General features: G+C 64.3%; 55 protein-coding genes and 1 pseudogene (2 of these 56 only partly in view). 39 read left to right on the forward strand and 17 right to left on the reverse strand.

Features of this window, described 5'->3' with window-relative positions; all coding sequences use genetic code 11:
- From fmt to CLU85_RS01840, 10 genes are all read left to right on the forward strand, one after another.
- Positions 1-447: the end of a methionyl-tRNA formyltransferase gene (gene fmt / locus CLU85_RS01795; protein WP_100408793.1), read on the forward strand. 528 nt of this gene lie to the left of the window's left edge; the window shows 447 of its 975 coding nt (coding positions 529-975); its start codon lies off the left edge, out of view; it ends in the stop codon at positions 445-447.
- Positions 444-1268, forward strand: a complete 825-nt coding sequence (locus CLU85_RS01800; protein WP_100408794.1) for an AzlC family ABC transporter permease — start codon at positions 444-446, stop codon at positions 1266-1268. Before fmt ends, CLU85_RS01800 begins: the two co-directional genes overlap by 4 nt.
- Positions 1265-1600 carry an AzlD domain-containing protein gene (locus tag CLU85_RS01805; RefSeq protein WP_100408795.1) on the forward strand — a complete coding sequence of 112 codons (336 nt, stop codon included), beginning with the start codon at positions 1265-1267 and terminating at the stop codon, positions 1598-1600. The genes CLU85_RS01800 and CLU85_RS01805 overlap by 4 nt, the downstream gene beginning before the upstream one ends.
- 73 nt (positions 1601-1673) lie before the next feature.
- On the forward strand, positions 1674-2873 hold the full coding sequence (locus CLU85_RS01810; RefSeq protein WP_100408796.1) for a phosphoglycerate kinase: 1200 nt from the start codon (positions 1674-1676) through the stop codon (positions 2871-2873).
- Positions 2874-3081: 208 nt separating this feature from the next.
- Entirely contained in the window at positions 3082-3768 is a 687-nt protein-coding gene (locus tag CLU85_RS01815; protein ID WP_100408797.1) for a hypothetical protein, read from the forward strand.
- Positions 3765-4322 carry a FlgO family outer membrane protein gene (locus CLU85_RS01820; protein ID WP_100408798.1) on the forward strand — a complete coding sequence of 186 codons (558 nt, stop codon included), beginning with the start codon at positions 3765-3767 and terminating at the stop codon, positions 4320-4322. The genes CLU85_RS01815 and CLU85_RS01820 overlap by 4 nt, the downstream gene beginning before the upstream one ends.
- A 188-nt stretch (positions 4323-4510) precedes the next feature.
- Entirely contained in the window at positions 4511-5335 is an 825-nt protein-coding gene (gene pyrF, locus CLU85_RS01825) for an orotidine-5'-phosphate decarboxylase (protein WP_100408799.1), read from the forward strand.
- 106 nt (positions 5336-5441) lie between these two features.
- On the forward strand, positions 5442-6341 hold the full coding sequence (locus CLU85_RS01830) for a LysR family transcriptional regulator (protein ID WP_100408800.1): 900 nt from the start codon (positions 5442-5444) through the stop codon (positions 6339-6341).
- Between the two features lie 148 nt (positions 6342-6489).
- A complete protein-coding gene (locus CLU85_RS01835) occupies positions 6490-7464 on the forward strand; it encodes a tripartite tricarboxylate transporter substrate binding protein (protein WP_100408801.1) in 975 nt (324 codons plus the stop codon).
- On the forward strand, positions 7461-8468 hold the full coding sequence (locus CLU85_RS01840; protein WP_100408802.1) for a succinylglutamate desuccinylase/aspartoacylase family protein: 1008 nt from the start codon (positions 7461-7463) through the stop codon (positions 8466-8468). Before CLU85_RS01835 ends, CLU85_RS01840 begins: the two co-directional genes overlap by 4 nt.
- A gap of 296 nt (positions 8469-8764) precedes the next feature.
- Here the strand turns inward: CLU85_RS01840 and gap are convergent, their stop codons facing one another.
- Positions 8765-9763: a type I glyceraldehyde-3-phosphate dehydrogenase gene (gene gap / locus CLU85_RS01845; protein WP_100408803.1), complete on the reverse strand. Its 999-nt coding sequence runs from the start codon at positions 9761-9763 to the stop codon at positions 8765-8767.
- A gap of 88 nt (positions 9764-9851) precedes the next feature.
- Positions 9852-11933, reverse strand: a complete 2082-nt coding sequence (tkt, locus tag CLU85_RS01850; protein WP_100408804.1) for a transketolase — start codon at positions 11931-11933, stop codon at positions 9852-9854.
- A 123-nt stretch (positions 11934-12056) separates the two neighbouring features.
- Between tkt and CLU85_RS01855 the strand changes: the two genes are divergently transcribed.
- From CLU85_RS01855 to pyk, 5 genes are all read left to right on the forward strand, one after another.
- On the forward strand, positions 12057-12446 hold the full coding sequence (locus CLU85_RS01855; protein ID WP_100408805.1) for an S-adenosylmethionine decarboxylase family protein: 390 nt from the start codon (positions 12057-12059) through the stop codon (positions 12444-12446).
- Entirely contained in the window at positions 12443-13228 is a 786-nt protein-coding gene (locus CLU85_RS01860) for a nucleotidyltransferase family protein (RefSeq protein ID WP_100408806.1), read from the forward strand. The genes CLU85_RS01855 and CLU85_RS01860 overlap by 4 nt, the downstream gene beginning before the upstream one ends.
- Positions 13225-14622 (forward strand): aminopeptidase P N-terminal domain-containing protein, encoded by a 1398-nt coding sequence (locus tag CLU85_RS01865; protein WP_100408807.1) that lies wholly within the window; start codon positions 13225-13227, stop codon positions 14620-14622. The genes CLU85_RS01860 and CLU85_RS01865 overlap by 4 nt, the downstream gene beginning before the upstream one ends.
- Before the next feature lie 14 nt (positions 14623-14636).
- Positions 14637-15422, forward strand: coding sequence for a CPBP family intramembrane glutamic endopeptidase (locus CLU85_RS01870; protein WP_100408808.1), 786 nt, complete (start codon positions 14637-14639; stop codon positions 15420-15422).
- Between the two features lie 126 nt (positions 15423-15548).
- Entirely contained in the window at positions 15549-16985 is a 1437-nt protein-coding gene (pyk, locus tag CLU85_RS01875; protein ID WP_100412321.1) for a pyruvate kinase, read from the forward strand.
- On the opposite strand, the gene CLU85_RS01880 is transcribed toward pyk, so the two are convergent.
- Together CLU85_RS01880 and CLU85_RS01885 are read right to left on the reverse strand one after the other, a co-directional pair.
- Positions 16918-17505, reverse strand: a complete 588-nt coding sequence (locus tag CLU85_RS01880; protein ID WP_100408809.1) for a phosphatase PAP2 family protein — start codon at positions 17503-17505, stop codon at positions 16918-16920. The genes pyk and CLU85_RS01880 overlap by 68 nt on opposite strands.
- Positions 17492-18241, reverse strand: a complete 750-nt coding sequence (locus CLU85_RS01885; protein ID WP_100408810.1) for a phosphatase PAP2 family protein — start codon at positions 18239-18241, stop codon at positions 17492-17494. The genes CLU85_RS01880 and CLU85_RS01885 overlap by 14 nt, the downstream gene beginning before the upstream one ends.
- A 79-nt stretch (positions 18242-18320) precedes the next feature.
- On the opposite strand from CLU85_RS01885, the gene CLU85_RS01890 reads away from it, so the two are divergent.
- The 8 genes from CLU85_RS01890 (at position 18321) to CLU85_RS01925 (ending at position 28377) form a co-directional block, all read left to right on the forward strand.
- Positions 18321-19025 (forward strand): response regulator transcription factor, encoded by a 705-nt coding sequence (locus CLU85_RS01890; RefSeq protein ID WP_100408811.1) that lies wholly within the window; start codon positions 18321-18323, stop codon positions 19023-19025.
- Complete coding sequence (locus CLU85_RS01895) at positions 19022-20395, forward strand: histidine kinase dimerization/phospho-acceptor domain-containing protein (protein ID WP_100408812.1); 1374 nt, start codon at positions 19022-19024, stop codon at positions 20393-20395. The genes CLU85_RS01890 and CLU85_RS01895 overlap by 4 nt, the downstream gene beginning before the upstream one ends.
- Positions 20396-20474: 79 nt before the next feature.
- On the forward strand, positions 20475-21539 hold the full coding sequence (gene fba, locus CLU85_RS01900; RefSeq protein WP_100408813.1) for a class II fructose-bisphosphate aldolase: 1065 nt from the start codon (positions 20475-20477) through the stop codon (positions 21537-21539).
- A 512-nt stretch (positions 21540-22051) separates the two neighbouring features.
- Complete coding sequence (locus CLU85_RS01905; protein WP_232727698.1) at positions 22052-22576, forward strand: hypothetical protein; 525 nt, start codon at positions 22052-22054, stop codon at positions 22574-22576.
- A gap of 63 nt (positions 22577-22639) precedes the next feature.
- A complete protein-coding gene (locus CLU85_RS01910; RefSeq protein WP_100408815.1) occupies positions 22640-24241 on the forward strand; it encodes a Re/Si-specific NAD(P)(+) transhydrogenase subunit alpha in 1602 nt (533 codons plus the stop codon).
- A gap of 31 nt (positions 24242-24272) precedes the next feature.
- Positions 24273-25685 (forward strand): Re/Si-specific NAD(P)(+) transhydrogenase subunit beta, encoded by a 1413-nt coding sequence (pntB, locus tag CLU85_RS01915; protein ID WP_100408816.1) that lies wholly within the window; start codon positions 24273-24275, stop codon positions 25683-25685.
- Positions 25686-25780: 95 nt separating this feature from the next.
- Positions 25781-27460: a long-chain-fatty-acid--CoA ligase gene (locus tag CLU85_RS01920; RefSeq protein ID WP_100408817.1), complete on the forward strand. Its 1680-nt coding sequence runs from the start codon at positions 25781-25783 to the stop codon at positions 27458-27460.
- A gap of 155 nt (positions 27461-27615) precedes the next feature.
- Positions 27616-28377: a 5'-methylthioadenosine/adenosylhomocysteine nucleosidase gene (locus CLU85_RS01925; RefSeq protein ID WP_100408818.1), complete on the forward strand. Its 762-nt coding sequence runs from the start codon at positions 27616-27618 to the stop codon at positions 28375-28377.
- 151 nt (positions 28378-28528) lie between these two features.
- On the opposite strand, the gene corA is transcribed toward CLU85_RS01925, so the two are convergent.
- The 5 genes from corA to CLU85_RS01950 all read right to left on the reverse strand — a co-directional run bounded on the left by corA (position 28529) and on the right by CLU85_RS01950 (position 32758).
- Positions 28529-29518 carry a magnesium/cobalt transporter CorA gene (gene corA, locus CLU85_RS01930; RefSeq protein ID WP_100408819.1) on the reverse strand — a complete coding sequence of 330 codons (990 nt, stop codon included), beginning with the start codon at positions 29516-29518 and terminating at the stop codon, positions 28529-28531.
- 159 nt (positions 29519-29677) lie between these two features.
- On the reverse strand, positions 29678-30448 hold the full coding sequence (locus CLU85_RS01935) for a uracil-DNA glycosylase family protein (protein WP_232727699.1): 771 nt from the start codon (positions 30446-30448) through the stop codon (positions 29678-29680).
- 46 nt (positions 30449-30494) lie between these two features.
- Complete coding sequence (rimI, locus tag CLU85_RS01940) at positions 30495-30986, reverse strand: ribosomal protein S18-alanine N-acetyltransferase (protein WP_100408821.1); 492 nt, start codon at positions 30984-30986, stop codon at positions 30495-30497.
- Between the two features lie 21 nt (positions 30987-31007).
- Positions 31008-31721 (reverse strand): tRNA (adenosine(37)-N6)-threonylcarbamoyltransferase complex dimerization subunit type 1 TsaB, encoded by a 714-nt coding sequence (gene tsaB, locus CLU85_RS01945; RefSeq protein WP_100412322.1) that lies wholly within the window; start codon positions 31719-31721, stop codon positions 31008-31010.
- Between the two features lie 29 nt (positions 31722-31750).
- On the reverse strand, positions 31751-32758 hold the full coding sequence (locus CLU85_RS01950; RefSeq protein ID WP_100408822.1) for a DMT family transporter: 1008 nt from the start codon (positions 32756-32758) through the stop codon (positions 31751-31753).
- Positions 32759-32846: 88 nt separating this feature from the next.
- Between CLU85_RS01950 and dacB the strand changes: the two genes are divergently transcribed.
- The 4 genes from dacB (at position 32847) to CLU85_RS01970 (ending at position 37957) form a co-directional block, all read left to right on the forward strand.
- Complete coding sequence (gene dacB, locus CLU85_RS01955) at positions 32847-34337, forward strand: D-alanyl-D-alanine carboxypeptidase/D-alanyl-D-alanine-endopeptidase (RefSeq protein ID WP_198509126.1); 1491 nt, start codon at positions 32847-32849, stop codon at positions 34335-34337.
- A gap of 333 nt (positions 34338-34670) precedes the next feature.
- A complete protein-coding gene (locus CLU85_RS01960; RefSeq protein ID WP_100408823.1) occupies positions 34671-35969 on the forward strand; it encodes a lipase family protein in 1299 nt (432 codons plus the stop codon).
- A gap of 140 nt (positions 35970-36109) precedes the next feature.
- Positions 36110-37252 carry an SGNH/GDSL hydrolase family protein gene (locus CLU85_RS01965; protein ID WP_100408824.1) on the forward strand — a complete coding sequence of 381 codons (1143 nt, stop codon included), beginning with the start codon at positions 36110-36112 and terminating at the stop codon, positions 37250-37252.
- A gap of 24 nt (positions 37253-37276) precedes the next feature.
- A complete protein-coding gene (locus CLU85_RS01970) occupies positions 37277-37957 on the forward strand; it encodes an OmpW family protein (RefSeq protein ID WP_100408825.1) in 681 nt (226 codons plus the stop codon).
- A gap of 93 nt (positions 37958-38050) precedes the next feature.
- On the opposite strand, the gene CLU85_RS01975 is transcribed toward CLU85_RS01970, so the two are convergent.
- From CLU85_RS01975 to CLU85_RS02000, 6 genes are all read right to left on the reverse strand, one after another.
- Entirely contained in the window at positions 38051-39004 is a 954-nt protein-coding gene (locus CLU85_RS01975; RefSeq protein WP_100408826.1) for an SGNH/GDSL hydrolase family protein, read from the reverse strand.
- A gap of 169 nt (positions 39005-39173) precedes the next feature.
- Entirely contained in the window at positions 39174-40190 is a 1017-nt protein-coding gene (locus CLU85_RS01980) for an L-threonylcarbamoyladenylate synthase (protein WP_100408827.1), read from the reverse strand.
- 16 nt (positions 40191-40206) lie between these two features.
- Entirely contained in the window at positions 40207-41382 is a 1176-nt protein-coding gene (locus CLU85_RS01985; RefSeq protein WP_100408828.1) for a 5-(carboxyamino)imidazole ribonucleotide synthase, read from the reverse strand.
- Positions 41379-41873 (reverse strand): 5-(carboxyamino)imidazole ribonucleotide mutase, encoded by a 495-nt coding sequence (gene purE, locus CLU85_RS01990; protein WP_100412324.1) that lies wholly within the window; start codon positions 41871-41873, stop codon positions 41379-41381. The genes CLU85_RS01985 and purE overlap by 4 nt, the downstream gene beginning before the upstream one ends.
- Positions 41874-42024: 151 nt before the next feature.
- Positions 42025-42387: a ribbon-helix-helix domain-containing protein gene (locus tag CLU85_RS01995; RefSeq protein WP_100412325.1), complete on the reverse strand. Its 363-nt coding sequence runs from the start codon at positions 42385-42387 to the stop codon at positions 42025-42027.
- 254 nt (positions 42388-42641) lie between these two features.
- The gene (locus CLU85_RS02000; RefSeq protein WP_100408829.1) at positions 42642-43223 is read right to left on the reverse strand and encodes a DJ-1/PfpI family protein; all 582 of its coding nucleotides are present in this window, start codon (positions 43221-43223) and stop codon (positions 42642-42644) included.
- 281 nt (positions 43224-43504) lie between these two features.
- Here CLU85_RS02000 and trxA point away from each other — a divergent pair, with 281 nt between their 5' ends.
- The 3 genes and pseudogenes from trxA (at position 43505) to CLU85_RS23240 (ending at position 45270) form a co-directional block, all read left to right on the forward strand.
- Positions 43505-44413 (forward strand): thioredoxin, encoded by a 909-nt coding sequence (gene trxA / locus CLU85_RS02005; protein ID WP_100408830.1) that lies wholly within the window; start codon positions 43505-43507, stop codon positions 44411-44413.
- A gap of 189 nt (positions 44414-44602) precedes the next feature.
- A pseudogene (locus CLU85_RS23235) lies at positions 44603-44811 on the forward strand (YbaY family lipoprotein); the annotation flags it as partial.
- 135 nt (positions 44812-44946) lie between these two features.
- Positions 44947-45270, forward strand: a complete 324-nt coding sequence (locus tag CLU85_RS23240) for an META domain-containing protein (RefSeq protein ID WP_232727909.1) — start codon at positions 44947-44949, stop codon at positions 45268-45270.
- Between the two features lie 131 nt (positions 45271-45401).
- On the opposite strand, the gene CLU85_RS02015 is transcribed toward CLU85_RS23240, so the two are convergent.
- Entirely contained in the window at positions 45402-46325 is a 924-nt protein-coding gene (locus tag CLU85_RS02015) for a phosphoribosylaminoimidazolesuccinocarboxamide synthase (RefSeq protein WP_100408831.1), read from the reverse strand.
- 287 nt (positions 46326-46612) lie between these two features.
- On the opposite strand from CLU85_RS02015, the gene CLU85_RS02020 reads away from it, so the two are divergent.
- The 4 genes from CLU85_RS02020 (at position 46613) to hprK (ending at position 50004) form a co-directional block, all read left to right on the forward strand.
- The gene (locus tag CLU85_RS02020) at positions 46613-47839 is read left to right on the forward strand and encodes an MFS transporter (RefSeq protein WP_100408832.1); all 1227 of its coding nucleotides are present in this window, start codon (positions 46613-46615) and stop codon (positions 47837-47839) included.
- A gap of 246 nt (positions 47840-48085) precedes the next feature.
- Complete coding sequence (hpf, locus tag CLU85_RS02025) at positions 48086-48421, forward strand: ribosome hibernation-promoting factor, HPF/YfiA family (protein ID WP_100408833.1); 336 nt, start codon at positions 48086-48088, stop codon at positions 48419-48421.
- A 112-nt stretch (positions 48422-48533) separates the two neighbouring features.
- Entirely contained in the window at positions 48534-49001 is a 468-nt protein-coding gene (locus tag CLU85_RS02030; RefSeq protein ID WP_100408834.1) for a PTS sugar transporter subunit IIA, read from the forward strand.
- Between the two features lie 46 nt (positions 49002-49047).
- On the forward strand, positions 49048-50004 hold the full coding sequence (gene hprK / locus CLU85_RS02035) for an HPr(Ser) kinase/phosphatase (RefSeq protein ID WP_100408835.1): 957 nt from the start codon (positions 49048-49050) through the stop codon (positions 50002-50004).
- A 69-nt stretch (positions 50005-50073) separates the two neighbouring features.
- Here the strand turns inward: hprK and fur are convergent, their stop codons facing one another.
- Positions 50074-50490, reverse strand: a complete 417-nt coding sequence (gene fur, locus CLU85_RS02040) for a ferric iron uptake transcriptional regulator (protein ID WP_100408836.1) — start codon at positions 50488-50490, stop codon at positions 50074-50076.
- A gap of 88 nt (positions 50491-50578) precedes the next feature.
- On the opposite strand from fur, the gene CLU85_RS02045 reads away from it, so the two are divergent.
- The 5 genes from CLU85_RS02045 to leuS all read left to right on the forward strand — a co-directional run.
- Entirely contained in the window at positions 50579-51139 is a 561-nt protein-coding gene (locus CLU85_RS02045; RefSeq protein ID WP_100408837.1) for an outer membrane protein assembly factor BamE, read from the forward strand.
- Positions 51140-51203: 64 nt separating this feature from the next.
- A complete protein-coding gene (dapB, locus tag CLU85_RS02050) occupies positions 51204-52043 on the forward strand; it encodes a 4-hydroxy-tetrahydrodipicolinate reductase (protein ID WP_100408838.1) in 840 nt (279 codons plus the stop codon).
- Positions 52044-52057: 14 nt separating this feature from the next.
- Entirely contained in the window at positions 52058-52762 is a 705-nt protein-coding gene (locus CLU85_RS02055; RefSeq protein WP_100408839.1) for a MotA/TolQ/ExbB proton channel family protein, read from the forward strand.
- Positions 52759-53208, forward strand: a complete 450-nt coding sequence (locus CLU85_RS02060) for a biopolymer transporter ExbD (protein ID WP_100408840.1) — start codon at positions 52759-52761, stop codon at positions 53206-53208. The genes CLU85_RS02055 and CLU85_RS02060 overlap by 4 nt, the downstream gene beginning before the upstream one ends.
- A gap of 135 nt (positions 53209-53343) precedes the next feature.
- Positions 53344-54842: the 5' portion of a leucine--tRNA ligase gene (gene leuS, locus CLU85_RS02065; RefSeq protein ID WP_100408841.1), read on the forward strand. The gene runs 1225 nt beyond the window's last position; only the first 1499 of its 2724 coding nucleotides appear in the window; its start codon is at positions 53344-53346; its stop codon lies off the right edge, out of view.

Below are 54842 nucleotides of genomic sequence, written 5' to 3' on the forward strand. Positions count from 1 at the left end.
GCCACCCTGGGCGGGCGCATGATCGTGGAAGCGCTGGAGCTGGCGGCTTGCGGCGGCCTGCAGCCCGTGCCGCAACCGGCCGAGGGCATCACTTACGCCCACAAAATCGAGAAAACCGAAAGTACCATCGACTGGGCGCTGCCAGCCGCAGTGATCGGTCAGCGTATCCGGGCGTTCGACCCGTTTCCCGGCGCCAGCACCGAGTGCGGCGGCGAAGTCATCAAGATCTGGTGCTATAAAATTAGTAGCAATGTAGATTTGCCAGACGAGCGCCCTGGCCTCATTTCATCCGTGGATGATGCCGGGGTGGTGGTGGCCTGCGGGGCTGGAACTGCCTTGCGCCTGACGACGCTGCAACGCGCAGGTGGCAAACGGCTGCCCGCTGCCGACTTTCTGCGCGGCTTCGATTTGCAGCCCGGTATGGTGCTGGGTAGCCCCAGCGCATGAGCCTCAAGGCGACCCTGCGCAGCACAATGCGCCACCCGTCGTTTCGGTTGGCGGCTGTGGACATGGCGGGCACCTCGCTCGGCATCGTAGCCTGGGGATTGGTCACGGGGGTGGCCATGGTCAAAAGCGGTATGTCGGCGGGCATGGCCGTGTTCATGTCGCTGATGGTCTATGCCGGCAGCGCGCAACTGGCGGTCATGCCGCTGCTGTCCGTGGGTGCGCCGCTGTGGGTCATCTGGCTCACGGCGGGTTGTGTGAACCTGCGCTTCGTGATCTTCAGCAGCATGTGGCGCAGCTACTTTGCGCATCTGCCGTTGCGCCAGCGGCTGGCGTTGGGCTATTTCAGCGGGGACGTGATCTATGTGGCGTTCATGCAGCGGTTCCCGGAGCCACGCCCAGCGCCTGAACAGGTGCCATATTTCTGGGGGGCTGCGACCACCAATTGGCTGGCGTGGCAGGTGCCATCGATCGTCGGCATCCTGCTGGCCAACGCCGTGCCCTTGTCCTGGGGGCTTGGCTTTGCCGGCGTGCTGGCACTGCTTGGCGTGCTGCTGTCATTACTGTTCGACCGGGCTACCTGGCTGGCCACCGGTGTCGCTGCCACGGCTGCAATTGCCGCCTTTGCTTTGCCACTCAAGCTCAACATCCTTGTGGCTCTTGCCGCTGCTGTGGCCGCTGGGCTGTTGATGGAAGCGGTGGACCGCCGCCGCCACAAACCGGAGTTGCTGTTGGTACCAGCCGACAGCGTCATGCCGCCTGAAGAACGCGAGCATGTTGAAGCGGGCGACATCGTGCCGCTGCGCGAGGAGCGCCATCCATGAGCTGGTCCTGGGTTGAGCCCGTCATCGCCACGGTGGGCCTCGCGATCATTACCGTGGTGTCACGCTCGTTTTTCATGATCCCCGAGCGGGAGTTGCCCTTGCCCGACTGGCTCAAGCGTGGGCTCAAATACGCCCCCCTGGCCGCGCTGACGGCCGTGATCGCACCCGAGATTTTCATGGCGCAGGGCGAACTCATCGATACCGTCATGGATGCGCGCCTGCCCGCAGTGCTGTGCGCCAGCATCTACTACTTCTGGCGCCGAGGCATCCTGGGTACGATCCTTGTCGGCATGTCTGTGTATCTGCCACTGCATATCGGCTGGGGCTGGTGAGCACAGGGAGGCGCAGCGCGGCCGCCTAAAATGACTGCCCTGATCCATGTGCCCCTCCAGGAAGCTCTCCCCCATGAATATTCTTCGCTTTTCCGATCTGTGTGCCCAGGGCAAGGCCCAAGGCCAGCGCGTCTTCATCCGCGCGGACATGAACGTTCCGCAGGACGACGCCGGCCGCATCACCGAAGACACCCGCATTCGCGCATCGATCCCGTGCATTCGCATGGCGCTGGATGCCGGCGCCGCCGTGATGGTGACCAGCCACCTGGGCCGTCCGACTGAAGGCGAGTTCAAGCCCGAGGACTCCCTTGCGCCCGTCGCCGCGCGCTTGACCGAGCTGCTGGGCCGCGACGTGCCGTTGGTATCTGGCTGGGTGGAGGGCGTTACGGTCGCTCCCGGCCAGGTCGTGCTGCTGGAGAACTGCCGTCTGAACGTGGGCGAAAAGAAGAACAAGGAAGAGCTGGCACGCAAGATGGCGGCTCTGTGCGACATCTTCGTCAACGATGCTTTCGGCACGGCACACCGCGCAGAAGGCACTACCTACGGCATCGCCCAGTTCGCCCCGATCGCCTGCGCTGGCCCGCTGCTGTCCGCTGAAATTGATGCGCTCACGAAAGCACTGGCCCAGCCCCAGCGCCCGCTGGCCGCCATCGTGGCGGGCTCCAAGGTGTCCACCAAACTCACTATCCTGCAAAGCTTGGCCGACAAGGTCGATCAGCTGATTGTGGGTGGCGGCATTGCCAACACGTTCATGCTGGCTGCGGGTCTGCCCATTGGCAAAAGCCTGGCTGAGCCGGACCTGCTGGACGCGGCCCGGTCGGTGATGGCCTCCATGAAGGCGCGAGGCGCGGAGGTGCCAATCCCCACCGATGTGGTTGTGGCCAAGAGCTTTTCCGCTGATGCCCCCGCCACCGTGAAGGCTGCTACTGACGTAGCGCCTGACGACATGATCCTGGACATTGGTCCCGATACTGCAGCCCGCTTGGCGGCCCAGCTCACTTCGGCGGGCACCATTGTCTGGAACGGCCCCGTGGGCGTGTTCGAGTTCGCTGCGTTCGAGAACGGTACACGCTCCATCGCCAAGGCAATTTCCGAGTCGCCTGCGTTCAGCATTGCCGGGGGCGGCGACACACTGGCGGCCATCGCCAAGTACGGGATCGAAAAACAGGTGGGTTATATCTCGACCGGTGGCGGCGCCTTTTTGGAAGTACTGGAAGGCAAAAAACTGCCCGCCTTCGACATCCTGGAGCAGCGCGCTGCGGCCGTCTTGTAAGCAAATGCAAGGCTGGTGGGTCAATATCGGCTTACATGCCTTGCATCGACACACAACTGTGACCAAAAACAACGAACTGTGTACGCCGGAGCGTAGTTAGCGTAATTTTTTCTTGTTTTTGTTGAGGATACCGCCCAGAATTATTTTTCAATCGCGCGGGGCAGTATCTGGTCCAGATCCTCGCAAATCTAGTCCGTAGGAGGGAATCATGTCGTTTTCAAAGGCAATCAGCTTGGCCGTTCTGGCTGGCGCTGTAGCAACTTTGGTTGGGTGCGCTCAGAGGGCACCTATTCCCGTTGCGGAAAATTTTGAATACACCTCGCAGCCCAAGGTCCGCTCTGCAGGTCACTGGGACTTGGTGTCGCGTGATGTGGTGGGCCAAACTTTGGGCACGCTTGATAAGGCAGGTGTAGCACCGAACACGCCGCTGCATGTGTCGTTGCCCGCCAATGCCACGCAGTTTGAAACTGCGTTCCGCGAGTTTCTGATCACCAAGCTCGTTCAAAACGGAGCCGTGGTACAGCAGAGTCTGGGCCAGGCGCTGGAAGTCTCCTATGGGATCCAGGTGGTTCGCCACAACAGTGATCGTCCTCACTTCATCCCAGGCCAGTTCACCATGCTGGCTGCGGGCCTGTTTGCCGCCTACGGTCTGCGCCATGAGCACATCGACGCCCAGCTGGCCGCAGGCCTCGGTCTGTCGATTGCAGCCGATTACGCCAATAGCATCAACTCCGGCGGCCCTACTAACACTGAGCTGATCCTGACAACCACCGTCACACGCGGTGGTCAGTATCTGGCCCGCAAGACCGACGTGTACTACCTGGAAAACGCTGACACCCCGCTGTTCACGCGTCCCTCGTACAAGAACGTCAACATGAAGGTTGTCTCGCAATGAAAACCCCTGCACTTCTTATGACAGTGCTGGCCGGCGTGGTTCTGGCCGGTTGTGCCAACAACTCCGCCCCGGTGCGCGTCGAGCCTACCTACCAGGAAGCCGCCAGCAGCCAGTTCATCCAGACGAGCCGCGATGCCGTGACCAAGCTGACCACGGGTTTTGACATGAACGCCCTGGGCGCAGGCCCCGTGCTCGTGGCCACCGTGGTCAACGTCAACGACCTGAGCCGCGCCGCCCCCCTGGGGCGCACGCTGTCTGAGCAATACGCTACCAGCATGGCTGCCAGCGGTTTCAACGTGAAAGAAATCAAGCTGCGTGGAGATGTGTTTGTGCGCGAAGGAGCGGGCGAGTTGCTGCTGTCGCGTGAGATCAAGGACATTGCACGCAACCACAATGCCTCGCTGGTGCTGGTGGGTACCTACTCTGCAGCCGCCAATTACACCTACGTGAGCTTGAAGCTGGTGCGCACCGAAGACAGCCGCATCGTGCGCGGCCATGACTACGCACTGCCTAACGACCGCGATGTGCAGCGTCTGCTGGCAGTTCCACGCTGAGATTGACCCGTCCACCCCGGGCCAGCAAGCCCGTGTGCTGGACCATAGAAAGGCCGTTTCGACGGCCTTTTTTTATGGCGCCGGGAGGGTCTGCTAACACCCTTGCGACACCAACACCCTAGCGGCCAATCCCGCACTACCTGTGCCACCGAGGCGGCTGAGACCTTGCCCCACTAAAATCACGCCCCATGAACTTCACCGACATGCTGCGCGGCGCCACGGCGCAGAACAACTCCCTGCTGTGCGTGGGCCTGGACCCCGAACCCACGCGCTTCCCCGCCGGGATGTTGGGCGACCCGCGCAAGATTTATGACTTTTGCGCAGCCATCGTGGATGCCACGGCCGATCTGGTCTGTGCATTCAAGCCCCAGATCGCCTACTTTGCAGCGCACAGGGCCGAAGACCAACTAGAACGCCTGATGCAGCACATGCGCGCCAATGCGCCACAGGTACCGGTGATTCTGGATGCCAAGCGCGGTGACATTGGCTCCACCGCCGAACAGTACGCCAAGGAGGCCTTCGAGCGCTATGGTGCCGATGCTGTCACGCTGTCCCCGTTCATGGGATTCGATTCCATCGAACCCTATCTGGCGTACCACGGCAAAGGCGCGTTTTTGCTATGCCGTACGTCCAACCCAGGCGGCGACGATCTGCAGACCCAGCGTCTGGCCAGCGTCGATGGACAGCCACTGATGTACGAGCATGTGGCACGCCTGGCGCAAGGCCCTTGGAACAAAAACGGCCAGCTGGGCTTGGTGGTGGGCGCCACGTACCCGCAGGAGATCGAACGTGTGCGTGCCATCGCGCCTACATTGCCGCTCCTGATCCCGGGTGTGGGAGCCCAGGGCGGTGACGCTGCAGCCACCGTGCGTGCCGGGTTGCGCAGTGATGGGCCCATCATCGTGAACTCGTCGCGTGCCATTCTTTACGCATCCAAGGGCGAAGACTTTGCTGCCGCCGCCCGCGCAGAGGCCATGCGCACCCGCAGTGTTTTGGAAGCCGCCCGAGGCTGACCCGAAAATTCAGGCCGCTGTTCGGTGCCTTCTGATGGCAGTCCCAACAGATCCCCGCACCCGCGACAGAGCACCCGCCTGACAGCCGCCCCACCAGGAGCCAGCGATGCAGTTGAAATGGCTGGAAGATTTCATCGTATTGGCGCAAGAGCGCAGCTTCACGCGTGCTGCTGAGCTGAGGCATGTCACGCATCCCGCTTTCGGGCGGCGCATTCGCGCGCTGGAGGCCTGGGCGGGTACCCCATTGATAGAGCGTGGCGGTGGAGGCCCTGTCACGCTCACGCCGGCGGGACTGAGCTTTCTTGAAACCGCAGGCCACATGGCGCGCAGCTTGGCCCAGTCGCACGAGGAGCTGCAGAGCCTGGCAGGGCGGCAAGCACGCACTGTGACCTTGGCCACCGGCCGCACGTTGGCGCGCACCGTGGTTGCGGACTGGTTGGTGCGACTGCAGCCCATCATGCAAGGGGGTGAGCTGTGCATACGCACCCGAGCGCTGGCCGATACCGTGGGGATGCTGGAGCGTAACGAGGCAGATTTTTCACTGGTGTACCACCATCCGGCATTGGCGATCCGGCTCGATGCAAGGCAGTTTACGCATCTGACGGTGGCCTCTGACCGGCTGGTGCCCGTATCTCGCGCCACCGCGCAAGGACTGGCACTGCATCGGTTCGGGCCCGATGCCACTTTGGTGCCCTACCTGGCCTATGCGCCTCAACTGGCGCTGGGGCGGCTGGTAGAAGACCATCTGGCGCAGAACCTCCACGCCCCCCGACTGCAACGCGTGGTGGAGTGCGACTCCGCTGACGCCCACTATGAGTATGTGCAAAAAGGCCTGGGTGTTGCCTGGCTGCCCTGGTCCATGGTGCATGCCGACTGCAAGGCCAAGCGCCTGGCGCTCGCCGGTGATGCCCGCATGGAAGTGCGTTTTGACGTGCGCCTGTACCGTCCCAAGCGCCGCCTCGGGCCATTGGCCGAAGCGCTGTGGAAAGCCTTGGCACAGCGCTGATGCCACGCTTTCACCCGGGTTTCCCCTTGGGGTTGTGATCGGATTTGCACGGGTTTGTGCTTTTTTGGCACCGACGGTCTAGCGGAGGATTCTCACAATCTAGCTTTAGCCAAGACCCGCCTACCACTCCTTTTCAAGGAAACCCACCATGCCCACTGTCTCCCCTCTGCGTCGCGTTGCCCTGCTGTGTGGCTTGGTCGTTCTCGCTGCCCCTGCTATGGCGCAGGACGCCTATCCCAGCAAACCCATCACCATCGTCGTGGGATACCCGCCTGGCGGTAGTACCGACCTGACGGCGCGCACCGTGGCCACCGAGTTGGGCAACAAGCTCGGTGTGCCGGTGGTGATCGAAAACATCGGGGGGGCTGGTGGTGCCATTGGGGCGCAAAAGGTGGCCAATGCCGCCCCCGACGGCTACACCCTGCTGGTGGGCGCCAACAATGAAATCGCCATCAACAAGCTCGTGACCAAAAAGGTCAAATACGACATCAAAGATTTCACGGCCGTTGGCCTCATTGCATCGCAACCCCTGGTGCTGGTGGCATCCACGGGCGCCGGGGTGAAGAACATGGCCGAGTTCACGCAGAAGGTGTCCAAGAACCCTGGCAAGTTCAGTTACGGCAGCTCTGGTGTGGGTACAGCGCTGCACCTGGCGGGCGAGGCGGTCAAGGAGCAGGGCAAACTATTCATGACGCACATCCCCTACCGGGGCGTGGCACCGTTGACCTCCGATCTGATGGGCAACAATCTGGAGTACGGCGTGTTTGTGCTATCTAGCGGCTTGCCCCACATCCGGAGCGGCAAGGTGATCGCGCTGGGCACCACCGAAGCCAAGCGATCGGCCACGACGCCCGATATTCCGGCGCTTGCCGAGTCGCCCCAGTATAAGAACGTGGACATCAGCGTGTGGTTCGCGCTCATGGCGCCTGCCAATCTGCCCAAGCCGGTGCTGGACAAGGTCAAGAAGGCACTCAACGACAGCCTGCAATCGCCCGATTTCAGAAAGAAGATGGAAGCCAGCGGCTCCACTGTGGCTTCTCCTGCGGTGAACATCGACCAGTTCCTGGCTGCCGAAGTGGCCAAGTACAAGAAGATTGTTGAATTCGCCAAGATCGAAGAATGACCGACCGCACCGAAAACCACAGCGGCAATGCCGCAGTACTGCCCCTGGCTTTTGAACTGCCAGCGCCCGACATCAGCGCCTGGCGCGCCGGTAACACCGGTACTGAAGGCGTGTGGCAGTTCGATTCCGGCCAGCCCGGCCGCCACGCGATGATCAGCGCCCTGGTGCACGGCAACGAACTGTGCGGCGCCTGGGCGCTCAAGGGCCTGCTGGAGGCCGGTGTGCGCCCTGAGCGCGGTATGCTCACACTGGCGTTCTGCAACCTCGACGCGTTCGACCGCTTCGACGCCAGCAGCCACGATGCCTCGCGCTTTACCGATGAAGACCTCAACCGCCAATGGCTCGACGAGCGCATCGGCGCAGGCAACACCAGCGAACGCCGCCGCGCCGCCGCGCTGAGACCGTTTGTGGCGCAGGCCGACTGGCTGCTCGACATCCATTCCATGCACGAGCCCTCGGCGCCCCTGCTGCTAACAGGCATCCAGCCGCGCAACCGGGAGCTGGCGCGCGTCATGCGCTCGCCCGAGCACATCGTGGTGGACGCGGGTCACAAGGACGGAGTGCGCATGCGCGACTACGGTCGCTTCGGGCTACCGGACGGAGAGGGGGGCGACACACGCTCACTGTTGATCGAATGCGGCTTCCATGGCGACCTCGCCAGCCGAAATGTAGCCCAGGACCAGTGCGTGCGTTTTCTCGAACAGTCCGGCGTGCTGGACGGGTATACGCTGAGTCGGCAGCTGCCCGGCTGGCGCAGACCCGATGCACCTCGCCAATGGGCGCTGGAAGTGACCGGCCCTGTGATCGCTACCAGCAGCGCCTTCCGCTTTGTGGCACCTTTTACGGGGCTGGAAGTGTTTGAACAGGCCGGTACGGTGATAGGGGACAACGACGGCGTGCCCGTCGTTACGCCTTATGACGACTGCGTGTTGGTCATGCCTTCGGTGCGGCAGGCGCGGGCCGGGGTCACGGTGGTGCGCTACGCGACCCGACAGCCTCTGTGACGTCTCCAGTCAAGCGTTACGCCATCAGTGGAAGGCCTTGGTGTGGCTGCGCCACCAGAAAACTGTGATCTGTGCTCGCAAGGTTCCGGGGCGCGCTACCTTGGCATGTAAGCGCCATTGGCGGCGAAAGCTACCCCAAACAGGGGGCTTGCGTCTGCAGCGGGGCGGACTTGGCCTGCACTGAGCCCGATAGGCCAACGGACCCACAAGGGCAAAAAAAAGCCGGCTGCCTTTGCGGGCGGCCGGCTTGAACGGGGTAGTTTCTTCTAGCGCTTCTTCATTCTAAGGGTCCAAGCTTACTTGGAAACCACGCGCACCATTTCCAGGCACTTGTTCGAGTAACCCCATTCGTTGTCGTACCAGCTCACGACTTTCACGAAGGTGCCATCCAGGGCGATGCCGGCGTCGGCATCAAAGATCGACGTGCGCGTGTCGCCACGGAAGTCAGTGGCCACGACTTTGTCTTCGGTGTAGCCCAGCACGCCCTTCAGGGCGCCTTCGGACTGCGCCTTCATCTCTGCCTTGATTTCTTCGTAGGTCGCTGCGTTCTCCAGCTCCACGGTCAGGTCGACCACCGATACGTCAGAGGTAGGCACGCGGAAGGACATGCCGGTCAGCTTCTTGTTCAGCGCGGGAATCACCACACCCACCGCCTTGGCAGCGCCTGTGCTGGAGGGGATGATGTTTTCCAGGATGCCACGGCCGCCGCGCCAGTCCTTGTTCGAGGGGCCGTCTACCGTCTTTTGCGTGGCAGTGGCAGCGTGCACCGTGGTCATCAGGCCGCGCTTGATGCCCCATTTGTCGTTGAGCACCTTGGCCACGGGGGCCAGGCAGTTGGTGGTGCACGATGCGTTGGAGATGATGGCCTGGCCCGCGTAGGTGGTGTGGTTCACACCGAACACGAACATGGGGGTGTCGTCCTTGGAGGGGGCCGACAGGATGACCTTCTTGGCGCCCGCGTCGATGTGCTTTTGCGCGGTGACCTTGTCCAGGAACAGGCCGGTCGATTCGATCACGACGTCAGCGCCCACTTCGTTCCACTTCAGGTTGGACGGGTCGCGCTCTTGCGTCAGGCGGATCTTCTTGCCGTTGACGACCAGGGTGTTGCCTTCCACCGAAACTTCGCCCTTGAAGCGGCCGTGCACCGAGTCGTACTGAAGCATGTACGCCAGGTACTCGGGTTCCAGCAGGTCGTTGATGCCAACGACCTCGATGTCGCTGAAGTTCTGGAGGGCCGAGCGCAGCACGTTGCGTCCGATGCGGCCGAAACCGTTGATACCAATCTTGATCGTCATAGGGTGCCTCTTCAAAGTTGCAAAGTCGAAATCAGAAATCTGCCGCCGCGCGCCCGCTGGCAGCGGGGCACAGCGGGCAGGAGACGTTTTAGCGAGCCTTCTTGGCGGGCTTCAGACGTGCCGCGCCGATGGCCACCAGCACTGCGTCCGCCACGTTCTCTTCGGTGAAGCCGAAGTGCTTGAACAGCACCGGCGCGGGGGCCGATTCACCGTAGGTGTCGATGCCCACGACGGCGGCACAGCCGTATTTCCACCAGCCGTCGGTCACGCCCATTTCTACCGCCACGCGCGGGATTCCAGCGGGCAGCACGCTGCTCTTGTACTTGGCATCTTCGCGGTCAAAGGTGGTGGTGCTGGGCATGGAGACCACGCGCACGCCGATCTTCTTGTCGGCCAGCAGGCGCTGGGCTTTCAGGGCCAGTTGCACTTCCGAGCCGGTGGCAATGATCACGGCCACGGCCTTCTTCTTGATGCCCACATCGGCGGGCTCGCTCAGCACGTAGGCGCCGCGCGAGATATCGCCCAGGTCGCGCTTGGGCGCGTAGGGCAGGTTTTGGCGCGACAGGGCCAGCACGGTGGGCTTGTCGCGGTTGGACAGCGCCACGCTCCAAGCCACGGCGGTTTCGGCCGTGTCACCGGGGCGCCACACGTCCAGGTTGGGAATCAGGCGCAGGCTGGCCACGTGTTCGATGGACTGGTGGGTCGGGCCGTCTTCGCCCAGGCCGATCGAGTCGTGGGTGAACACGTGGATCACGCGCTGCTTCATCAGCGCGGCCATGCGGATGGCGTTGCGGCTGTAGTCGCTGAAGGTCAGGAAGGTGCCGCCGTAGGGGATGAAACCGCCGTGCAGCGCAATGCCGTTCATGATGGCGGCCATGCCGAATTCACGCACGCCATAGTTGATGTGGCGGCCGCCGATCTTCTGGCCTTCGGCCGCTTCGGTCTTGACCACGCGGCCCTGCATGTCAAAGCGCAGGTTGGGGGTGCTCTTGGTATTGGTCAGGTTGGAGCCGGTCAGGTCGGCGCTGCCACCCAGCATTTCGGGCAGGGCGGCGGTGAACGCTTCCAATGCCAGCTGGCTGGCCTTGCGGCTGGCCACGGTCTCGCCCTTGGTGTGGGCTGCCACCACGGTGTCCACCGCCACTTGCGCGAAGTTGGCAGGCAGGTTGCCTTCCATGCGGCGCGTGAGTTCGGCCGCCAGTTCCGGGTAGGCCTGGCTATAGGCCGCAAAGCGCTCGTTCCATACCGACTCGAAAGCCTGGCCGTTGGCCTTGGCATCCCAGTCTGCGTACACGTCGTCGGGGATCACGAAAGGTTCGCTGGTCCAGCCCAGGGCTTCGCGGGTCAAGGTGATTTCTTCGGCGCCCAGAGGCTCGCCGTGCGCCTTGGCCGTGTTGGCGCGGTTCGGGCTGCCCTTGCCGATGTGTGTTTTGCACACGATGACGGTGGGGCGCTCGGTCTGCTTCTTGGCTTCTTCGATGGCGGCATCGACCTTGTCGGCGTCATGGCCGTCGATGGGGCCAATCACGTTCCAGCCGCTGGCCACAAAACGCAGAGGGGTGTTGTCGGCAAACCAGGGGGCGACCTGGCCGTCGATGCTGATGCCGTTGTCGTCGTACAAAGCGATCAGTTTGTTGAGCTTCCAGGCGCCGGCCAACGAGATGGCCTCCTGGCTGATGCCTTCCATGAGACAGCCGTCGCCGAAGAAGGCGTAGGTGTGGTGGTCCACCACGGCGTGGCCTTCGCGGTTGAATTCGCTGGCGAGCAGCTTTTCAGCCAATGCAAAGCCCACGGCGTTGGTGATGCCCTGGCCCAGTGGGCCGGTGGTGGTTTCTACACCCGGGGTCACGCCCACTTCGGGGTGGCCGGCGGTCTTGCTGTGCAGTTGGCGAAAGTTCTTGAGTTCGCCAATGGGCAGGTCGTAGCCCGTGAGGTGCAGCAGCGCGTATAGCAGCATCGAGCCGTGGCCATTGGAGAGCACAAAGCGGTCGCGGTCAAACCACTGGGGATTGGCCGGGTTGTGCCTGAGGTGGCGCGCCCACAGGCCCACGGCCATGTCGGCCATGCCCATCGGGGCGCCGGGGTGGCCGGAGTTGGCTTGTTGAACGGCGTCCATGGCCAATGCGCGGATCGCATTTGCCATCTGTTGGGATTGCTGGGTGTTGGCCATGGGGGATGGGTTCAGGGTGGGGAGTTCAGGGGAAACCCGGCATTTTACCGGGGCGGCTTTCATTCGCCTGAATTGGTGCGCTGCGGGCCATGGTCACTGCCGCAATGCACTACAGTGCGGGCCATGCAAGGACTGCATCTCACCGCTGATCTTCATGGCTGCCGCTGCGCGCCCGCGTGGCTGCTGGACGCCACCGCCCTGGGCCGCGCCTGTACCGATGCAGTGCATGCCGCCGGGTTGCAGCCCGTGGGGCAGTTGTTTCACGAGTTCCCTGCCACGGTGCACGGCCCTGGTGGAGTGACAGCTACTGTTTTGCTAGCGGAATCGCACCTGTGCGTGCACACCTGGCCTGAGCAGCGCGCGGTCACGCTCGACGTGTATGTCTGCAATTTTGGCGCCGACCATTCGGGCAAGGCGCGTGCGCTGATGGACGCGCTGCTGGCGCTGTTCGACCCCACCACGGTGGAGCGCCACGCGCTGCAGCGGGGCGCTGTGAACGAGGTGGCCGCATGAGTGCTGGCGCACTTTCCCCTCACCAGGTTCCCGCGCTTTTGCTGGCCGCAGGCCGTGGCGAGCGCATGCGCCCGCTGACCGACACCACCCCCAAGCCCCTGCTGCAGGTGCAGGGCCAGCCACTGCTGCAGTGGCACCTGGCGGCGCTGCAGGAGGCGGGTGTGGAACAGGCGGTGATCAACACCGCGTGGCTGGGGGCGCAGATCAGTGACCACTTTTCAAGTGTTTTTGGCCTCCAGCGTTTGATGGATAAGCGCAAGCAGCTATCAATTTCATACTCACACGAAGGTGTGGACTTTGGCGGCGCATTGGAAACCGCCGGCGGCATCGCGCGCGCGCTGCCCCAGTTGGGCCCGGTGTTCTGGCTGGCAGCGGGTGATGTGTTTGCGCCCGACTTCGTTTTTGACAGCGCCGCTGTGACGGCCTTTGAAGCCAGCGACCATCTGGCCCACCTGTGGCTGGTGCCCAACCCTTCCCACAACCCGCGCGGCGACTTTGGCCTGTCGACCAACGGGCTGGCGCTGAACCTGCCCCCGGGCGACCCCGCGCCGCGCTACACCTACAGCACCATCGCCCTCCTGCGCGCCGAGCTGTTTGCGGCGCCGTGGTGCGATATTGCCCACGGCAATCCCGATGGCATCAAAGCCCCGCTGGCGCCACTGCTTCGCCGTGCAATGGACAATGGCCGCGTCAGTGCGCAGCTCTATACCGGCCGCTGGACCGACGTGGGCACGCCCGAACGGCTGGCCGAACTCAACTCCCTTTCCTTCGACGCGCCATGAACACCACCGTGCCAGCCTCTGTTTACGCCCAGCGCCGCGCGCACCTGGCTGCCCAGTTGGGCCCTGGGGGCATCGCCATCATCCCCACCGCGCTGGAGCGTCCGCGCAATCGGGACAGCGACTTCCTGTTCCGCCACGACAGCTATTTTTATTACCTGACAGGCTTCGCCGAGCCGGGCGCCTGCCTGGTGCTGGCCCACGACGGCCGCAGCACGCTGTTTTGTCAGCCCAAGGACCTGGAGCGCGAGATCTGGGATGGCTATCGCCTGGGCCCGGCCGCCGCGCCCGCCGCCTTGGGGGTGGATGCCGCGCAGTCGATGGCCGAGCTGGATAGCAAGCTGCCGCGCCTGCTGGAAAACACGGCCTGCGTCTGGTACCCGTTTGCCACGCACAGCGGTCTGGCCGCCCGCGTGGAGGGCTGGCTCAATGTGGTGCGGGGGCGTGTGCGCTATGGCGCCATCTGCCCTGCCGAGCAAAACGACCTGTGCACGTTGCTTGACGAGATGCGCCTGTTCAAGGACGCCCACGAGCAGGACATCATGCGGCGCGCTAGCGCCATCAGCGCGCAAGCCCATATCCGCGCCATGCAGCGCTCGGCCCGCCTGTTGCGCGCAGGCGAAGACGTGCGTGAATACCACCTCGACGCCGAGCTGCTGCACGCGTTCCGCGACGCGGGCTCGCAGTACCCGGCCTATAGCTCCATCGTGGCGGCGGGGGCCAATGCCTGCGTGCTGCACTATCGTGCCGATGCGGCGCCCGTGCGCGATGGTGAGCTGGTGCTGATCGACGCGGGTTGCGAGCTGGACAGCTACGCCAGCGACATCACGCGCACCTTCCCCGCCAACGGAAAGTTCACGGGCCCACAGCGTGCGCTGTACGACCTGGTGCTGGCCAGCCAGGATGCGGCCGTGGCAGCCACCAAGGCCGGAGCGCGTTTCAACGACCCGCACGACGCCACCGTGGCCGTGCTCGCGCAGGGCATGCTGGACCTGGGCCTGCTTGACAAGAACAAGGTGGGCACTGCACAGGACGTGATCGACAAACGTGCCTACTTCCAGTTCTACATGCACCGCACCAGCCACTGGCTGGGCATGGACGTGCACGACTGCGGCAGCTACGTGGAGCCTGGCGAAGTCGGCCAGGTGAGCGAGCGCAAGGACCCGCTTTCGGGCGAGACCATCACCAACCGCCCCAGCCGCGTGCTGCGACCCGGCATGGTGCTGACCATCGAGCCCGGCATCTATGTGCGTCCCGCCGAGGGCGTGCCCGAGCAGTTCCACCACATCGGCATCCGCATTGAAGACGATGCCATCGTCACGGACGCGGGCTGTGAACTCATCACGCGCGGTGTGCCAGTGAAGGCCGACGAGATCGAAGCGCTGATGCGCGCCTGAACGCGGGTAAATCCATGGCCGTGGACGACGCTGTAAGGGTGAGTTCGGCGGATGCCCCGGGGCAACCCGCGAAATGGCGACTCGGCGGTGTGCTGTGGCTGCTGGGCATGCCCGGCGTGGTGGCCGTGGTGTGGGCGCTGCTCCCACCCCTGAGGGCCAACGAGGCCCTGCTGCCGCTGCCGCTCTGGGCGGTGGTGCTGGTCAGCGGGTTGCAAACAGCCGTGTTGTTGGCGCTGGCTGTGGCGGTGGGGGTGTGGCTGGCGCCCCGCGTGGGCCTGCGAGCCCCCGCTGTGTCTTCCTGGCTGGCTGGCAGGCCCATCGGCCCCGCGCTGCGTGCCCAGTCCCTGCCCGGCGTGTGGGGCGGCGTGGTGGGTGCCTTATGGCTGTGGGGGCTGTCGCAGGTAGTGCCCAAGGCGCTGCAACCTTCGGACCCGGCCAGCGCCATGCCGCTGGTGGTCAAGCTGTTGTACGGAGGCATCACAGAGGAGCTGCTGGTGCGTTGGGGCGTGATGACCCTGTTGTTGTGGCTGGGCTGGCGCGTGGTGCAGCGCGGGCAGGGCCCGCCGGGAAAGGCGCTGGTGGCTGTGGCGGTGCTGTTCAGCGCCCTGTTGTTTGCGCTGGGGCATCTGCCTGCAGCGCAGTCGCTGGCCGGGGTGTTGACGGCGCCGGTGGTGGTGTTTGTGTTGGTGGGTAACACCGCGTTCGGCCTGGTGGCGGGCGGGCTCTATGCGCGCCACGGGCTGGAGGCTGCGATCTTGGCCCATGTGCTCGCGCATGGGCTGGCTTACCCACTGCTTTGACCGACGCGCTCGCTGCAGAGGCTCCTCGGATGCAGGTCACAACCACGGGGTAACTCGCATGTAACCGCTTCGTGTGAGAATTGAAACTCGATTACATACCAACGACCGAGAGAAAGAGACATGTCCATGCCTACCCGCCGCGCCACCAAGATTGTTGCCACCCTCGGCCCCGCATCCAGTGACCCGGCGATGCTGGAGGCCATGATTCGCGCGGGCGTGAATGTGGTGCGGCTGAACTTCAGCCATGGCAAGGCGCAGGACCACATTGACCGCGCCACCGCAGTGCGTGCTGCCGCCCAGCGCGCCGGCCGCGAAGTGGCCATCATGGCCGACCTGCAGGGCCCCAAGATCCGCGTGGGCAAGTTTGCCGAGGGCAAGGTACAGCTGGAGTCGGGTGCCAAATTTGTGCTCGATGCGTCGCGCACCGAACTGGGCGATATCGATGGCGTGGGGCTGGACTACAAGGAACTGCCGCGTGACGTGAAAGCGGGCGACCTGCTGCTGCTCAACGATGGACTGATCGTGCTCACGGTGGATGCGGTGCGCGGCGAAGAGGTGCTTACCACCGTCAAGGTGGGCGGCGAGCTGTCCAACAACAAGGGCATCAACAAGAAGGGCGGCGGTCTCACGGCACCGGCCCTCACGGCCAAGGACATGGAAGACATCCGTACGGCCATGAGCTTTCAGGCCGACTATGTGGCGGTGAGCTTTCCCAAGAACGCCACCGACATGGAAATGGCGCGCCAGCTGTGCAACGTGGCTGCTTCTGAGTACCGGCACAAGCCGGGTCTGATCGCCAAGATCGAGCGGGCCGAGGCCATTCCGCACCTGGAAGCCATCCTGCGTGTGAGCGACGGCATCATGGTGGCGCGGGGCGACCTGGCCGTAGAGGTCGGCAATGCGGCCGTGCCCGCGCTGCAAAAGAAGATGATCCGCATGGCGCGCGAGCTGGACAAGGTCGTCATCACTGCCACGCAAATGATGGAGAGCATGATCACCAACCCGGTGCCCACGCGCGCTGAGGTGAGCGACGTGGCCAATGCCGTGCTGGACGGCACCGACGCAGTGATGCTGAGTGCCGAGACGGCCGCAGGCCGCTACCCGCTCGAAACCGTGGAAGAAATGGCCACCATCTGCGCTGCGGCCGAGGCCGCAGAAGACCACCAGCTCGACGCAGACTTCACCGGCCAGACCTTTGGCCGCATTGACCAGTCCATCGCCATGGGTGCGCTGTTCACGGCCCACCACCTGGGCGCCAAGGCGATCGTGGCCATGACGGACAGCGGTGCCACGGCGCTCTGGATGAGCCGCCACAGCATTCGCATCCCCATCTACGCACTCACCCCCAAGGTGACCACCCAGCGCAAGATGGCCATGTACCGCAATGTGCGCCCCCTGCTCATGGACACCAGTGCTGACCGCGACACTGCGCTGGACCAGGCCGAACGCCACCTCAAGAGCCGCAACATCGTGCAAAAGGGCGATGTCTACGCCATCACCTGTGGCGAGCCCATGGGAGCGCCTGGCGGGACCAATATGCTGAAAATCTGCGTCGCCAGCTGAGCCACCGTGGCGCGGAACTCAGCGCGTGGATGGCCCATGCGCTGAGCGTACCGGCGAGCATGCCCGCCAACACGTCGGATGGGAAATGGACCCCCAGGCACACCCGGCTCCAGGCGATGGCGAAGGCCGCGGCCCATCCCAGGCGCGCGAGACCGCGTGTGGTTCGCGAGGCCTGCAGGCTGGCCGCCAGCGCAAAGGCACCAGCCGCGTGCATGCTGGGAAACCCCGCCCGCGCAGCGTGTTCTACCCACTGAATGCCTATTCCGAGTTGGGCAGGGCGTGGCGCTGCAATGGCATACCTCAGCAATTGAACACCGACCCACGCCAACGCCATTGACACCAGGGCCAGGGTGAGTTCCCGCCGCTGCGTGGGGCTACCGACAACCAGACAACCCGCCAGCACACCGCCCATGGCAATGGGCAACTGTTGCGAGATCCACCGCGCTGCCGTCACCACCGAGGGCAGCGTGAATGCATCCGCATTGATGGCGTGAAACAGGGCGATATCAAGTGGAAGCATGGGGCGCCTCTGCCGGGGGGCTGGTGTTGGCAAATGCCGGGAAGCGGGGCCGCAATGCGGTGGCTGCCAGATCGCACAGCCAGCCGGTCGTCCAGCACAGCCAGCCGGTCCACAGCGTGTGGCTCATGAAGTGGGCGCCCCGCACCTGCTGCGCGCCTCCCAGCACCAATCCGGCCAGCAGTGAGCCCACCAGCCACCAGCGTGCAGCCGTAGGCGCCTTGTGGCGCAGTGCAAAGTAGCCGCCGAGGAAGGCAAAGCCCGCCGAGGCGTGGCCCGCCGGGAAGCAACGCCCGCTGCCGCCGTCCAGCACCCCGAGCGCCCAATGCGGCACATGGCGCGCCACCCCGCCGAATTGCGCCAGGTCCCAGGGGCAGCTGGTGGCGCTGAGGTTCTTGGTGATGCTGACCACGGCCAGTGCCAGCAGTGCGCTCACGGCCATCTGCAACCGCTCGCTGGCGTCCAGCCGCCGTAGCACGCCCTTGGGCCACCACACGCTCAGGGTCAGCAGCAGCACCAGCAGCCAGCCCAGGCGGCGTGCCCCTTCATGGAGTACCTGGACGAAAAACCACTGATCCCGCATTGGAAAACCGTTCGTGGAGCCAAAAGGTTGGGCAAACGCCAGGTCTTGCCCTCCTGCATCCCAGGCCACGACGCAGGCCAGCGCCCCGAGTGTCCAAAAAAGAGGGGCATGGCGGCGGTTGGGGCTTGGCTGGGGCGTGGCGGACGTGGGCAACATGGGCCGAACCATAGGGCGCGGGACTTAACTCCGTCTTAATGAGCCCACACGCAGTGCGTGGCGCTGCGACAATGGCCCGATGCGAATACTCGTGGTCGAAGACGATGCGGGCATTGCCAGTGGCCTGCGCACCAATCTGCAGCAGCGTGGCTATGCGGTGGATGTCAGTGAGGGCGTGGCCGACGCCTGGAATGCGCTGCGTGCAGAGCGCTTTGACGCGGTGCTGCTGGACCTGGGCCTGGTGGACGGAGACGGCAGCGAACTGCTGCGCCGGTTGCGCCTGAGCCCGCCCGCCAGTGCGGCAATGCCCACCGCGCTGCCCGACCCCGCCACCCCCGTGCTCATCGTCACGGCCAGGGACCAGGTGCACCAGCGCATTGCCGGCCTTGATCTGGGGGCCGACGACTATCTGGCCAAGCCGTTTGACGTGGATGAACTCGATGCCCGGTTGCGTGCGCTGCTGCGGCGTGCGGCAGGCCGCGCGTCGCCCACCATCCGCCATGCTGATATCGAGCTGGATCCTGCTGCGCGCACGGTGCGCCAGCAAGGTCGGCCGGTCGAGATGTCGCCCCGGGAGTTTTCAGTGCTGCTGGTGCTGCTGGAAGCCCGGGGCCGTGTCCTGTCGCGCCAGCAGATCGAAGAACGGCTTTACAGCTGGGATGCGGCCATCGAGAGCAACGCGGTAGAGGTCCATATCCACCACCTGCGTCGCAAGCTGGGCAGCGCGTGCATACAGACCATGCGGGGTGTGGGCTACTTCATGCCGCAGGAGATTCCTGGATGAGCGTTCCCGCGCGGGCCCGCCGCCCCTCGCTCATGCGGCAACTGCTGCTGTGGTCCCTGGGCGCCTTGGCGCTGGTCTGGGGCAGTTTCGTGTTCATTGGCTATCAGACGGGCGTTCATGAGGCCGACGAACTGACCGATGGGCACTTGGCCAGCGTGGCGGCGTTGCTGCTCAACCTGCGCGCCACCGAGGCCATGGAGGGCTCGCAGATCACGCAGCGGGCCCCAACGCCTTGGCTCAAATCCCATGACTATCAGCAGTCCATCAGTGTGGTGCAGTGGGATGCGCAAGGGCAGCTTATCTCCCTCAGTGGCACGACACTGCCTCCGCAGTTTTCGGATGTCGAGGGTTTTGCCAATCTGACACTCGGGCCGGACAAGGTGGTCTGGCGCAGTTTTTCGCAGTGGGATGCCACGCGGGCCCGCCAAATTATGGTGATGCTGCAGTTGCGCGAGCGCGATGAACTGGCCCGGGACATTGCCGAACAGATGATTGAGCCAGGCCTGTGGCTGCTGCCCGTTGTCTCGCTGGCCCTGGGGTTGGCACTCTGGCGCGGGTTGCGGCCGTTGTATGCACTGTCTGCCGATGTCGCGGCACTGGACCCCACCAGCACACAGCGCCTGGCCTCCCGCCACGCATGGAGTGAATTTGAGTCCGTGGTGGCATCGATCAATACGCTGCTCGATCGCCAGCAGACCGCGATGGTGCGCGAGCGCCGGCTGGCCAACGAAGTTGCCCATGAATTGCGTACGCCCTTGTCGTCGATTGCTTTGCAGGCCAGCGCCCTCGCTGGCGAGCTGGATGAAGACGCCAAGGCCAATGCGCTAGCGCGCATTGGCCAGGACGCGCTCAGGGCCGGCCATGTGCTGAACCAGTTGCTGGCGCTGGCGCGGGCCAGCCGTGCCGAGTTGCATGAGGCCAAAGCGTCGGTAGATCTGTCTGCCCTGGCCCGCTCGGTATGTGCCGACTATGCGCAGACTGCGTGGCAGCGCAGTGACGATATTGCGGTGCAGGCGCCGCCGGTGTTGATGGTTCAAGGCCACGCCGTGTTGCTCGACATCGCCGTGCGCAATCTCGTGGAAAACGCGCTCAAACACACCCCGGACGGGACCCAGATTGCGGTGCAGCTGGGGGAGTCCGGGCGCGGTGGAGGCTGGTTGCAAGTGTGTGATGACGGCGCCCGCAGCGTCGGCGGTGGTCCCGGCGGCCCAGTGCGCAACCCTGCGGACAGTCTGCATCTGGGGCACGAAATTTTGCGCCGTGTGGCTGATATCCATGGCGGGCACTTTGGCGCAGCACCGGCGCCGACACCCTTTACCACCTGCTACCGGTTGGATTTGCCCCAACCCGTGGGGGTGGCCCCCGGTTAAAATTGTGGGTTACCAAGCGGTTACCACCGCCACGCCTGGCCCACAGCGCCTTCCTCAACCCTGAACGGACCCCACGACCATGCCCCTCGTTTCGATGCGCGAACTGCTTGACCATGCCGCTGCCCACAGCTACGGCATCCCTGCCTTCAACGTCAACAATCTGGAGCAGGTCCAGGCTGTGATGGCGGCCGCTGACGAAGTGGGTGCACCTGTGATCCTGCAGGCCAGTGCTGGTGCGCGCAAATACGCGGGTGAGCCATTCATCAAGCACCTGATCCAGGCCGCTGTCGAAGCCTTCCCCCACATCCCTCTGGTGATGCACCAAGACCACGGTACGTCGCCCAAGATCTGCTCGGGCGCCATCGACTTGGGCTTCGGCTCGGTGATGATGGATGGCTCGCTGATGGAAGACGGTAAGACGCCTTCATCGTTCGACTACAACGTGGAAGTCACCCGCAAGGTCGTCGATATGGCGCACAAGGTGGGCGTGACGGTCGAGGGCGAACTCGGTTGCCTGGGCAACCTGGAAACCGGTGAAGCCGGCGAGGAAGATGGCGTTGGCGCCGAAGGCAAGCTGGACCACAGCCAGATGCTGACCGACCCAGAGGAAGCCGCCGTGTTCGTCAAGGCCACGCAGCTCGACGCCCTGGCCATTGCCATCGGCACCAGCCACGGCGCCTACAAGTTCAGCCGCAAGCCCACGGGCGACATCCTGGCCATCTCGCGTGTGAAGGAAATCCACCGGCGCATTCCCAATACCCACCTGGTGATGCACGGCTCCTCGTCGGTGCCGGCCGAGCTGCTGGCCATCATCAACCAGTACGGCGGCAAGATGAAGGAAACCTACGGCGTGCCCGTCGAAGAGATCCAGGAAGCCATCAAGCATGGCGTGCGCAAGATCAACATCGACACCGACATCCGTCTGGCCATGACCGGCGCGGTGCGCAAGTTCCTGTTTGAAAACCCTGAAAAGTTTGATGCCCGCGAGTGGCTGAAGCCTGCGCGCGAAGCTGCCAAGCAGGTGTGCAAGCAGCGCTACCTGGAGTTCGGCTGCGAAGGCCAGGGCGCCAAGATCAAGGGCCATAGCTTGCAGGTCGTGGCAGCCCAGTACGCGTCGGGCGCCCTGGCGCAAGTGGTGAACTGATCTCTGGCACCGGGCCTGTTGGGCCCCCTGCACAGCCTGGCCGCGCTTTGCTGCCAGGCTTTTTTTTGGCCCGAGTGTGGTGGCGGCTGGAGAGCTCTCCCTACATCGGACAAAGGCGACAGCGATAAGAATTTCTTCATGTAAGCTCGCGGTCAGCTTGCCAGAAGCAGGCGCCGTGCGAAGCGTCCGATACCAGGTCGCCTTCAAAAATACCAAACCGGTTGTACTGAGCGTGTCGATGTGCCCCACAGGGCTTCGACAAGCCCGGCCCCAATGCCGTGGGATGATTGAATGCGAATCCGTATGAACCTTTCTCTATGACTCTGATAATTTCGAAGTTCCGGTGTCTGCTGCCATGTGCCATGGCGGTGATGATGGTGGCGGCGTGCGCGCCTCTGACGGCTCCGCCGCACGCCGAATATCCGGTGGGCCGCGCGCGTCTGGTCCTGCCGCCGGGGGCGTGGCAAGACTTGGGTGCCTCCGATGAGACTGTGTCTGGTTCCGGCAGTCGCATGCCTGTGCAAACCCGCGCAGTGGGGTTGCGTGGCGAACGGGGCGGCTGGCTGGCCGTGTTGCGTGTGCAGACCAATCGCAATGGCGACTTGAGTGGGTCTCCCCAAGGGGCCGGCTACTGCCCGTCCCAACGGGATGTCACCGTCGAGGATGCCGCAGCGGGCAGCCCCGTGCGTGCGGACTGCCTGCGCCTCAAGAACTGGGGGAGCAGCGCTCAGTGGCTCGAAAAGAACCGGCCAGACCTCGTGCAATGGCTGGGTACCCGCCAGATTGCCCTCAACCAGCCGTATTCGTACCTGAGCTATCGCTATGCCACCGAATCCGGCGCTTGGGTCGAGGTGGATGCGCTGGTGGACCAGCGGTTGCTGCGTCCCAAAACGCGCAACAACGAAGAATTTCTGGTCGCAGGGCGGCCTGCGCTGCAATGGGGGCATGACATGGCCCAGGCGGTGCGTCTGAGTGTCGGCATGATGGACGGCTACCTGGCCATTCCGCCGTTCCCTTTCGCTGCGCCCTCCCCTTAGCGCACCCAAGTCCCCTGTCCGGCGGCCTTGCATAAAGATTACGACACTTCGAGGAGACCTCTCATGCAGACAAGCCCAGTCCCGCAACCGCAGCGCATTGGCGTGCCCAGGGAAATTTTCCCGGGCGAGAAGCGCGTAGCCACCGTGCCCGATGTGGTGGAAAAGCTGATCAAGCTGGGCTTTTCGGTGGCTGTGGAGTCGGGGGCCGGGGATGCTGCAAATTTCAGCGATGACGCCTACCGTAGCGCCGGCGCGGAGGTGATCGGCGATGCTGCTGCGCTGTGGGCCGCCTCCGACATCGTGCTCAAGGTGCGTCCGCCCAGCGGCGACGAAGTGGCGCTGATGCGTGAGGGTTCGACACTCATCGATTTCATCTGGCCCGCCCAGAACCCTGATTTGATGCAGCAACTCGCCAGCAGGAAAGCCACGGTGTTGGCCATTGACTGCCTGCCGCGCACGCTGTCGCGTGCCCAGAAGATGGACGCGCTGACCTCCACCGCCGGGGTGAGCGGCTATCGTGCGGTCATCGAGGCCGCCAATGCCTTTGGCCGCTTCTTCAACGGCCAGATCACGGCAGCGGGCAAGGTGCCGCCCGCCAAGGTGTTCATCGCGGGTGCGGGTGTGGCCGGCCTCGCAGCCATCGGTACGGCAGCCAATCTGGGTGCCATCGTGCGGGCCAACGATACGCGCGCCGAGGTGGCCGACCAGGTCAAGTCGCTGGGCGGTGAGTTCGTCAAAGTGGACTACGAGGAAGAAGGCTCTGGCGGTGGCGGCTACGCCAAGGTCATGAGCGAGGGCTTCCAGGCCGCGCAGCGCAAGATGTACGCCGAGCAGGCCAAGGATGTCGACATCATCATCACCACCGCGCTGATACCGGGCAAACCTGCGCCCAAGCTCATCACGGCCGAGATGGTACAGAGCATGAAGCCCGGCAGCGTGATCGTGGACATGGCCGCCGAGCAGGGGGGCAACTGCGAGCTGACTGTGCCCGGCCAGGCCGTGGTGCGCCATGGCGTGACCATCGTCGGCTACACCGACCTGGCCTCGCGCCTGGCCAGGCAGTCGTCCACGTTGTACGCCACCAACCTGCTGCGCCTGACGGAAGAGCTGTGCAAGGCCAAGGATGGCGTCGCAGTGGTCAATATGGAGGACGACGCGATCCGTGGGCTCACCGTGGTCAAGGACGGCGCGATCACCTGGCCTGCCCCGCCGCTCAAGCAAGCTGCTGCGCCGGCGCCCAAGGCAGCGGCGGCTCCCGTGGCGGTAAAAAAATCCAGCCATGGTCCGGGTGCACCCATGTCCGCCAAGACGTTGACCATCGTGTTTGCCGTGCTGGCCGTGTTGTTCTGGGCCATTGGCTCCTATGCGCCCGTGGCCTTCCTGGGGCACTTCACGGTGTTTGTACTGGCCTGCTTCATTGGCTACATGGTGGTGTGGAACGTCACGCCCGCGCTGCACACGCCACTGATGAGTGTGACCAATGCCATCTCCAGCATCATCGCCATCGGCGCGCTCGTGCAGATCGCACCGCCCGACGCGAGCCTCAATGGGCGCCCGGCAGGGCTGATCCTCTGGCTGGCTTTTGCTGCCACCGTGCTCACTGCCATCAACATGTTCGGCGGCTTTGCCGTCACCCGCCGCATGCTCGCCATGTTCCGCAAATAAATAACGACAAGAACAACGAGGAGCACAGAACATGTCCCAAAGTCTCGCCACCGTCGCCTATCTCGGTGCGGCCATTCTTTTCATTCTGAGCCTGGGCGGGCTCTCTAACCCGGAAACCTCGCGCCGTGGCAACCTGTTCGGCATGGTCGGTATGGCGCTGGCCGTGCTGGCCACCGTGTTTGGCCCGCGCGTCAGTCCCTCGGGCATGGCCTGGATCGTCGGCGCGCTGGTGATCGGTGGCGGCATCGGCCTGTATGCCGCCAAGGTCGTCAAGATGACCCAGATGCCCGAGCTGGTCGCGCTCATGCACAGCCTGGTGGGCCTGGCGGCCTGCCTGGTGGGTTTTGCCAGTTACGTCGATACGTCGATTCAACTGCAGGGCGCGGAGAAGATCATCCACGAGGTGGAGATCTACATCGGCATCCTGATCGGCGCCGTCACCTTCTCGGGGTCGCTCATCGCCTTCGGCAAGCTCAACGGCAAGATCGGTGGCAAGCCGCTGTTGCTGCCCGGCCGCCACTGGCTCAACCTGGCGGGTCTGCTGATCGTGATCTGGTTCGGTCGTGAGTTCCTGCGTGCGGAAACCATTGAACAGGGCATGCTGCCGCTGGCCGTGATGACGGTGATTGCCCTGCTTTTCGGCATCCATATGGTGATGGCCATCGGTGGTGCGGACATGCCGGTGGTGGTGTCCATGCTCAACAGCTATTCGGGCTGGGCGGCAGCGGCTACGGGCTTCATGCTCTCCAACGACCTGCTCATCGTGACGGGCGCACTGGTGGGCTCGTCGGGCGCCATCCTGTCTTACATCATGTGCAACGCCATGAATCGCAACTTCATCAGCGTGATCGCGGGCGGCTTCGGCTCCGGGGCGGGTACGCCTGCCAAGAAGGGCGAGGCTACCGAGCCGCAAGGCGAGGCGGTGCCCGTTGGCCCTGCCGAGACGGCCGAGCTGCTGCGCGAGGCCAAGAGCGTCATCATCGTGCCCGGCTACGGCATGGCCGTGGCCCAGGCCCAGCACACCGTGTACGAGATCACCAAGACCCTGCGCGACAAGGGCGTGGATGTGCGCTTTGCCATTCACCCGGTGGCGGGCCGCATGCCCGGCCACATGAATGTGCTGCTGGCTGAGGCCAAGGTGCCCTACGACATCGTGATGGAGATGGACGAGATCAACGAGGACTTCCCCAAGACGGATGTGGCGATGGTCATTGGCGCCAACGACATCGTGAACCCCAGCGCCCTGGACGATCCGTCCAGCCCCATCGCGGGCATGCCGGTGCTGGAAGTGTGGAACGCCAAGACCTCGATCGTGATGAAGCGCTCCATGGCCTCAGGCTATGCAGGGGTCGACAACCCGCTGTTTTACAAAGACAACAACCGCATGCTGTTCGGCGACGCCAAAAAAATGCTGGACGAAGTGCTCGCCGTGCTCAAGGGCTGAGGGGCATAATTCCCCCAAAAGAAAAGCACGAGCGTGCTGAAAAACGCTGGCGCGGTTTTCATGGCCGTAAAAGAATTGACTAGGAGACAAACAAAATGACCGACCGCCCGTGGCTGGCTGCCTACCCGCAAGGGGTTCCTGCCGACATCGACGCTAACCAGTACGCCTCCCTTGTCGCACTGATGGACGAGGCTTTCAAGAAGTACGCCGACCGCATTGCCTACAGCTTCATGGGCAAGGACGTGACCTACGCCCAGACCGACTCGCTCTCCAGCGCGTTCGCGGCTTATCTGCAGAGCCTGGGCCTGGTCAAGGGCGACCGCGTGGCCATCATGATGCCCAATGTGCCGCAATACCCCGTCACCGTGGCCGCCGTGCTGCGCGCGGGCTTCGTGGTGGTCAATGTGAACCCGCTGTACACACCACGCGAGCTGGAGCATCAGCTCAAGGACTCCGGCGCCAAGGCCATCGTCATCATCGAGAACTTTGCCACCACCCTGGAGCAGTGCATCGCGCACACGCCGGTCAAACATGTTGTGCTGTGCTCCATGGGCGACCAGCTGGGCCTGCTCAAGGGCACGCTGGTCAACTACGTGGTGCGCAACGTCAAGAAGATGGTGCCTGCCTACAACCTGCCCAGTGCCGTGCGTTTCAACAACGCCGTGGCCCAGGGCACGCGTGGCACGCTCAAGAAGCCCGACATCAAGCCTGACGACATTGCGCTCTTGCAGTACACCGGCGGCACCACGGGCGTGAGCAAGGGGGCCGTGCTGCTTCACCGCAACATCATTGCCAACGTGCTGCAGTCCGAGGCCTGGAACAACCCTGTGATGAAGAAGGTGCCAGCGGGCGAGCAGCCCACCAGCATCTGTGCGCTGCCGCTGTACCACATCTTCGCGTTCACGGTGAACATGATGCTGAGCATGCGCACCGGCGGCAAGACCATCCTGATCCCCAATCCGCGCGACCTTCCTGCGGTGCTCAAGGAGTTGTCCAAGCACACGTTCCATAGCTTCCCGGCTGTCAACACCTTGTTCAACGGTCTGGCCAATCATCCCGATTTCAACACCGTCAACTGGAAGAACCTCAAGGTCTCCGTGGGCGGTGGCATGGCCGTGCAGGGCGCGGTGGCCAAGCTCTGGCTCGAAAAGACGGGCTGCCCCATCTGCGAAGGGTATGGACTGTCGGAAACCAGCCCCTCGGCCAGTTGTAACCCCGTGACGGCCACTGAGTACACCGGCACCATCGGCGTGCCGATTCCGGGCACGTGCATGAAGCTGCTCGACGATGACGGCCATGAGGTCACCACCCTCGGCCAGCCTGGCGAGATCGCCATCAAGGGACCGCAGGTGATGGCGGGCTACTGGCAGCGCCCCGACGAAACCGCCAAGGTCATGACCGACGACGGCTACTTCAAGTCGGGCGATATCGGCATCATGGACGAGCGCGGCTACTTCAAGATCGTGGACCGCAAGAAGGACATGGTGCTGGTCAGTGGCTTCAACGTGTATCCCAATGAGGTGGAGGAAGTCGTTGCCAACTGCCCTGGCGTGCTGGAATGCGCCGTGGTCGGCGTGCCCGATGAAAAGACCGGTGAGGCCGTCAAACTTGTCATCGTGAAGAAGGATCCCGCGCTGACGGAGGCTCAGGTCAAGGAGTACTGCCGCCACGAACTCACGGGCTACAAGCAGCCCCGTGTGATCGAGTTCCGCACTGAGCTGCCCAAGACGCCGGTGGGCAAGATTCTGCGGCGCGAGTTGCGCGACAAAAAATAGCCCCCATTCTCAAGACGCCTGCGCAGCAGGTCGGCGGGTGCGCCCCTGTGGCGCGCCACAATCCCCAGGCGGCTTCGGCCGCCTTTTTTGTGGCCACGCATCCAGATGCATGGCCACATGTCTGAATCTCTGAAAGTTGACGTGAGGACTTTTGCATGAGCACCGCCATCCTGAGTGCATTGACCGAGGAGCAAAGCTCGCTGGTTGAGCACCTTGCCCATCCGCAGCGCGTGATGCATGCGGGCCGCGCCTTCTGGCTGGGCGAACTGCACGACCAGCGGGTGGTATTGGCGCTGTCAGGCATCGGCAAGGTGGCAGCGGCCACCACGGCGACGGCGCTGATCGAACATTTCGGGGTGGCGCGCATCGTGTTCACCGGCGTGGCGGGGGGCCTGGGGGACGGCGTGAACGTGGGCGATGTGGTGGTGGCACAGGATTACGTACAGCACGATATGGATGCTTCGCCGTTGTTTCCGCGCTGGGAGCTGCCGGGGTATGCCCGCAGTCGCCTGGCGTGCGATCCTGTATTGACTGCTATGCTTTTGGAAGCTGTTAGCCATTGTGTATCGGGCGCAAGTGGCCCGTGGGGCCTGAAAACTGCGACCGGGGCGGCACACGTGGTGCACCAGGGTCTGGTGGCCAGCGGAGACCGCTTCGTCTCGACTGCGCACGAATCCCGACATCTGCGCACCGCTTTGTGCAGTGCCGGGCACGACGTACTGGCCGTGGAAATGGAAGGCGCCGCTGTGGCCCAGGTCTGCCACGACTACGGCCTGCCCTTCGCTGCTGTACGTACCATCTCCGACCGCGCCGACGACGAGGCCCATGGCGACTTCGCAGAGTTTGTGCAGACTGTGGCCAGCCGCTATGCCGAGCAGATCATGCTGTCGTTTGTGAAATTACTTCAAAAAACATAGCATTCTGCGCTTTTTACATGAGTGCTAGAGCCCTGTTTGGCTGAAAATTCGGTGAAAAATCCTCGCGCAGAAACACCCGGACACCGTTGACCGCACCGTGAAACGGGTGCGCCTGAGGCCAAGGGCTTCCCCGCTGCGCCAAAAGGGGCGCCTACTTGAGCCAGCCGCGCTTGCGGAAGTACCACATGGGTCCCAGAGCGCTGGTCACCATCAGGGCCAGCACATAGGGGTAGGCGCCTGTGCCAAGAAATTCCAGCTCGGGAAACTTCAGGTTCATGCCGTACACGCTGGCGATCAGCGTGGGCGGCAGCAACGCCACGCTGGCCACCGAGAAGATCTTGATGATCTTGTTCTGGTTGATGTTGATGAAACCGACCGTGGCATCCATCAAGAAGTTGATCTTGTCGAACAAAAAGGCTGTGTGGTTGTCCAGCGACTCGATGTCGCGCAGGATCTGGCGGGCCTCTTCAAACTGCTCCGAGTTGAGCATCTTGGAGCGCATCATGAAGCTCACGGCGCGGCGCGTGTCCATGACGTTGCGGCGGATGCGGCCGTTCAAGTCTTCCTGTCGCGCAATGGCGGCCAGCACTTCGCCGGCGCGGGTGTCGGTCACGTCGCCGGCCAGCACCTGCTTGCTGACCTTTTCCAGCTCGTCATAGATGTTCTCCAGCGTGTCGGCCGAATATTCGGCATCAGCGTCGAACAGCTTGAGCAGCACTTCCTTAGCGTCTTCGATGAGGCCCGGGGCGCGGCGCGCGCGCATGCGCAGCAGGCGGAATACGGGCACATCTTCATCGTGGATGGAAAACAGCACGCCCCGGCTTTTGAGGTTGGCGTTGTGCTGGTTCAGGATGAAGGCCACGCGCACCGAGCGAGGGTCTTCATCGTCGTCAATCAAGAAGTCGCTGCGGATGTGCAGTTCGCCGTTGTCTTCTTCGTAGAAGCGGGCGGATTCCTCAATGTCCTCGTCCATCGCATCCTCGGGGATGGACAGGCCATAGTGCTGCTTGATCCAGCGTTTTTCTTCGAGGGTGGGGGCTTCCAGGTCCACCCAGATGGGCTGGAAGCGGGTGAGTTCTTCCAGGGACTCGATTTCTTCCTGGAACAGCCGGCCATTGGCGAGCGTAAAGATGTTGAGCATGGGCTCACTCCCTGTGATGTGGCATCTGCGGCGTGGGGGTATGGGGTGCTTTCAGCCCCACGGCAGGCCGGGGAGCGGAAAGCTACCAACTCGGATAGGTTTCCAAGGAGCTGTCTCCGTCAAAAATAGATAAGCGGCGGATTATGGCACCGGGCGCCGTCAGGCGGCGCTGCGAACCAAGGCCAGTGCGCGGCACAGGTCTGCCCAGACGGCGGCCTTGGTGTCTTGCGAGCGCAGCAGAAAGGCGGGGTCGTAGGTCACTACGGCGGGGCAGCCTGCCAGTTGGTGCGGCCCAGCGCGCAGGCGGCCCAGCGGTTCGGTGCGGCCCAGGGCCGCGCGCGCGGCCACGTGGCCCAGCACCAGCACCATCGCGGGTCGCAGTGTGGCCACCGTGTCGGCCAAGGTGGTGGCGATGTCAGTGCCCGCTTCGCCTCCCCCGGGGCCTGGTCGCTCCAGGGCGGCAAGGAACACACGCGGATGCCGGTGTAGTTGCATGGCACGCAGCATGTTGTCCAACAGGCGCCCGGCATCGCCCCCCAGTGGATCGGCGGGGGTCAGGGATTCGGCCACGATCAACCAGCCACCGCCCAAGCCGGGGGGTGTCTGCGCCGGGTCGGCCGAGGGGTACAGCGCCTGGGCGGGATAGATCCTGAGGGCGGCCGTGGCCAGGCCTGCGGCGGGTTGGGTGGTGCTGGCGCCTGCGGGAGATGCCATGCGAGCCATCGCCTGGGGTGGGGTGTGCTCCTGTGGAGGAGGCCGCCCTGCCGGGGTGTGAGGTGTTGCCGGTATGGGCGCGGCAGCAACGCTGCGGGGTGGGGCCAGGGGTGCGGGGTCCTGTGCGACGGGGGCCTGGGTCTGCGCCGGGCCCCATACGGTGACGCCCATTTCCTGCAGCATGGCGCGCTGGCGCGCATCGAGGTGAAGACTCATACGGGCGAGCAATCGGTGGGTCGGTGGGATGGGGGTTGTGTGGTGTTCACAGGGCCAGGCTCATGACCACAGCGTCCTCGCGCTGCCCGTTTTCAGCCGGGTAGTAGCGCTTGCGATCGCCCACGCGGCGAAACCCATGGGTCAGGTAGATATCTTGGGCGCGCTGGTTGCTCACACGCACCTCCAGCCACAGCCATTGCGCGCCGCGTCCCCGCGACCACAGCGCCAGGGCATCAAGCAGCACGCGGGCCCAGCCCTGCCGCTGAAACTCGGGGGTGACGGTGATATTGAGCAGGTGTACTTCATCCACCCCCATCATCGCCACAAAGTAGCCGAGCAGATGATCACCCGCCATGAGTATTTGCGCCTGGTAGCCTGAGGCCAGGGCATCGGTGAAGTTGCCGCGTGTCCAGGGGTGCGAGTAGGCCTGTTGCTCCACAGCCAGCACGGCATCGAGCCGGCCGAGCGTGAGCGCTTCAAAGCGCGCCTCGGGGCGCGTGGCGGATGCCTCGGAAGAAGCGGTGGGCAAAGCGCTCATGCGGTATCTCTGAACAGGGTCTCAGGGCGTGGGCGTCGCCTGGGCAGCGCGCAGGGCGTCACGTTCGGCGGTGGTTTTTGCCACTTTATCGCGGATATAGCGCGGCAGGGCATCGCTGGCGGCAATGCCCTCTCCTGCGGCCAACAGGGCAGGCGCCAGACGCAGCATGGCTGTCGCGGTGGGCAGGGCGTGCACGTGCAAAGCGGCCGGTGCCAGGCGTTCCCCGTAGGCTGCGCGGGCATTGCCCGCCACAGTCCATCCGGCCGGCACCAGCACCGATTGTGGGGCGCTCAGGCCAAACTCTGCGTCGGCCGTCCACTGGCCTTCGGCCTCATGCCACTCGCAGTGGGCGTGGTAGACCTCGTCCATGCGAGCGTCCAGTACGGCCATCACCTGGGTGCATCCATGCTGCAGTCGGGCTTCCTCCGCTACGGCCAGCAAGGTGTCTACGGGCAGCACGGGAACGCCCTGGCCACCCCGCGCGCCAAAGGCCAGCCCCTGCGCCACGGCACAGGCCGTTCGCAGGCCTGTGAACGAGCCAGGCCCGCGTCCGAAGACGATCGCGTCCAGCGTGTCAAATGACAGGCCCGCTTGTTGCATCAGGTTGCGCACGGTCGGGATCAGTGAGGCCGAGGCTTGCGCTCCGCCGGGCCCCTGGTACTGCCAGACGCCCTGGCCGTGCTGTACCGCGATGAACAGGGTGTCGGTGCTGGTGTCGAAGGCAAGCAGATTCATGGGCCGGGTGTTGTCGCGGAAATAAAGGGTCATGGGACGGTACGGCCCGGGGCCTGCTGCGCAGCCACAGCTGTTGTCGCAGAACGGGCCCGGTTTGTGCGCAGCACGCCCAGAAGAATACCGGTGGTTACCAGCGACAGCCCGGCAACGAGGTTCCAGTGCATCGGTTCTCCCAGGAAAAACACGGCACCCATGGCGGATAGCCCGGGCACCAGTGCTGTGATCATGGTGGAGCGTACCGGGCCGAAGTGCTGGATCATGCGCGTGAAGCTGATGCCCGAGATCACCACCGAGCCGCCCCCCTGGAACACCATCTGGAAGACGATCTCGGTCCATGGCGCCACCGACAGGCGGCTGGAAATAGCCCCCAGCGCCACCAGCAGGGCGTAAGACGGCAGATATACCAAGCACGCAAAGGCCGTGACCGCGATGGTGGCCTGCACGGCATCCACCGCATGGCGCCGCGCCAGCACGCTGTAAGTGGCCCAGCACGAGGCGGCCAGCATGAACAACACGTCGCCCTTCCACACATCTCCGCCCGCAAAAGCGGCCATCAGGCTGCGCCCACCCACCAGCAGGTCACCTGCAACGATCAATGCCAGCCCTGCAGCACGCAGCGGGGTGATGTGGTCGCGCAACAGCCAGGCCGCCAGCAGAGCGGTCCACAGCGGCAAGCTGCCTGGCATGAGGACGGAGGCGTGGGTGGCCGGTGCATGAAAGAACCCCGCATAGGCCAGCAAGGCGTAGAGCAGCCCTCCAAAGGTGCCGAGCAGCGCCGTAGTGCGCAGAGGCAGTGGTGACAGGCCGGCGAGGCTGGAGGCTGGAGCCGCCGCGCCCAGCGCCGCCACACGCCGCCGCACCATCCACCATCCCCAAGGCAGCAGGACCAGGCTGGCTCCGGTGATGCGCAGCAGCGCGATGTCGAAGGGCGTGAGCGTGCGCTGGGCCGAGGCACGGGCGATGACGATGAAGCCCGTCCAGATGGTGACTGTCACGACAGCCGCCAGCAGGCCCATGGCACGAGGAGAAAAACGCATCGCGGGATTATCGGTGCCCCGCCTGTGTTGCGTTGCCCCATGGCCGTTGTGCAGCCGGTTGGCGGAGGCTCGGCGATAGACTCCCGCCATGGTGTGTTCTGTATCTTTGGTGCGGCGGCTTCGGGTTTTGCGCACGGCCTTGGGCTGTGCCGTGTGGGTGGGCGCGAGCGGAGGGGCATTTGGAGCGGTGGCTTCCGCCCAGAGCCCTGCTGCAGCCACTGGGTCTGCCACAGTGGCCCTGCCCGCCGACGTGGAGGCGGCGCTGGGGCGGGCCCGTATCCCCCGCGATGCCCTGTCGGTGCTGGTGGTGGATGCCCAGAGCGGCCGCGCTACGCCCCGCCTGGCCCACCGCGCCCAGGTCCCCGTGAACCCCGCGTCGGTCATGAAGTTGGTGACCACTTATGCCGCACTGGAGCAATTGGGGCCTGCCTATGTCTGGAACACACCGGTCTATCTCCAGGGCTCGGTGCAGGACGGCAGCCTGCGGGGCAATGTCTATATCCAGGGCCAAGGTGACCCCAAGCTGGTCATGGAGCGCTTGTGGCTTCTGATGCGGCGCCTTCAGGGCCAGGGTATTCAGGTCATCGTGGGTGACATCGTGCTCGACCGGTCTGCGTTCGACGTGCCGGACCACGATCCCGCGCGTTTTGATGGCGAGCCGCTGCGGCCGTACAACGCGTCGCCCGACGCCCTCCTCGTGAACTACAAGTCAGCGGTGATGACGTTTGTGCCCGACGGGGCCGCAGGCCTGGCTCGCATCCAGTACGACCCGCCCCTGGCAGGGGTGCAGCGCCAGGTCAGCGTTGCGCTGGCGGCGGCGGGTGCCGAGTGTGGCGACTGGCGTGGCGCGCTGCGGGCAGAGCTGGCCGACCCTGCCAAGGTGAGCTTTCAGGGGGTATACCCCGCGTCTTGTGGCGAGCGCGTGTGGCCCGTGGCGGCGACCGACCCGCGAGGCTTTGCCGCGCGCGCAGTGGAGGGCATGTGGCGAGAACTGGGCGGCAAACTCACGGGCAGCGTGCGTGATGGCAAGGTTCCAGCGGGTCTCAACCCCGCCTTCGTGGTCACTTCGCCCTCTCTGGCCGAAGTGGTGCGCGATGTCAATAAATACAGCAACAACGTGATGGCCCAGCAAGTGTTTCTGACGCTGGCGTTACAGAAGAACGGGGTGGCCACCTTCGATGGCGCGCGCGAGGCCTTGCGCCAGTGGTGGCTTGCGCGCATCGGTGATGCTGAGTTGCCCCAGGCCGACAACGGGGCGGGCCTGAGCCGCGATGCGCGCGTGACGGCACTGGCGCTGGCCCGCATGCTGCAGGTGGCCTGGGGGTCGCCCGTGATGCCCGAGTTGCTGGCTTCGCTGCCCATTTCGGGCGTGGATGGCACGCTGCGCCGTAGCCAGAGCCGTGCGGGTGTTGCCCACCTCAAAACGGGCAGTCTGCGCGATGTGATGGCGGTGGCAGGCTATGTGCACGGGGCCAGCGGACGCCGCTACGTGCTGGTGGCGGTGGTCAACCACGCCAACGCAGGTGCGGCACGACCGGTGCTCGACAGCCTGATCGACTGGACGGCACGCGACCAGTGAACAAGCGGTTCAACCCGGCAGTGCGACGGCTGCCTTGCCCACCGCCTGACCCCGCAAGCCTTTGAACTGATCGGCTATCTGGCCGCAAGCCTGACCACCTGCCGCTTTGTTCCACGGGCGCTGCAGACTCTTCGTGCGCCGGCCGTGGTGGGCAGCATCCTTGGCATGACGGTAGCGTGCGGCGTGCGCCGCTCCGGCGGACCCGGCCGGGAGGCCTGGGCGTGCTGTCGCCTAGGTGTCTGGCGACGCAATTTCCCGCGTTATCCCCTATGGATGCTGCAGTGCAGGTGCGCGCACGATGCGCCGTTCTTCAATGACACGAGGTATCCATCCATGACCTATTTTCGCCTTACCTGTGTGGCTGCTGCTGCGGTCCTGCTTGTCGCTTGCGGTGGCTCCGACGATCCCGCACGTGGCGCGCTGATTGACCCCCCTGCCGCCGTGGCCACCCTGACTGTGGCGCAGATCGATGCGGCCACCGCCAGCAGTGGCTTGCAGGCGATCAGCGGCAAGGCCAAGTGCGATGTGAAGGTGGTGGCGTTGAACTACGTGACCGCGGGTGCAAAGACTGGTGAAAGCACCAACGCCTCGGGGGTGATGCTGGTCCCTGGCGGCACGTGCACGGCAGCCGCCCCGTTGGTGGCCTATGCCAAGGGAACCGACGTGCAAAAGCCGCGCACCCTGGCCAATCCGCAAGACAGTGAGACTTTATTGCTGGCCGCCATGTATGCCGCCCAGGGGTATGCCGTGGTGGCCACTGACTACTTGGGTTTTGCCAAGTCGGGCTACAGCTACCACCCCTATCTGCATGCAGACTCTGAAGCCACATCGGTCATCGACTCGGTGCGTGCTGCGCGCAATGCGGCGGGTGCGGTGGGGGCCAATCTGTCGGGCAAGGTGATGTTCACGGGCTATTCGCAGGGCGGGCACTCTTCGATGGCGGCGCACCGTTCCGCGGAGCGCGACTACGGGACCGAGTTCAATGTGGTGGCGGGCGCGCATCTGGCAGGCCCTTACAACCTGTCGGGTTCGCTGCGCATCCCGGATGCCATCGCGGGCGTACAGTTCTTCGTGCCCTACCTGGTGACGTCCTGGCAGAAGGTGTACGGCACGGTTTATACCGATGTGAAGGATGTCTTCAAGGCCCCGTATTCGGGGTACATCGAGAACCTGTTGCCTCACCCTACGCTGAACTACACCACCCTGTTGACTACCGGCACACTGCCTGCAGGCACACCCAATCAGGCGCGGGACGCCCTGTTCCAATCGGCGTTCATCACGGGATCGCAGACCAGTTCCACCCATCCGCTGTATCTGGCGGCCAAGAAGAACGACCTGCTGGGCTGGACACCCAAGTCGCGCGTCATGCTGTGCGGGGGGGCGGGCGATCCTACGGTGCCCCCGGCCGTTCACATGGCCGTCATGAAAGCCGACTTTGACAACCGGGGCGTGACGAACGTGACCTCGGTCGATGTGGACGCTGCCGTGCAGGCCACCTATGGCCCCGGTGGCAAGGCCCCCACCGATCCAGCATCGGCCGCATTTGCCACCTACTACGGCAGCTATCACGGCACCTACGAGCCACCGTTCTGCCACGCGCAGGCTCGGGCGGTGTTCGACGCTGTCAGGTAGTTCGCCAAGGCGCTGCGCGCTTTAGACCCCGCAACCTACGCCCCACCGGTATTTACCCGGTGGGGCGTTTTTGCTTTGGCTTTTAAAATTTCGAAAAATAGCACGGGCGTTCTATTTTGAAATTACAGGAGTGAATACTGATGAAATTCCAGCGCAAGGCATTGTGGGTTTCCCTGGCGGCGGCGTCGCTGTTGGTCGCGTGCGGCGGCGGTGGGGCTGACACCTCTCCCATTGCACCCATCACGACCATCAAGGTCATGGGGGACAGCATTGCCGACAGCGGTACTTTCGGGTTCAAGTTCACCGTGCAGGGGGCAGCGCCCACCGGGCCATCATCCACCCCCATCTGGCCCGAGCTGGTGGCCAACAGCTATAGCAACGCGCTGTGCCCCCGCTACGTGTTCACGGGCAGCGCCTTTAACAATGCTGCTGGTTGCACCAACTACGCCATTGGCGGCGGGCGCATCAACAATTTCACGGCCCCCACATCCCCTGCGTCCATCGTCAAGCAACTGACCGATGCCGGCGCTGACGGCTTCGGCGCGGGTGACCTGCTGCTGATCGACGGCGGTGGCAACGATGCCGCTGACCTGATCGGTGCGTACCTCTCGGCCTCCAAGGACGGTGGTGCGGCCTACAGCGCCGTGCTCACCACATTGCTGCCAGCGGCCACGGTCAACGCGGGGCTGGCAGGTGGCGCCACGGGCATGGCCCAACTGGGTGGCGCCTACATGATGGCGCTGGCCGACAAGTTCCATGGCGCCATCGAGGCCAATGCGCTGAACAAGGGTGCTTTGCGCGTGGCCGTGCTGAATATGCCTGCTATCGACAAAACGCCGCGACTGCAGCAGGTGCTGGGCGGCATCACAGCCACCGCTGGGGCGACCGCCAGTGCCCAGGTGCAGGGTATTTTGAAAGCCTGGCTGGAAGCCTTCAACGGCCAGCTGGCCCAGCGTTTCGCCGGTAACAGCAAGGTCGTGGTGGTGGACTTCTACACCTCTTTCAACGACCAGGTGGCCAACCCTGCACAGTTCGGGCTGACCAACGCCAAGAACACCGCTTGCCCCATCACGGGCATGGGTGCCGATGGCCTGCCCACCTACACCTTCCCCACCTGCACGGCGGCCGCTTTGTCTGCACAGACACCGCCCGCAGGCGCCACGGGTGGCGCGGACTGGTGGAAAACCTACGCGTTTTCCGACAGTTTTCACCCCACTCCGTATGGCCACCAACTGGTCAGCCAGTTGGTGTCGCGGTCGCTGGCCCGTGCAGGCTGGCTGTAATCCACTGAACCAGGTTTCACCCACATGAAAAAAATCACGCATTCCTTCCTTGGGGTCGCAGGCGCCCTGGTGCTGGCAGCTGCGGGCGGCGCGCAGGCACAGACGGCAGGCAGTTGGCTGGTGCGCGCAGGCGCTACGCAAATCTCCCCGCAAGTCACCAGCGGAGACCTCTCCGCCCCAAGCTTCACCGGCACCAAGGTGGACGTACGCGCAGACACGCAGTTGGCAGGCGGTATCACCTACATGCTGACCGACCATTGGGCGGTGGATGTGCCACTGGCGCTGCCTTTCAAGCACGACATTGTGGGTGCCGGTGCGATTGCGGGTGTGGGCAAGATCGGTGAGGTCAAGGTACTCCCCATGACCGTGTTTGCGCAGTACCGGTTTTTGGAGGCCAACGCCCGCGTACGTCCTTATGTGGGCCTGGGTGTGACCTACGCCAGGTTCTTCAAGGAACGTGGCACCGCTGCGCTGTCGGGCCTGACGGGGGGCAACCCGTCGCGCCCCACCACGCTGAGCGCCGAGTCTCGGTTTGGCCTGACCCCCCAGGTCGGGGTGAGTGTGGCCCTGAACGACCAGTGGTCCCTGGACGTTGCGTACTACAAAACCTTTGTCAAGACGCGCAATACGCTGTCCACCGGTCAGACCATTGATGTGAAGCTCAATCCCAACGTGGTGGCCCTGGGCATCGTCTATCGGTTCTGAGCTTAGCGCCCAAGGTACGCCCTGCGGGGCGTCTACTTGCAACGAAAAAGGCCGCCTGAAAAGGCGGCCTTTTTTATGCAAACCCGCTGGGGCTTACCAGCGCGCGCGCAGGCGGTCGTAGGCGTAAGTGCCAAACTGGCGCTGTGCCGACGGCGTGAGGTACACAGAGTCGGCAAACACAAACGAATCCTGGCTGGCGCCGGTCAGCAGTGTGGATGTGTTGCACAGGGCCGAGTTGACCTGGCCGGCACCGATGCCGATGCCATTGGTGGCATCCACCGACGTACAGACGGCCGCCGTGGCGTTGTTGAAGCCGTAGTTGGCTGGCACGCTGGTGTACAGGTTCACGTAGTAGGCCGAGTCCACATACAGCACGTTGGCACCCAGGTCCACGATGCCCACGAGCAGGCCTTCGTTGAAGCGGCTGCTGGCGTCTGTCAGCAGGGCTTCGCGGCCAATGGTCTTGGCCCAGGGGGTCTTGCTCAAGTCATAGGTGCCGGTCACCACCACATACTTGGCACCGGCAGTCACAAGGCGGCGCACCTGGGCGGCCATGTCTTCACCGGCTTTGCGTGCGGCCGCCACCATCGCTGCCTCGGTCTGGGTGCCTGCGTTCACGGCCGCCATGCCTGCGATCACATCGCTGAGGCCACCGCTCACGATCACCAGGTCAGTGTTCGCAAAACTGCCAGCGGCCAGGAAGGTATCGATCTGCTCGGTGATGGTGCGTGTGCCGGCGTTGCCTGCAGCGTCCGGCTTGGCATTGATGCGCGCGTTGCCTGCCGCATAGCTCTGGCCACCTGCTGAAACGGCCGTGAGGGGCTTGCCGTAGTTGGCTGCAACCTGAAGGGTCCAGTTGTTGACGCTGCCATCGTTGACTGTATAGCGTGAACCGTTTTGCCCCACATCGTTCATGGCGTCGCCGAACGCGATGAAGCGTTGGGGCGAGATGGCCGATTCGGTGGTGCTGGAACCGCAGGCCGCGAGCAACGCGGCCGACGCACATGCGGCGACCAAGACGGTGCGGCGCATCCAATTTGCTGCCATGTATTTCTCCAGAAAAGTGGGGGGTAGTTTAGCGGGGCAATGTCAAACCATGTAAAGCTGCCATCGAACCTGCTCTCAAGAGGCGCTTTGTTCTCCGCGTCCCCCTTTCCACGCGCAGCGCGAGAGAAGAGGGAGGGCCGCGATGAAGTCGATCAGTGGGAAGAGCTTGTCATGCGGCGGCAGCGCGTTGAAGTCGATCGCGCACGCCTTCCCAGTCGGCCGCAGCAGGGGGGGCCTCAATCCAGATCAGCTTGGCGCCCTCGTCGTCAAAGCTGCGCAGCACGGCAAAAAGCTGCTGGGCGGTTGCGGCGGCGTCATCGGGCATGCGCCGCAGGACCAGCCGGGAGGAGTGCATGCGCAGCACCGAGCGGGCGTAGATGGCAATGTGCGCAGCATCGGCGCCCAGCAGGTCCAGGCTGGTTTGCAGGGCTTTGGCGTCCATCAGTCGGACTTTGGCCGCGGGGGCGTAGTGGGCCTCCAGCGTGCCGGATGCGCGGGGGGTGAGCGCGGGCATATCGTCTTTGGACAGCGGCGCAATGCCGCAGGCTGCTGCGATCTGGGCCCGCGTGATGGCCCCGGGCCGCAGCAGTACGGGCACGCCGCGCGTGCAGTCCACGATGGTGGATTCGATACCCACACCGCAGGGGCCGCCGTCGAGCACCAGCAAGTCGGCGCCCAGCTCGTCCTGCACATGCCGGGCGGTGGTGGGGCTCACGCGGCCAAAGCGGTTGGCACTGGGGGCTGCCACGCCCCACACGGGCGGGCCGCCCTGGGCTGCGTCATCGCCCGGCGCAGCGCAAGCCTGTAGCAGGGCATGGGCGACCGGGTGCGCGGGGCAGCGCAGGCCCACGCTGTCCTGGCCCCCCGTGGCGGCCGTGGCGACGCCAGGCAGGCGCGGCAGGATCAGCGTGAGCGGGCCAGGCCAGAAGGCATCGACCAACTTTTGCGCAAAGCCTGGTACCGCACTGGCGAAATGTGCGATGCCCTCGGCGTTGGCCACATGCACGATGAGCGGGTGGTCGCTGGGGCGGCCCTTGGCGGTGAAGATCTGCGCCACGGCAGCGTCGCTGCTCGCATCGGCTGCCAGGCCGTACACCGTTTCGGTGGGCAGGCCGAGCAATGCGCCGGCACGTACGGCGCGCGCGGCGGTGGCAATGGCCTGGGGATCGTTACCGTCGAGGATCATGGTGAGGGTGCATGGCTCAGAAGGGCGCGATGCCCAGGAGCGCGGCGGCCTGCAGGGCCGTGGCGCGCGCCGCGTCGGGGGTGGCGGCGGTGATGTTCAGGTGCCCCATCTTGCGGCCGCGTTTGGCGTCGCGCTTGCCGTACAGGTGCAGGTGCGTGCCAGGCAAGGCCAGCACAGCGGCCCAGGGCGGGGTCTGCGCGGCGTCGCCGTGGGCAAACCACAAATCGCCCAGCAGGTTGAGCATGACGGCGGCGCTGTGCTGGCGCGGCTGCGTGAGCGGCAGGCCGGCCATGGTGCGCACCTGCAACTCGAACTGAGACACGTCGCAGGCGTTCTGGCTGTAGTGGCCGCTGTTGTGTGGGCGTGGGGCGATCTCGTTGACCACCAGGCTGTCGTCCTGCAACACAAAAAATTCGACGCAGAGCACGCCCACATACTGCAGGCCTTCTGCTACAGATTTTGCAGCGGCTACCGCTTGACTCACTAGCGCCTGCGGCAGATTTCCTTCGTAAACCTCGGTCACGGCCAGGATGCCGTCGCGGTGCAGGTTGCGCTGCACGGGCAGGTGCACCATGGTGCCGTTCGCGCCACGTGCCAGGATGACCGAGCATTCCAGCGCCAGGGGCAGCATCTTTTCGAGCACGCAGGGCACTTTGCCCACCGATTCCCAGGCTGCCGCCAGCTCGGCAGCGGCTTTTACGCGCACCTGGCCTTTGCCGTCGTAGCCCATGCGGGCTGTTTTCAAGATCCCGGGCAGCAGGTCGGCGGACACCGCCGCCAATTGCTCGGCTGTTTCGATCACCGCGTACGGGGCGCAGGGCACGCTGCAACGCACGAAGTGGGCCTTTTCCCGTGCGCGGTCTTGCGCCACCGACACCGCGCTCGCAGCGGGCGACACGGGCCGCAAAGCGGCCAGCGTGGCCAGCGCTGCAGCGGGCACGTTTTCGAATTCCGTGGTCACGGCGTCCGACAGACGGGCCAGCTCGGCCAGCCCTTGCGGGTCTTCGTAGCCCGTCTGGATGTGGTGATGGCTCACCAGCCCGGCGGGGCTGGTGGGGTCGGCATCCAGCACGGCGGTGAAGTAGCCCATGGCCTGGGCCTGGTGCACGAACATGCGGCCGAGCTGGCCGCCGCCCAGTACGCCCAGAGTAGCCCCCGGCAGCAGCGGGGTGAGGGAGTCGTTGTGGCTCATGCGGCAGGCGGCAGGGTCATGTTGCGGGCCACTTCCGTCTGCTCGGCGCGGAAGGCTTCCAGGCGCTGGCGCAGTTCGGGGCTTTCATTGGCCAGCAGGGCCACGGCAAACAGCGCCGCATTGGCAGCACCGGCCGTGCCAATGGCAAACGTGGCCACGGGGATGCCCTTGGGCATCTGCACGATGGAGTGCAGCGAGTCCACCCCTTGCAGGTGGCGGCTGGCCACAGGCACGCCCAGCACGGGCACGGGGGTTTTGGCGGCGATCATGCCGGGCAGGTGGGCGGCCCCCCCTGCGCCAGCGATGATGGCCTTGAGGCCCCGGCCGGCAGCGCTTTCCGCATAGGCGAACATGTCATCGGGCATGCGGTGGGCCGAGACCACGCGGGCCTCGTGGGCGATGCCGAACTGTTCAAGAATCTGCACTGCATGCTGCATGGTGTCCCAGTCGCTGCTGGAACCCATGACCACGCCGATCTGGATGGGTTTCATGGTGTTGGGGTGTGCGGCGGCGGGCCGCGCCCGCTGCACCGCTGTGGGTGGAACCCGAGATTTTACTTTTTGCGGTGGGCGGGGCGCAGCTTGCGGGCAAATGACCGGTTTCACACCCCGTGGGGGCGCAGTGGGCTCCCCCAGGGCGGGATCAGTGTGGCAACGCCCGCATCCGGGGTGGGGGCGGTGACGCCTGCAGGCCCGGCGTGAGGGAGCGGATCGGGATGCGTGCATCCTGTGGAATCTCGCCCGACAGCTGCAGCGCCAGATAACGTGTGCAGCACACGCGCAAAAAAGAGGTGAAGTTGTCCACCGCGCGGGCTTCGGCCGTCAGCTCGTCGTAGAGCCGGGTGCATAGCTGGGGCACGGTGTAGCCGTCGCGCGTGGCGATCTCATCGAGCACCTGCCAGAACATGTTTTCCAGCCGGATGCTGGTCGCCACGCCATGCAGCCGCACGGAGCGGGCACGGTGGGCGTAGAGCTGCGGGTCGGCACTGATGAAGACTTGGCACATGGCGGGGTTCTCCTGGCGGCGCGCCATGGTGCGGCGTGCCGGGGGGCTCGTCAAGTCGGGGTGGTATGAATTTGATAGCTATCGGCGCTTGATTTACAGGCGCTTGAGGCCGATTTGGCTAAAAATAGCCCGGGGTGCGACGGCTTGCGCCATGGACGCACGGCCGGGTCAGCGGACGCCGTGGAACGGGCTTTCGCCCGGCCACCGGCGCCGTCCTGCATGGGGGACGATGCTGATGCCGGCTCAGGGGCCCTTCAATGGGAGATGCGGGTGCCCAGCAACGCCAGGAATTGCGCGATCCAGGCCGGATGGGCGGGCCAGGCGGGGGCGCTGACCAGGTTGCCCTCGGTGTGGGCCTGGTCCACGGGGATGTCGGCGTAGGTGCCGCCGGCCAGCTCCACCTCGGCGCGGCAGGCCGGGTAAGCCGAGCAGGTGCGGCCCTTGAGCACGCCCGCCCCGGCCAACAACTGTGCACCGTGGCAAACGGCGGCGACGGGTTTGTGGGTGTCAAAGAAGTGGCGCACGGCCACGAGCACGCTGTCATAGCCGCGCAGGTATTCCGGGCCACGGCCGCCGGGGATGAGCAGGGCGTCGTAGTCGCCCACCGTCACGTCGGCGAAGGTGGCGTTGAGCGTGAAGTTGTGGCCGGGCTTTTCGCTGTAGGTCTGGGCACCCTCGAAGTCGTGGATGGCCGTCTTGATCTGTTCGCCCGCCTTCTTGTCGGGGCAGACGGCATGCACGGTATGGCCCACCGCCATCAGGGCCTGGAAGGGGACCATGGTTTCGTAGTCCTCGCAGTAATCGCCGCAAATCATCAGAATTTTCTTGCCTGCCATGGATGTCTCCTTGTGGTGTTGTTGTCGGGGTCAATACCGGTGCGCTCCAGCCTGTGGCATTGTGGGCGGCGTCATCGCGGCCTGGGTATTAACGGGCTACTACAAGGTGGGGGCCCGTGCCCGTAGGCCCCGCATTCCGCAGGGCTGTGGATATGCTGGAGAATCCCCATGGAACGCGGCCGGGCGCTGGCGATGCCAGGAAAATCGTGCATCCGCGCGCCCCGCTTTTCTTTCTGCGCGCACCGGTTGGCGTGCGCTGCGCCACATCATCAGGACAGAACATGATCGACGTCACCGTAGAAAATTTTGAGGCCGAGGTGGTTGCCGCCTCGATGAACGTCCCCGTGCTGGTGGACTTCTGGGCTCCCTGGTGCGGCCCTTGCAAGTCGCTGGGTCCAGTGCTGGAAAAGCTGGAGACCGACTACGCGGGCCGCTTCAAGCTGGTCAAGATCGACTCCGACCAGGAGCAGCAACTCGCTGGCATGTTCGGCATCCGCAGCATTCCCACCTGCGTGCTGCTCATGAACGGCCAACCCGTGGATGGTTTCATGGGCGCGCTGCCTGAAGGCCAGGTGCGCGACTTCCTCGACAAACATGTGCCCACTGCCGAAGCGATGGTGGCCGAAGCCGAGGAAGAAGAGGCGCAAGAGGCCCTGGCCGATGGCGACACCGGCACGGCCCTCGAAAAGCTGCAGCACGCTGTGGTGACGGACCCATCCAACGACGACGCGCGTTTCGACTACGTCAAGCTCCTGCTGCAACTGCGCCGCGAAGACGATGCCAAGGTCGCTTTTGCGCCGGTCATCGCCAAGGCCGCCGCTTCACGCAAACTGGGAGCGCTGAAGGTCTGGATGGATGCTCTTGATTTTGTAGCTTTGAACGCTTATGGAGAGGCCGCGGGAGCTGATTTTGATTCAAAAATCAGCGCCAACAAACGCGATTTTGACACCCGCTACGCCCGCGCCCGCTGGCTGATGGCCCAGCAGCGCTGGACCGACGCCATGGACGAGTTGCTCGAAATTCTCATGCGCGACAAGGCTTGGGGTGAAGAGATCGCCCGCAAGACCTATGTGGCCATCCTCGAAGTCATCGAGGCGCCCAAGCCCAAGGTGGCCGAGGGGCAGATCCCGCCCGAAGACCCGGTCGTGGCCACGTACCGCCGCCGCTTGTCGAGCGTGGTGCTGAGCTGAGAAGGGCGTGAAAGGGTGAAACGGCCCGATGCCGTCACCCCGCCGGCGCGGGAGATTCATCGTCGTACCCTGGGTGGCCGTGTGCTGGTCGCGGCGCTGTGTGTCGGTGGCCTGGTCACTGGCTGTGTCACCAGGCCACCCGATCCCGACGCCGTCGTCTCTGGCGTGGCGCTGGCCCGTGAAAGGGTGGTGCTGCCGCCCGAGGCCGTTTTTGAAGCCACGCTGCTGGACGTGACCAACCCGGATATCCCCCTGTGGTGTTGGGCCACCAGCGCCGTTCGCCCGCAGGGCAAGCGCCTTATGCGATCTGGATTCCGTACCCGTCAGCGCGGTTTGTGCCCAAAGGGCGCTATGAGGTGCGAGCCACCGTGACGTTGGAGGGGCGGTTGCTTCTTGCGACGGATCAGCGCCATCCCGTGCCGCAGGACGCTGCTTTTCGCCGCGTCGATGTTCAGCTACAGCGCCTGCAGCCGCAGTCCGCGACGGTGGAGGCGGGGGTGCCCCTGGCGCTGACGTACTGGAAGCTCACCGAGATGGAGGGGGAGGCCCTGCCCCGTCCCGCCGAAGGCGCTGCGGGCGCACATCTGGTGCTTCAGGCCGATGAGCCACGCGCGACGGGTTCGGGTGGTTGCAATCGATTTCTTGCGGATTACGGTGTGCAAGGCGCTCGGCTGCGATTTGACCGGCTGGTTTCCAACATCACCTTGTGCCTGAAAACCAGCGCCGTGGAAACGCGTTTCTTCGAGGCGTTGTTGCTGGTGCAAAGCTTTCAGCAGCAAGGAACGCAGTTGATTCTGCGTGGTAGCGACGGGCGCACCCTGCTGCGGTTCGAGTCTGCGCAGACGCCTTTGAACTGATCGTGCCAAGCCCAGGATTTGGTGGCTGCGTGGGGCGCCATGTCTGTGCCTCGTGCGCCTGCGGGCACGGGTACCGAGGCACCAGGACCACGACGCCAGCGCGCGCCGGCGGTGGGTGACCGCCGGGTGACTTAGCTTGCGGTCAGTCGCTCCAGCGCCTCGCGGTACTTGGCGGCGGTTTTCTCAATCACGGCCTGGGGCAGGCGGGGCGAGGGGGCCGTTTTGTCCCAGGGCTTGCCGTTGACCTGGGCCTGTTCCAGCCAGTCCCGCACGAACTGCTTGTCGTAGCTCGGGGGGTTCTGTCCTGCAGCCAGAGCAGCCTCGTAGCCTTCCACGGGCCAGTAGCGCGAGCTGTCTGGCGTCAGTACCTCGTCCATCAGCACCAGCGTGCCATCGGGGGCCAGGCCAAACTCGAATTTCGTGTCGGCAATGATCAGGCCCTTGGGTAAAGCGATCTCGGCAGCCGCCCTGTAGATGGCGATGCTCAGATCACGGATGCGGGTGGCCAGGGGCAGGCCGATCATTTCCACCGTGCGCTCGAAGGTGATGTTCTCGTCATGTTCGCCCATCGCGGCCTTGGCGGCGGGCGTGTAGATCGGTTCGGGCAGCTTGGCGGCGTTGGTCAGGCCTTCGGGCAGCGGTACGCCGCAGACCGAGCGCGACTCCTGGTATTCCTTCCAGCCACTGCCGGCCAGGTAGCCGCGCACCACGGCCTCGACCGGAATGGGTTGGAGGCGCTGCACCAGCATCGAACGGCCACGGATCTGGGGGGCTTCCTGGGGGCTCACCACGCTTTCGGGGGCATCGCCCGTCAGGTGGTTGGGGCAGATGTGGCCGAGTTTGTCGAACCAGAACAGCGCCATCTGCGTGAGCAGTTCGCCCTTGCCGGGAATGGGTTCACCCATGATCACGTCGAACGCCGAGAGGCGGTCGCTGGCCACCATCAGGATGCGGTCGTCGCCCACGGCGTAGTTGTCGCGCACCTTGCCGCGTGCCAGCAGGGGCAGCGAAGTCAGGGCCGAAGTGTGCAGGGCGTTGGAGCTGGGCTGGGTCATGGTGTCGGTGTGGGCGGTGGGTGTCCGCTGCGGTCAGTCCGAGGAAGGAGGGTTGGGGCGCTGGCGGGTTGGGGCCCCGCGCAACCGGTAGATTTTACGCGCCGGCCCGGTGCCTGCCTGCATGGCCGGGCGCGCAGGCGTGGAATAACCAGGGCGGTGGTCGGGCTGCAGGAGCCGCGAGGGCACCCCGGGGTTTGCCGGTCATCCGGGTGACGGCAGCGCGCTCTGCGCCCTTGCGGCACACTGTGCGGCCCTGATTCTTCCCAGGCCGCTTGCGGCCACCTCCTGTGCCCTCCACTTCTGCACTCACCCCCCGTCGTGAACTCTGGCTGCTGCTGACACTGGCGGGTATTCAGTTCACCCACATCCTTGACTTCATGATCATGATGCCGTTGGGGCCTCAGTTCACGCGGCTGTTCGCCATCAGCGACGCGCAGTTCGGTCTGCTGGTGTCTGCCTACACGCTGTCGGCAGGTGTGTCGGGGCTGCTGGCATCCACGTACATTGACCGTTTTGGCCGCAAGCGGCTGCTGTTGGTGCTCTACGTCCTGTTCGGGCTGGCGACGCTGGCCTGTGGCGTGGCGCCTACCTACGGCACGCTCATGGCAGCGCGCATTTTGGCGGGGGCGTTTGGTGGCGTGTTGTCGGCCTTGTCGCAGACCATCGTGGCGGATGTGATTCCGTTTGAGCGGCGCGGGCGTGCCATGGGGATTGTGATGACGTCGTTCTCGGTGTCCACGGTGGCGGGCGTGCCACTGGGGTTGATCCTGGCCGAACATGGTGGGTGGAACATGCCCTTCATTGCCATTGCGGTCATGGTGGGTGTGCTGGCCATTCAGGCGGCGCGCACCATGCCGGCGATGACCGCCCATGTGCATGCCGCCCATGGCAGAACGGCGCTGGGCGGAATCACCCAGGTGCTGGCTGATGCCAATCACCGCTGGGCTTTTCTGTTCTCTGCGTTACTGATGTTTACAGGGTTTACGGTGATCCCCTACATCACCATTTACATGCAGGCCAACGCCGGGGTGAGGCCTGATCAAGTGCCGCTGGTGTACCTGTGCGGCGGGGTGGTGACGTTGTTCACCGCGCGGGTGTTTGGCCGGTTGACGGACCATTTGGGCAAGGTGGTCACCTTCCGCTGGCTGGCTGTGGCGGGCGCGTTCCCCATGTTGGCCATCACGCTGGTGCACGGGGTGCCGTTGTGGTGTGTCCTGGTGGTTTCTACGCTGATGTTCACGTTCATGAGTGGCCGCATGATCCCGGGGATGGCCATCGTGACTTCGGCCGCTCAGCCTTCTTTGCGGGGGACGTTCATGACTTTGAATGCATCTGTGCAATCGGCCGCCATGGGTGTGGCGTCATTTGTGGGCGGGCTGCTGATCAGCCGCGATGCACAGGGGCTGGTACAGAACTACTGGGTGGGAGCCTTGGTGGGGATTGCCGCCAGTGTGTTGTCGATGCTGGTGGTGGGCCGTCTGCGGCTGCATGGTGCAGCGCCGGTTGCACGCTAAGCGTACCTGTGGCCGAGCGCGCGGGTAGAGCTGGTGGCAACTCTGCGAACTCAATCATTGTGCGCGCTTTTTGAGCGCTTGGCACCTCGGCGGGCATAACCCAGCAGCCTGGGGCGGTATGGGATTGCTTTTCAGGGAGGGCGGGGGCATAGTGAACTCACGTCAACGGATGCATCCAAGTTCGCCGGGCCGCACCTCTGATCCAGGGCGGCGTTTCTTCCACCGAGAGCCACAGGAGACTTATTTATGAACTTGACGATCAGCGGTCACCACCTCGAAGTTACCCCCGCCTTGCGCAGCTATGTCACGACCAAGCTGGATCGGATCACCCGCCATTTTGACCAAGTTGTCGATGTCAAGGTACTGCTGACGGTAGAGAAGCAAAAGGAAAAGGAAAAGAGGCAACGAGCGGAATGCAACATCCACGTGAAGGGCAGCGACCTGTTTGCCGAAAGCTCCCATGCCGACCTGTACGCGGCCGTGGACGAGCTGGTGGACAAGATGGACCGCCAGGTGGTGCGCCACAAGGATCGTTTGCAAGACCATCACCACGAAGCCGCCAAGCGCGAACTGCACGCTTGATGCGCCAGCCCTGAGCCTGGCACAGCAGCCGCCCCTTTCGGGCGGTTTTTTGTTGCCCGCAGCGTCCAGCTCAGGGTTTCTGCCAATATGTGCATAATTGTTACCCTTGACCATGAACCGACTCGCCTCCATCCTGCCCTCCGCTCAAGTGCTTGTGAGTGTTGACGCCACCAGCAAGAAGCGTGCTTTTGAAGAAGCGGGTCTGCTGTTCGAGAGCCAGCACGGACTCTCGCGCGCATTGATCACCGACAGCCTGTTTGCGCGTGAGCGCCTGGGCTCCACCGGGTTGGGCCATGGCGTGGCGATTCCCCATGGGCGGATCAAGGGCCTGAAGGCGCCCATGGCCGCCGTTTTCCAGCTGCTCAACCCCATCGGGTTCGATGCACCGGATGAGCAGCCAGTGGGCCTGTTGATCTTTTTGCTGGTGCCCGAGGCAGCGACGCAGAAACACCTGGAGATCCTCTCCGAGATTGCTGAGTTGCTCAGCGATTCGGCCTTGCGCGAAAAGCTCAAGGCCTGTGCCGATGCCGCTGAGTTGCACGGCATGATCGCGGGCTGGCAGTCCACGCAAGCGGCCTGAGCGCCCCTGCCCCTACCCCCGCGCTGCGCACTATCACAGGCCTGCCGTGAAGCCCAATGTTGTCAGCGCCGATGTCCTGTTTGAGGAATTTCGCGCCCCCCTGAAATGGGAATGGGTTGCGGGCCTTGGTGCCTCTGAGCGTCGTTTCGACGAAGTGGCCGTGCGCTCTGCGCGGTCAGGGGCCGATCTGGTCGGTTACCTCAACTACATCCATCCCTACCGCGTTCAAATTCTGGGTGAGCGTGAAATTGCGTACCTGAGCAACGCCTCCCCCGACGACTGCAAGCGCCGCATCGCACGCATCGTGACTCTGGAGCCGCCCGTGCTGGTGCTGGCCGACAGCCAGATCGCACCTGACGCGCTGGTGTCCATGTGTGAGCGCGCTCAGATCCCGATGTTCTCCACGCACGAGTCGTCGGCCTTTGTGATCGACGTGTTGCGCGCCTACCTGTCCAAACACTTCGCCGACCGCACCACCATGCACGGCGTGTTCATGGACATCCTGGGCTTGGGCGTGATGATCACCGGCGAGTCGGGCCTGGGCAAGAGTGAGCTGGGTCTGGAGTTGATCTCGCGCGGCAATGGTCTGGTGGCCGATGATGCGGTGGATCTGTTCCGCATCAATCAGACCACCATTGAGGGCAAGTGCCCCGAGTTGCTGCAAAACCTGCTGGAAGTGCGCGGTATCGGTCTGCTTGACATCCGTGCCATCTTTGGCGAGACGGCGGTGCGTCGCAAGATGCGCCTCAAGCTCATCGTGCATCTGGTCCGCAAGGAAACGCTGGAGCGCGACTACGAGCGCCTGCCCTACGAACCGCTCACGCAGGACGTGCTCGGTGTGCCTGTGCTCAAGGTGGTGATTCAGGTGGTGGCTGGCCGCAACATTGCCGTGCTGGTCGAGGCTGCGGTGCGCAACACCATCTTGCAATTGCGCGGTATCGATACCTACCAGGAATTCGTGGAACGGCACCGCCGCGCGATGGAGCGCGACACCGGGCACTGAAGCCCGTGGCAGCGCGCCATGGGCTCCATGGAGCGGTCGCCAGTTAGCGCCGCTCCTTTTCTTCTTGGATTATTTTTGCGCGCAGCTGGCGCATTGCCCGTACAGGGCCATCGTGTGGTCTTGCACCAGCCAGCCCTTGGCCTTGGCCACGGCATGCTGGCGTTTTTCAATCTCGGGATCGTAGAACTCTTCGACTTTGCCACACGACGTACAGATGAAGTGGTCGTGGTGTTGGCCTTCATTGAGTTCGAACACGGCCTTGCCGCTCTCGAAGTTGCTGCGGATCAGGATGCCCGCTTGCTCGAACTGGGTGAGTACGCGGTACACCGTCGCCAGACCAATGTCCGAGCGTTCTTCCAGCAGTACGCGGAAGACATCTTCCGCTGTCATGTGGCGCTGCGCACCTTTTTGGAAGATCTCCAAAATCTTCAGGCGGGGCAGTGTGGCCTTGAGTCCGGTACTTTTGAGTTCGTCGATATTGGTCATGGCATGCTCCTTCGGTGCGGACCTCCGCCGCAAGGTCTTGGGGGGCTGCCGCTACAATGGGGCGATCATATCCTCAGCCCTTTTACCCATGCCCGTCAAAGCCCGTTGCAGCGCCCGTCTGGGCCTGGTTCTGTTGATCGGCGCCAGCATGGCCGCCCTGGCTGGCTGCAGCAGCCTGGATGGCGCCAGCAGCCGCATTGCCGGCATCGTGAAACCCTACAAGGTGGACGTGGTGCAAGGCAACTTCGTATCGCGTGAACAGGTAGAGGCCCTCCAGCCCGGCATGAGCCGCCAGCAGGTGCGTGAAGTTCTTGGCACGCCCCTCGTCACCAGCCTGTTCCACGCCGACCGCTGGGAGTATGTGTTCACGCTCAAGCGTCCCGGGGAAGAGATCCAGACCCGTAAGCTGACGGTGTTCTTCAAGGGCGATGCCCTGGAACGCTCCGAGGGCGATGAAATGCCCACGGAGACCGAATTCGTCGCCACCTTGGGGGCTCGTGGAGGAGCCAAGGGCAAGGTGCCCGCGCTGGAGGCCACGCCTGAGCAGTTGGCCAAATACCCGGCATCCGCGCGGCCTGCACCAGCACCCGCCAATGCTGCGGCACCCGCAGCCACCAGTTATCCGCCGCTAGACGCGCCTGCGCGCTGAACCCGGCGGCCCGGCTGCGCACGGTGATCGTTCGCAGCCCTTCCACCGAACAGGACTCTCATTCATGACCGGGACATCTTCGCCAGCGGCTACCGCGGCATCCCCCCTCCGTGTGGCTGTTGCCGGGGCCTCTGGCCGCATGGGCCGCATGCTGATCGAGGCCATTCGCGCCACCGACGACTGTGTGTTGGCTGGTGCGCTGGACGTAGCCGCCAGCCCCGCCGTGGGCTCGGATGCCACGGCCTTTCTGGGCTACGCCAGTGGGGTTGCCATCACGGCTGACGTTGAGGCAGGCCTCAAGAATGCCGATGTGCTGATCGACTTCACACGCCCTGAGGGCACTTTGGCCCATCTTGCGGTGTGCAGCCAGCGCGGCGTGAAGGCCGTCATCGGCACCACGGGATTTACCGATGGGCAAAAGGCCGAGATCGCCGCTTATGCCCAGCGCACTGCCATCGTCATGGCGCCCAACATGAGTGTGGGCGTGAATGTCACGCTCAAGTTGCTGGAGATGGCGGCCAAGGCGATGTCCACGGGATATGACATCGAGATCATCGAGGCGCATCACCGCCACAAGGTGGATGCGCCCTCTGGTACAGCGCTCAAGATGGGCGAGGTGATTGCCGACGCGATGGGCCGCGACCTCAAGGAGTGCGCTGTGTATGCCCGCGAAGGCGTGACGGGCGAGCGCGATCCGTCGAGCATTGGTTTTGCCACCATTCGGGGCGGTGACATCGTGGGCGACCACACCGTGCTGTTCGCTGGCATCGGCGAGCGCATCGAGATCACGCACAAGTCTTCCAGCCGCTCCACCTATGCGCAGGGCAGCCTGCGGGCGGTGCGTTACCTGGCACAGCACACCACAGGCATGTTCGACATGTTTGATGTGCTGGGCCTGAACTAACCCTTCGACAGCCCATGGACGCCCTGCACTGGTGGCGCCAAGGCGATGCCGTGACGCAGAGTGCCGCGCTGGTGCTGCTGGCGATGTCGGTGGCGAGCTGGGTGGTCATCGCGTGGAAGCTGCGCCTCATGCGGCGTGCCAACGCCGATGTCGTGCGCTGCACGGCGGCGTTCTGGCAGGCGCCCTCCCTGGAGCTGGCCGCTCAGCGTTTGCAGTCTTTTGATCGTGAAGCGCTTGTCCTGCCTTTGGTTAGTGCTGCCAATTCAATAGCGAATCATTCTGCCGGTGGTGTGCCGACCACCTTGGCAACGGCCGGCAGCCTGTCGCAGCAGCTCACGCGCGTGCTGCGCGACGCCTTGCACCAGGTGCTGGGTCGCCTGCAGTTTGGACAGGTGTTGCTGGCCACTGTGGGCTCCACCGCGCCGTTCGTCGGGCTGCTGGGCACTGTGTGGGGCATCTACCATGCGCTCACCGCCATGGCGGGCGCGGGGCAGATCACCATTGACCGTGTGTCTGGGCCCGTGGGCGAGGCCCTGGTCATGACCGCCGCCGGGCTGGCGGTGGCCATACCGGCCGTCCTGGCGTACAACGTGTTCGGCCGCCTGATCGGCCGCATCGAGGCCGATCTGGAGGGTTTTGCGCGGGACCTGCGCGAATTGCTGACTGACACCGCGCCCGCAAGGCAACGAGCCTCCACCTCCGGGAGTATGGACGCATGAGTTTCGGGCGGCTGGAGCGCACCAGCGGGCCCCAACCCATGAGCGACATCAACATGACGCCGCTGGTGGATGTGATGCTGGTGTTGGTGGTCATCTTCATTCTGACGGCGCCGTTGCTGGCCAGCGCGATCCGGCTTGATCTGCCGCGTACTGAGGGCGCCACGCCAGGCGCCGCAGCGCAGTTCATCACGCTGGTGGTCGATCCTTCGGGCCAGGTCTATCTGGATGACCTGCCTTTGTCGCAGGCCGCGCTGGCCGAACGCCTGCGCCGCATCGGTGCCGAGCGGCCAGACACCGAAGTGCAACTGCGCGCCGACGCGGCGGTGCCCTATGGGCGTGTGGTCGAGGTCATGGGCGCGGCCCATCTGGCCGGGCTACAGCGCATCGGATTTGTGGCTGAACCCAGTGCCCCCGGGGTGCCAGCCCTGCCCGCCAAAACCCCCTGACGCCACAATTTGTCGTGGTCGGGTGTGGCCTCCACCGGCCTTCGATCCTGGTGCCAGGCCGGGTCGCAGGCATGACAGCCTAAAATCTGCCGAACGCGGCCCTGCGGCTGCACTCTTCTCTCACCCTGAGTCCCCATGCAAGACAAATACTCTCCCCAAGACGTCGAGCGCGCCGCGCACGACCACTGGACCGCCACCGACGCCTACCGCGTGACGGAAGATAACAACAAGAAGAAGTTCTACGCCTGCTCGATGCTGCCGTACCCCAGCGGCAAGCTGCACATGGGCCATGTGCGTAACTACACCATCAACGACATGCTCACGCGCTACCTGCGCATGAACGGCCACAACGTGTTGATGCCCATGGGCTGGGACGCCTTTGGCCTGCCGGCCGAGAACGCGGCGCTGAAAAATGGCGTGCCCCCTGCCCAATGGACGCACGAAAACATCGCGTACATGAAAAAGCAGATGCAGGCGATGGGCCTGGCCATCGACTGGAGCCGCGAAGTCGCCACCTGTGACCCCACGTACTACAAATGGAACCAGTGGCTGTTCCTGAAGATGCTGGACAAGGGCATCGCCTACCGCAAGACCCAGGTCGTGAACTGGGACCCCGTGGACCAGACCGTGCTGGCCAACGAACAGGTGATTGACGGCAAGGGCTGGCGCACCGGCGCCACCGTGGAAAAGCGCGAGATCCCCGGCTACTACCTCAAGATCACCGACTACGCGGAAGAGTTGCTCGACTTTGTGACCGGCGACAAGCTGCCCGGCTGGCCCGAGCGCGTGAAGCTGATGCAGGAAAACTGGATTGGCAAGTCGGAGGGCGTGCGCTTTGCGTTCCCGCACGACATCCGGGGCGACGATGGCGCGCTGATTGGCGACGGCAAGATGTATGTGTTCACCACGCGCGCCGACACCATCATGGGTGTGACGTTTTGCGCTGTGGCACCCGAGCACCCGCTGGCCGTGCACGCAGCCAAGTCCAACCCGAAGCTTGCCGCCTTCATTGAGGAATGCAAGAGCGGTGGAACCACCGAGGCCGAACTCGCCACGCAAGAAAAGAAGGGCATGCCCACGGGCCTGTTCGTGACCCATCCGCTCACCGACGAAAAGGTGGAAGTCTGGGTCGGCAACTACGTGCTGATCGGCTATGGCGACGGTGCCGTGATGGGCGTGCCCGCGCACGACGAGCGCGACTTTGCGTTTGCCCTCAAGTACAAGCTGGAGATCAAACAGGTGGTGCTGGTCGATGGCGAGCATTTTGATTACCACCAGTGGAACGACTGGTACGGCGACAAGCAGCGCGGCGTCACGATCAACTCCGACAGTTTCAGTGGCCTGGGCTACAAAGAGGCGGTCGCCGCCGTGGCCCACGCGTTGCAGGCCAAGGGCCTGGGTGAGACCAAGACCACCTGGCGCCTGCGCGACTGGGGCGTGAGCCGCCAGCGCTACTGGGGCACCCCCATCCCGATCATCCACTGTGATGAACACGGTGCCGTGCCGGTGCCCGAGAAAGACCTGCCGGTGGTACTGCCCACCGACTGCGTGCCCGACGGCTCGGGCAATCCGCTGCACAAGCACGAAGGCTTCCACGCGGGCGTGACCTGCCCTGTGTGTGGCAAGGCGGCGCG

The sequence above is a fragment of the Acidovorax sp. 69 genome (assembly GCF_002797445.1).
In the GTDB taxonomy this organism is placed as follows: Bacteria; Pseudomonadota; Gammaproteobacteria; order Burkholderiales; family Burkholderiaceae_C; genus Acidovorax.

What these genes read in the sequence shown, in the direction of transcription:
- CLU85_RS01925 (WP_100408818.1), top strand. Translation starts at nt 27,616, where the DNA reads ATGAGCACCGCCATCCTGAGTGCATTGACCGAGGAGCAAAGCTCGCTG.
- CLU85_RS01810 (WP_100408796.1), top strand. Translation starts at nt 1,674, where the DNA reads ATGAATATTCTTCGCTTTTCCGATCTGTGTGCCCAGGGCAAGGCCCAA.
- CLU85_RS01820 (WP_100408798.1), top strand. Translation starts at nt 3,765, where the DNA reads ATGAAAACCCCTGCACTTCTTATGACAGTGCTGGCCGGCGTGGTTCTG.
- CLU85_RS01910 (WP_100408815.1), top strand. Translation starts at nt 22,640, where the DNA reads ATGCAGACAAGCCCAGTCCCGCAACCGCAGCGCATTGGCGTGCCCAGG.
- CLU85_RS01920 (WP_100408817.1), top strand. Translation starts at nt 25,781, where the DNA reads ATGACCGACCGCCCGTGGCTGGCTGCCTACCCGCAAGGGGTTCCTGCC.
- CLU85_RS01980 (WP_100408827.1), bottom strand. Translation starts at nt 40,190, where the DNA reads ATGATCCTCGACGGTAACGATCCCCAGGCCATTGCCACCGCCGCGCGC.
- CLU85_RS02060 (WP_100408840.1), top strand. Translation starts at nt 52,759, where the DNA reads ATGAGTTTCGGGCGGCTGGAGCGCACCAGCGGGCCCCAACCCATGAGC.
- CLU85_RS01840 (WP_100408802.1), top strand. Translation starts at nt 7,461, where the DNA reads ATGACCGACCGCACCGAAAACCACAGCGGCAATGCCGCAGTACTGCCC.
- CLU85_RS01815 (WP_100408797.1), top strand. Translation starts at nt 3,082, where the DNA reads ATGTCGTTTTCAAAGGCAATCAGCTTGGCCGTTCTGGCTGGCGCTGTA.
- CLU85_RS01880 (WP_100408809.1), bottom strand. Translation starts at nt 17,505, where the DNA reads ATGCTTCCACTTGATATCGCCCTGTTTCACGCCATCAATGCGGATGCA.
- tsaB (WP_100412322.1), bottom strand. Translation starts at nt 31,721, where the DNA reads ATGAATCTGCTTGCCTTCGACACCAGCACCGACACCCTGTTCATCGCG.
- dapB (WP_100408838.1), top strand. Translation starts at nt 51,204, where the DNA reads ATGACCGGGACATCTTCGCCAGCGGCTACCGCGGCATCCCCCCTCCGT.
- CLU85_RS01860 (WP_100408806.1), top strand. Translation starts at nt 12,443, where the DNA reads ATGAGTGCTGGCGCACTTTCCCCTCACCAGGTTCCCGCGCTTTTGCTG.
- gap (WP_100408803.1), bottom strand. Translation starts at nt 9,763, where the DNA reads ATGACGATCAAGATTGGTATCAACGGTTTCGGCCGCATCGGACGCAAC.
- CLU85_RS02045 (WP_100408837.1), top strand. Translation starts at nt 50,579, where the DNA reads ATGCCCGTCAAAGCCCGTTGCAGCGCCCGTCTGGGCCTGGTTCTGTTG.
- trxA (WP_100408830.1), top strand. Translation starts at nt 43,505, where the DNA reads ATGATCGACGTCACCGTAGAAAATTTTGAGGCCGAGGTGGTTGCCGCC.
- CLU85_RS01830 (WP_100408800.1), top strand. Translation starts at nt 5,442, where the DNA reads ATGCAGTTGAAATGGCTGGAAGATTTCATCGTATTGGCGCAAGAGCGC.
- CLU85_RS01855 (WP_100408805.1), top strand. Translation starts at nt 12,057, where the DNA reads ATGCAAGGACTGCATCTCACCGCTGATCTTCATGGCTGCCGCTGCGCG.
- pntB (WP_100408816.1), top strand. Translation starts at nt 24,273, where the DNA reads ATGTCCCAAAGTCTCGCCACCGTCGCCTATCTCGGTGCGGCCATTCTT.
- corA (WP_100408819.1), bottom strand. Translation starts at nt 29,518, where the DNA reads ATGCTCAACATCTTTACGCTCGCCAATGGCCGGCTGTTCCAGGAAGAA.
- CLU85_RS02000 (WP_100408829.1), bottom strand. Translation starts at nt 43,223, where the DNA reads ATGGCAGGCAAGAAAATTCTGATGATTTGCGGCGATTACTGCGAGGAC.
- CLU85_RS01935 (WP_232727699.1), bottom strand. Translation starts at nt 30,448, where the DNA reads ATGAGTCTTCACCTCGATGCGCGCCAGCGCGCCATGCTGCAGGAAATG.
- CLU85_RS23240 (WP_232727909.1), top strand. Translation starts at nt 44,947, where the DNA reads ATGGAGGGGGAGGCCCTGCCCCGTCCCGCCGAAGGCGCTGCGGGCGCA.
- CLU85_RS01835 (WP_100408801.1), top strand. Translation starts at nt 6,490, where the DNA reads ATGCCCACTGTCTCCCCTCTGCGTCGCGTTGCCCTGCTGTGTGGCTTG.
- CLU85_RS01965 (WP_100408824.1), top strand. Translation starts at nt 36,110, where the DNA reads ATGAAATTCCAGCGCAAGGCATTGTGGGTTTCCCTGGCGGCGGCGTCG.
- purE (WP_100412324.1), bottom strand. Translation starts at nt 41,873, where the DNA reads ATGAAACCCATCCAGATCGGCGTGGTCATGGGTTCCAGCAGCGACTGG.
- CLU85_RS01800 (WP_100408794.1), top strand. Translation starts at nt 444, where the DNA reads ATGAGCCTCAAGGCGACCCTGCGCAGCACAATGCGCCACCCGTCGTTT.
- CLU85_RS02030 (WP_100408834.1), top strand. Translation starts at nt 48,534, where the DNA reads ATGAACCGACTCGCCTCCATCCTGCCCTCCGCTCAAGTGCTTGTGAGT.
- CLU85_RS02055 (WP_100408839.1), top strand. Translation starts at nt 52,058, where the DNA reads ATGGACGCCCTGCACTGGTGGCGCCAAGGCGATGCCGTGACGCAGAGT.
- fba (WP_100408813.1), top strand. Translation starts at nt 20,475, where the DNA reads ATGCCCCTCGTTTCGATGCGCGAACTGCTTGACCATGCCGCTGCCCAC.
- CLU85_RS02015 (WP_100408831.1), bottom strand. Translation starts at nt 46,325, where the DNA reads ATGACCCAGCCCAGCTCCAACGCCCTGCACACTTCGGCCCTGACTTCG.
- hpf (WP_100408833.1), top strand. Translation starts at nt 48,086, where the DNA reads ATGAACTTGACGATCAGCGGTCACCACCTCGAAGTTACCCCCGCCTTG.
- CLU85_RS01970 (WP_100408825.1), top strand. Translation starts at nt 37,277, where the DNA reads ATGAAAAAAATCACGCATTCCTTCCTTGGGGTCGCAGGCGCCCTGGTG.
- dacB (WP_198509126.1), top strand. Translation starts at nt 32,847, where the DNA reads ATGGTGTGTTCTGTATCTTTGGTGCGGCGGCTTCGGGTTTTGCGCACG.
- tkt (WP_100408804.1), bottom strand. Translation starts at nt 11,933, where the DNA reads ATGGCCAACACCCAGCAATCCCAACAGATGGCAAATGCGATCCGCGCA.
- pyk (WP_100412321.1), top strand. Translation starts at nt 15,549, where the DNA reads ATGCCTACCCGCCGCGCCACCAAGATTGTTGCCACCCTCGGCCCCGCA.
- CLU85_RS01805 (WP_100408795.1), top strand. Translation starts at nt 1,265, where the DNA reads ATGAGCTGGTCCTGGGTTGAGCCCGTCATCGCCACGGTGGGCCTCGCG.
- CLU85_RS01890 (WP_100408811.1), top strand. Translation starts at nt 18,321, where the DNA reads ATGCGAATACTCGTGGTCGAAGACGATGCGGGCATTGCCAGTGGCCTG.
- CLU85_RS01865 (WP_100408807.1), top strand. Translation starts at nt 13,225, where the DNA reads ATGAACACCACCGTGCCAGCCTCTGTTTACGCCCAGCGCCGCGCGCAC.
- fur (WP_100408836.1), bottom strand. Translation starts at nt 50,490, where the DNA reads ATGACCAATATCGACGAACTCAAAAGTACCGGACTCAAGGCCACACTG.
- CLU85_RS01975 (WP_100408826.1), bottom strand. Translation starts at nt 39,004, where the DNA reads ATGGCAGCAAATTGGATGCGCCGCACCGTCTTGGTCGCCGCATGTGCG.
- CLU85_RS01995 (WP_100412325.1), bottom strand. Translation starts at nt 42,387, where the DNA reads ATGTGCCAAGTCTTCATCAGTGCCGACCCGCAGCTCTACGCCCACCGT.
- rimI (WP_100408821.1), bottom strand. Translation starts at nt 30,986, where the DNA reads ATGAGCGCTTTGCCCACCGCTTCTTCCGAGGCATCCGCCACGCGCCCC.
- CLU85_RS01960 (WP_100408823.1), top strand. Translation starts at nt 34,671, where the DNA reads ATGACCTATTTTCGCCTTACCTGTGTGGCTGCTGCTGCGGTCCTGCTT.
- CLU85_RS01885 (WP_100408810.1), bottom strand. Translation starts at nt 18,241, where the DNA reads ATGTTGCCCACGTCCGCCACGCCCCAGCCAAGCCCCAACCGCCGCCAT.
- CLU85_RS01985 (WP_100408828.1), bottom strand. Translation starts at nt 41,382, where the DNA reads ATGAGCCACAACGACTCCCTCACCCCGCTGCTGCCGGGGGCTACTCTG.
- CLU85_RS01905 (WP_232727698.1), top strand. Translation starts at nt 22,052, where the DNA reads ATGCCTGTGCAAACCCGCGCAGTGGGGTTGCGTGGCGAACGGGGCGGC.
- CLU85_RS01895 (WP_100408812.1), top strand. Translation starts at nt 19,022, where the DNA reads ATGAGCGTTCCCGCGCGGGCCCGCCGCCCCTCGCTCATGCGGCAACTG.
- CLU85_RS01950 (WP_100408822.1), bottom strand. Translation starts at nt 32,758, where the DNA reads ATGCGTTTTTCTCCTCGTGCCATGGGCCTGCTGGCGGCTGTCGTGACA.
- pyrF (WP_100408799.1), top strand. Translation starts at nt 4,511, where the DNA reads ATGAACTTCACCGACATGCTGCGCGGCGCCACGGCGCAGAACAACTCC.
- CLU85_RS01870 (WP_100408808.1), top strand. Translation starts at nt 14,637, where the DNA reads ATGGCCGTGGACGACGCTGTAAGGGTGAGTTCGGCGGATGCCCCGGGG.